The sequence below is a fragment of the Arenivirga flava genome, from assembly GCF_030161575.1.
GTDB classification, from domain to species: Bacteria; Actinomycetota; Actinomycetes; order Actinomycetales; family Microbacteriaceae; genus Arenivirga; species Arenivirga flava.
Genome location: NZ_BSUL01000001.1, coordinates 2,430,462 through 2,486,742 on the forward strand (window position 1 = coordinate 2,430,462; position 56,281 = coordinate 2,486,742).

A 56,281-nucleotide genomic window follows, 5' to 3' on the forward strand; every position below is an offset into this window, starting at 1 on the left:
CGGCGCTGATCGAGCGGCTCGCGGCCGAGCGCATCCCGCTCACCGTCTGCCCGTTGTCGAACCTGCGGCTGCGGGTCATCGACGACCTGGCCGCGCATCCGCTGCTCCGCCTGCTCGACGCGGGGGTGCTCGTCACGGTGAACAGCGACGATCCGGCCTACTTCGGCGGCTACGTGGGCGACAACTACGCGGCTGTCCGCGACGCGCTGGGGCTGACGGATGCGCAGCTCGCCCAGTTGGCCCGCAACGGCATCGAGGCGAGCTGGGCGAGCGAGCCCCGCAAGCACGAGCTGCTCGCGGCGGTGGATCGGTGGGAGTCTGACGCGCCGTGAGCTTGCGCTCAGCGGATGAGGTCTGCCTTAATAAGGTTCGCCTTACCTCACAGGATTGATGGCGGCGACTCCCGCCCGGTCGGCGGGTGAGCGCATCCCTCCCCGCTCCTGAAGGACCTCATGCACCGCCCTGCCCGCGCCATCCGCTTCGCCGCCATCGTCACCCTCTCCCTCGGCCTGGTCGCGGCCTCATCGCCCGCCGCCGCCGCGCCGACGGCGCCGCCCACCGCGGCTGTCGCGTCCACCGAGCCGGCCGAGCCGGCCGAGCCGCCCGCCGCGCCGGCCGACCCGGCCGACCCGGCCAACCCGCCCGCGCGCGGCTCGGGATCAGAGCCGGTGGAGGAGCCCTTCACCCCCGAGCAGCTGCTCGAGCCGGCCGGCGGCGGGCTGCCCGGCGGCGGGCTGCCCGGCGGCGGGCTGCCCGGCATCGAGCCGTCCCGCACCGACCTCGAGCAGCCGACGGCCGAGGTGGCCGCGGGCAACGTGACGGTGATCGTGCAGCTGGACGAGGGCGTCGGGCTGCCGTGGTGGCGCACCCTCTTCGGCGCGAGTGACGAGGCGCGCCACGATCACGTGCGCGAGCGCATCGCGGCCCTCGTCGAGGCGCTGCCCGACGAGCTGCCCTACGAGAACGCTGCGTCGCAGGAGGGCGCTCCCGTCTACGAGCCCGAGTTCGCCGAGGTGGCCGACTTCACCGAGGCGCTCGACGGCTTCGCGGTCACCGTGCCCGCGGCGCTGCTGCCCGACATCGACGAGCTGGAGGGCGTGCGCACCGCCTTCGTCGAGCGCGTGCTCGAGGTGCCGGTCGCGCAGAGCAGCGATGCGGCTCTCAGCAACGCCGCGGCGCTGGCCATGATGCGCGCGGACGAGGTCGAGCTGCGGGGCGAGGGGCAGGTCGTCGCGGTCATCGACTCGGGCCTCGATGTCGAGCACGAGGCCTTCTCCGGGCCGCTCGACGAGGCGACGCTGGGGCTCACGGCCGACGCGGCGGAGTCCCTCGTCGAACGGCTCGGTCGCGGCGCCTTCGTCGGCGCGAAGCTGCCCTTCGTGCACGACTACGCCGACGGCGACACCGATGTCGTGCCGCGCGGCTCCGCGGGCTCGGATCATGGCACGCACGTCGCGGGCATCGTCGGGGCGAACGCCGGCGAGATCCGCGGCACCGCTCCGGCCGCCCAGCTGCTCATCATGAAGGTCGCCAGCGACGTGACCGGGGGCATCCCCGACTCGGCCCTGCTCGCAGCGCTCGACGACGCGGCCGCGATCGGACCCGACGCCGTCAACCTGTCGCTCGGCGTCGACGCGGGCCTGGCCGACCCGGCGGGAACGGTCTACAGCGAGGTCTACGCGCAGCTCGCCGCGCGCGGCATCACGGTCAACGCGGCGGCCGGCAACGCCGGCAGCGCCTCGCAGGGCAACCTCGGCGGGCGTGATCTGCCGTTCGCCTCCGATCCGGACAACGCGACGGTCTCCGAACCCGCCGCCTACCCGTCCGTGCTCGCCGTGGCGAGCGTGGACGAGACGGAGCCGCTGCGCGCGTTCGGCGGTCCCGGTGGACGGAGCATCGGCTGGCTGCCCGCACAGGGTGCCGCCGGCCAGGCGGTGGCCGACTTCGGCGCGCTCGCGGAGGGCGACTACCCGGCCGTCGACGCCGGGTACGGCAGCGAGTCCGACGGCACCGCGCTGCTCGAGCGCCACCCGGACGGGCTGCGGGACTCGATCGTGCTCATCGAGCGCGGAGGCGAGGGGGCGGACGGCCAGCGCCTCAGCTTCGAGGCGAAGCTGCGTAACGTCGAGGCGGCCGCGCCGGCCGCGGTGCTCTTCATCGACGACGAGGCGTGGATCTCGGCGCCGCGGGCGCCCGGCATCGAGCTGGACACCATCCCGGCGGCGATCGTCTCGCCCGAGGACGGTGCTGCGCTGCGCGCGGGCGGCCCGATCGCCATCCGTCCCGGCCTGACGGTCGACCCCGAGTGGAACGCGACGCCGAGCGACTTCTCGAGCTGGGGCGTCGCGCCCGACCTCACCCTCAAGCCCGAGGTCTCCGCGCCGGGCGGCGGGATCCGGTCCGCCCTCATCGGCGGAGGGTACGGCGACCTCAGCGGCACCTCGATGGCCGCGCCGCAGCTCGCCGGCCTCTCCGCGCTCGTGCGCCAGCGTCTGGAACGGTACGAGGCGTTCGGATCGCTCGACGAGGCCGAGCGCAGTGCGGCGGTGACGCAGCTGCTCATGGGCACCGCGCATCCGATCCCCGGCGGCGACGGCGTGCTCGTCTCGCCCCGCAAGCAGGGTGCCGGGCTCGTCGACGCCGTCGCGGCGACGACGGGCACGGTGCTGCCGAGCGTGGTGGGCGCCGTCGAGGCGTCGCGGCCCAAGGCCGATCTCGGCGACGGCACGCAGGGCTGGGACTTCTCGGTGCGCCTGCAGAACCTCGGTGCACGGGCCCAGACCTTCGCGATCGACGCTTCGGCGCTGTCGGAGCGGATCGAGGACGGCTTCCTGCAGCAGCGCTCGCAGGAGTGGACCGACCGTGGCATCGACCTCGCCTTCGGCGGTGACGCCGAGGGCTCCGGAGCGGATGCGTCCGTGACCGTCGCCGCCGGAGCGACGGCGACCGTGAGCGTCGAGGTGTCGATCGGCGCCGCCTTCCGAGACTTCGTCGCCGAGCAGGCCCCCAACGGGGCCTTCGTCGAGGGCTTCGTGCTGCTCGACGCGCAGGACGGTGTCGACCTCTCGGTGCCGTTCCTCGGCTTCCACGGCGACTGGTCGGCGGTGCCCGTCTTCGACCGACCGCTGTGGGAGGGCGGCGCGCATCAGTACGGCACCGCGCTCGTCAGCAGCAGCACCGGCATGCCGCTGGGCCTGAATCCGCTCGACCCCCTCGTGCTGGGAGGAGCGATCGACCCGGCCGCGATCGATCCCGAGCGCTTCGTGGTCTCCGACGCATCGTTCGGCTCGGCGCCGAACCGGATGCAGCCGGTCACCGGAACGCTCCGCTCGCTCGAGCGCCTGCGCTACGACTACCGCGCCGCGGACGGCACCGCCGTGCGCAGCTGGCAGTACGACGACGCCTACAAGTCGCTGCTCGACCAGCGCAGCTCGGCGATGCAGTACGTCGAGGCGAAGCTGGGCGCCCCGTACTTCGACGGGCTCGACGAGCAGGGGCGGCAGGTGCCAGACGGCGAGTACGTGCTCGAGCAGACCGCGCTCACCGCCGGCGCCGAGGGCGCCGAGCAGTCGCAGCGGTTCGCCTTCCGCTACGACACGGTCGGGCCGCGCATCGAGGACCTGAGCGTCGACGAGGTGGACGGCGTCCAGACGGTGAGCTTCACGGCGACCGACGACACGTGGCTCTCCGCCATCGACTTCCACGATCCGACGTTCGGCGGCTGGTTCCACCGCGTGCTCGCGGGCGAGCCCGAGCTGCGGGAGGACGGCTCGCGCAGCTACCGCTTCGCCGTGCCGATGAGCGAACTGCAGCAGTCGTGGAACGACATGGGCGGCGAGGGCGCAGTGCCCACGGCGGTGCCGCTGTTCGCCTGGGACTACGGTCTGAACGCCAGCACGCGCAGCACCGTGGAGCTGCGCCCCACCCCGGTGAGCAGCGTCACGGTCGCTCCGTCGGAGCTGGAGCTCGTACCCGGTCAGCTGCGGCAGCTGACGGTATCCTTCGAGCCGAGCGACGCCACCGCCACCGACCTGGTCTGGAGCAGCTCCGACGAGACGGTGGCCACGGTGTCGCCGAGCGGTCGGGTGAGCGCGCAGGGGGCAGGCGAGACGGTCGTCGAGGCGCGCACCGAGTCCGGCGCGACCGCTCGCAGCCTCGTGCGGGTCGCGGCGGTGGCGGATGCGGTCGGCATGGTCCTCTCGGAGGACGTGATCGACGTGCCCTTCGGCGGGACCGCGGACGTCGCCGCGATGACCGCATCCGCTCTCGACGGCCGCGAGGTGGTCTGGACGAGCGCGGACGAGCGGATCGTCACGGTCGAGGCCCGCGGCGACGGCCGCGAGGCCGTGCTGCGCAGCGGCGCCGCCACGGGCGAGGCCACGGTCACCGCGCGGTCGGAGACGGCGGCCGGGCGCGTGGTGGAGGCCACGGCGACGATCCGCGTGCGACAGGCCGACTACGCCGACTTCGTCATCGACGCCGAGGGTGTGCTGCTCGACTACCGCGGCACGAGCCAGTTCGTGACCGTGCCGGGCGACGTGGTCGGCATCGCCGACAACGCCTTCCGTGAACGCCGAGCGGCGACCGTGCACGTGCCGGCGGGGGTCGAGTGGATCGGAGACGACGTGTTCCGCGACATGCCCGCGCTGCGGCAGCTGACGTTCGAGGACACCGACGAGCATCCGAGCCGGCTGCAGCGCGTGGGTGCGAACCTCATCCATCGCACCCTGCGGATGACCGAGGTGGAGCTGCCGCGCTCGGTGACCGAGGTCGGTGCCGGCGCCTTCTCGGTCTCCACGGTGCAGCGGGTCTCGCTGCCCGCCGGGGTGACCCGGCTGAGCGCCGACCTGTTCTCGCAGTCCGCGCAGCTGCGCGAGGTGCGGGTCTCGGATGCGGTGGTTGAGATCGAGCGCAACGCCTTCCTCACGACGCCGTCGCTCAGCGCACTGACCCTGATCGACGCGGAGACGGGCGAGGAGGGAACCGGGCTGCCCCGTGCGCTCACGACCATCGGCGACAGCGCCTTCTCCGGGTCGGGCCTCGCCGAGGTCCACCTCCCCGATGGCGTGCGCAGCATCGGCGACTTCGCCTTCGCCCTGGTGCCCGCGTCGCGGATCGAGCTGAACGACGGTCTCGAGCGGATCGGAGCCGGCGCGCTGCAGAGCACGCGCGTCACCGACCTGGTCGTGCCCGACTCGGTGACGGAGGTGGGCCGGCAGGCCTTCGGCGGCATGGCCTCGCTCCGCACGGCGCACATCGGCGACCGCGTCGGGGCCGGCGATCTCGTCACCGCGTTCACCCGCACCCCGTCGTTGCGATCGATCACCGTGGACGACGATGCGCTGCACTACGCGGTCGTCGATGGTGCGCTGCTCGACGCGCAGCGGGAGCTGCTGGTGGCCCTGCCCGCGGCCCTGCCGGTCGAGGACGGCCGCTACCGGGTGCCGGACGGCGTCCGGGAGATCGTCGAGGAGGCCCTGCTCGCCTCGCCGCTGCGGTCCGTCGAGCTGCCGGACTCCCTGCGCGTCGTCGGCCCGAGCGCGTTCGCCGGTGCCGCCCTCGAGCGACTCGATCTGCCGGAGGCGTTCGAGCGCATCGAGCGCAGCGCGTTCAGCAGCAACGGTGCGCTGGCGAGGGTGGATCTCGGCGGAACAGTCGCGATCGGCGGCTCGGCCTTCGACTTCGCGCAGTCGCTCACCGAGCTCGATCTGCGCCCCGATCTGCAGCGGCTGACCTCCATCGGCGATCGCGCGTTCGGCAACGTCCCGCTGGTCTCGGTCGTGCTGCCGGACTCGGTCTCGTCGCTGGGCGATCTCGCGTTCGCCAACAACCCCGCCCTGCGCGAGGTGCATCTCGGTGCGGGGCTCACCGAGCTGCGGATGGGCGCGTTCACGGGCTCGAACGGCTTCTCGACACTCACCGTGTCGGAGCGCAACCCGGTCTTCCGAGCCGACCGCAACGTGCTCTACGGCACGCTCGACGACGGGCAGCACCTCGTGCTGTCGCTGCCGACGAACAGCTTCGCCGAGTACGAGGTGCTCCCCGGAACGGTGCAGATCGACGCCCAGGCCTTCCGCAACCACGCCTCGCTGGAGCGGGTCGTACTGCCGGAGGGACTGCTGCGCCTCGGTGTCGGAGCCTTCAACAACACCGCGAAGCTGCGCGAGGTGGTGTTCCCCGACAGCCTGGAGCACGTCGACGGCTTCTACACCACCGGACTCGACACCGTCATGCTCGGCGATCGGGTGCGCTCGGTGGTGAGCGGCGCGTTCATGGGCAGGATGCCGGAGCGGCTCGTGCTGCGCGGCGGGCAGGACGCCTCCTTCGCCGACTCGATGGACTTCTTCGAAACCAGGCAGCGCAGCGCCTTCTTCGGCGAGGGCGTGCGCGAGGTGCGCTACTCCTACGGCGCGCTGCCCGAGGTGCTCGTGCTGCCCTCGACGCTGCGCACGCTGCAGCTGTCCACCTACGCGGCCGACGCCAGCGGGGTGCGACTCCACGTCGCCGGCGGCCCGCACACCCCGGCGTGGGCCGTGGCGGAGGCGGCGCTGCTCGAGCGCGGACTCGACCCGACGACCCAGCTGCTGCCCTACAAGCCGCTGACCGCGACCGTGCTGGCGGAGGGTCCGTTCCAGCGCGGAGCCAGCGTGCCGACCACCGTGCTCGTCGACGGCGGGGTGCCCCGGGAGCGTCAGCTGCGACTGCTCGAGGTCGGCGCCGACGGCAGCCAGCGCGTGCTGCAGGACTGGACGGATGCGGCGGAGCTCGCCCCGTCGGCGGCAGTCGGCGAGCGCATGGCCGCCCTCGCGGACGAACCGCAGCCGGGTCTCGGCATCCGCTTCGACTGGACGGTGCCGGCCGACGGCGCCTCCCTGCGCGCCGAGGCCCGCGACACGACCCTCCTGACGGCCGGCGCCCAGCTGCGCGTCGCCGCTCCGGAACTGCAGCTCGATCTCGACGGTTCGGTGACCCGGGTCGTCGCGGGCGAGCCGGCCCCGACCTACACGGTGCGCGCGGCAGCGCCCGTGGACGGCGGCGCGCTGAGCCAGCAGTGGTTCCTCGACGGCGAGGCCGTCGAGGGCGCGACCGGCGAGTCCTTCACCCCGGCCGGGCTGACGACGGGACGGCACCGCATCCATGCCGTCGTCTCGTCCAGCGTCGACGGGCTCGTCTCGAGGACGGTCAGCCGCCCCGCCTTCGTCGAGGTGCTGCAGGGCGCCGGGACGCCGGTCTTCGGGTCGAGTGAGCCGAGCGAGGCGCGCTACCGCGTCGGCGACGCGCCGCTCGCGCTGCGCGCCGACGCCACCGCGCCCGACGGCGGCGTACTGCGCTACCAGTGGCTGCTCGACGGGCAGCCGATCGACGGCGCCACCCTGCCCGAGCTGCTGCCGGCGACGGATGCGGAGGGTCGTCGCAGCTACACCGTGGTCGTCACGAACGTGCTCGGCGGGTCGTCCGCGTCGGCGACCGGTCCGGAGCAGGTCGTCGTGGTGGAGCCGTCCCCGGTCGTCGCGCCGCCGACCGGGCCCGCGGAGCCCGGCGCGCCCGCCGGGCCGAGCCGGCCCGACACCGCACGGCAGCCGTCGGTCGCGCAGCCGGAGCGGTCGGAGGGCTCGGAGCGGATCGATCGCGCGGATGCGGGTGCGCCCGCCGAGCGCCTCACCCGCACCGGCGCATCCGCTCTGCCCGCCCTCGCCGTGGCCGGGGTCCTGCTCCTCGCGGGGGTCGCGGTGCTCGCGGTCGGCGTACGGCGCCGGCGCACCCTGGACTGAGCCGGCTGCGGCCGACGGGATCACGGGGCCCGTCGGCCGCAGCGCGGTTCAGGCCGTCGGCGACGCCAGCGGCACCATCACGCGCAGGGCGCCCTCGTCGATCCAGGACCTCACGGCGACGGCGACGCCCATCCCGTCGCCGTCGAGCTGGAACTCCTGGGCCTCCTCGACGCGGAGCGTGATGTCGCGCCCGCGCAGGCTCGTCACCGAGCGCACGTCCTGGTTCAGGTCGATGAGCCGGCGACCGGCGGCGCTCCTGCGCAGCACGCCGTTCTCGAAAACGAGCTTGTTCCACACCTTGACCCACCCGAGCGGCCCTCCGGGCGCAGGGCCACGATGTCGAGGATGCCGTCGTCCGGTCGCGCATCGGGCATGAGCAGGATGCCGCCGGGCAGCAGCCCGCAGTTGCCGAGCAGCACCGTGTGCACGCGCATGCTCCTGGTCGTGCGGCCGTCGACGCTGTACTGCATCCGCACCGGATGCAGCTCGGCGAGCGCGCGCACGCCGCCGTCGATGTAGGCGAGCCAGCCGACCCGCTTCTTGAGGCGCTCGTCGGTCTTGGCGATCATCTTCGCGTCGAGGCCGAAACCGGCCATGACGGTGTACAGATGCTCGGTGCGGCTGCCGTCCGGGTGCTCGATGCGGGCGATGCCGGCGTCGATGGTCCGCTCCCGACCGCCGAAGGCGATCGCCACGGCGTTCTCGGGGTTGCCGGGCTTGAAATCGAGGTTGCGGGCGAGCAGATTGCCGGTGCCCGCGGGGACCAGGCCGAGCGCCGCATCCGTCCCGCGCACGCCCTCGGCGACCGCGCGCACGGTGCCGTCGCCGCCCGCCGCGATGACGAGCTCGGCGCCGTCGGCGACCGCCTGCCGCGCCGGACCCTGCCCCGCGTCCTCGACGCTGGTCTCGTACCAGCGGCTCTCGCCCCAGCCGTACTCGACCTCGGCCTCGGCGACGGCGGTGCGCAGCTTGCCGAGGTCGACCTTGACGGGGTTGAACACGACGCCCGCCCTGCGGGCTGCGACAGGCTGCGACATACGCCGAACCTAGTGGACCCGGCACCCGCGGTGGCTGGATGCGCGACGGTAGGCTGGGCGGGTGATCGATCCGCAGCTGCTCCGCGACGACCCCGACCGCCTCCGCCGCTCGCAGGAGGCCCGCCAGGACTCCGTGGAGCTCGTCGATCGGGCGCTCGCGGCCGACCAGGAGCGCCGCAGCGCCATCACCGCCTTCGAGACGCTGCGCGCCGAGCAGAACGCCTTCGGCAAGACGGTCGCCAAGGCGCCCAAGGAGGAGAAGCAGGCGCTCGTCGCGCAGGCGCAGCAGCTGGCCGCGCAGGTCAAGGCGGCGCAGGCCGCGGCCGGCGAGGCCGAGACCGCCTTCGCCGAGATCGTCGGCGCCATCGGCAACCCCATCATCGACGGGGTGCCGGCCGGCGGCGAGGAGTCCTTCGAGGTGCTGCGCCACGTCGGCGACAAGCGGGAGTACGACTTCGAGCCGAAGGACCACGTGGAGATCGCCGAGGCGATCAAGGCCTTCGACCTGGCCCGCGGCGTGAAGGTCAGCGGCTCGCGCTTCTACTTCCTCACCGGCATCGGCGCGCGCCTCGAGCTCGCGCTCATGAACATGGCGCTCGATCTCGCGCTGCGCGAGGGCTTCACCCCGCTCATCACCCCCACGCTCGTGCGCCCCGAGGTCATGGCCGGCACCGGCTTCCTCGGCAAGCACGCCGACGAGATCTACCATCTGCCGGCCGACGACCTCTACCTCACCGGCACCAGCGAGGTCGCGCTCGCGGGCTTCCACGCGGACGAGATCCTCGACCTCGAGCAGGGCCCGCTGCGCTACGCCGGCTGGAGCACCTGCTACCGCCGCGAGGCCGGCAGCCACGGCAAGGACAACCGCGGCATCCTGCGCGTGCACCAGTTCAACAAGCTGGAGATGTTCACCTACGTCAAGCCCGAGGACGCCGAGGCCGAGCACCTGCGCCTCGTGGGCTGGCAGGAGCAGATGCTGCAGGCCTGCGAGCTGCACTACCGCGTGATCGACGTGGCCGCCGGCGACCTCGGATCGAGCGCCGCCCGCAAGTACGACATCGAGGCCTGGGTGCCGACGCAGGGCGCGTACCGGGAGCTGACCTCGACGAGCAACTGCACCACCTACCAGGCCCGCCGCCTCGACATCCGCCACCGCGGGGAGTCCGGCAAGACGAGCCCCGTCGCGACGCTCAACGGCACGCTGGCGACCACCCGCTGGATCGTCGCCATCCTCGAGACCCATCAGCAGGAGGACGGCTCGGTGCGCGTGCCCGAGGCGCTGCGCCCCTACCTCGGCGGCCTCGAGGTCATCGAGCCGGTGCGATGAGCCCGGCGACCGACGCCGAGCGCTGGCTCATCGCCCTCGACATCGACGGCACGATCCTGCAGAGCGACGGCACCATCACCGACGCCGTCATCGAGCAGGTGGGGCGGATGCGCGACGCCGGTCACGAGGTCATGCTCGCCACCGGCCGCGGCGTGGGCATGACCCTGCCGATCCTCGACCGGCTCGGCCTCCTCTCGCAGCACGTGGTATGCGCGAACGGCGCGATCACCCTCAAGCGGGATGCGGACGCGCCGATGGGCTGGTCCCGTCACCGCGTCGAGACCTTCGACCCGACCGGCGCCCTCGACGCCACCCGCGTCGTGCTGGAGCAGGCGCACTTCGCGATCGAGGACGAGCGCGGCTTCGCCCTCTACACCGGCGACTTCCCGGCCGGCAGCCTGGGCGAGGACAGCCGGCAGGTCGAGTTCGAGGAGCTCTACGGCGTTCGGGCCACCCGCCTGGTCGTGTACTCGCCCGACCACGACGAGGAGGAGTTCCTGCACGTCGTCGAGGGTCTCGGCCTGCACCAGGTGGCCTACAACGTCGGCTGGACCGCCTGGCTCGACATCGCCCCCGAGGGCGTCGACAAGGCGAGCGCGCTCGAGCAGGTGCGCGCCGATCTGGGCATCCCGCGCGAGCGCTGCCTGGCGATCGGCGACGGGCGCAACGACATCGAGATGCTCGCCTGGGCGGCCGAGCACGGGCGCGGGGTCGCCATGGGCAACGCCCCCGCCGAGGTCGTGGCCGCGGCGAGCGAGCAGACCGGCACCGAGTTCGAGGACGGCGTCGCGCAGGTCTTCGCCGCCTGGCGCTGATCCGGCCGAGGGCCGTGCGCGAGCCCTGCTCGCGTACACTCGTCGCAGCGTCGCGCCCGCGCGCGTCGCGCACCATCCGGGAGGGCTGTCCGAGCGGCCGAAGGATCTGGTCTTGAAAACCAGTGGGCAGCAATGCCCCGTGGGTTCGAATCCCACGCCCTCCGCTGCACCAGTCAGAACGACGCCCGCACGGCGCGAACCCCGACGCCGGAGAGGACGCAACGCACGATGACCGAGACCGCCACGCGGCAGCGACGCTCCGCCTCCCGCCCCGGCATCGCGAGGCACGGCCGGTTGCGCGAGCCGCGCACCTGGGTCGGCGTCGTCAAGCTGCTCGCCGCCGTCGTCACGGTGCTGGCGGTGAGCACGACCGCGGTCGTCGTGTACGCGGGCACCAAGCTCGTCAACGACATCGACGTGGTGGCGCTCGAGGGCGAGGAGCAGGGCGCCCCGCTGCCCCAGATCGGCGACTTCGAGGGCGGCGTCAACCTGCTGCTGGTGGGCACCGACACCCGCGAGGGCCAGGGCGACGTCGGCGGCGGCGTCGAGACCGGCAACCTCAACGACGTCAACATGCTCGTGCACATCTCGGCCGATCACACGAACATGACCGTCGTGAGCATCCCGCGCGACCTGGTCGTGCCGATCCCGTCGTGCCCCCGCGAGAGCGGCACCGGCTACTACTCCGCGATGGCGGGTCGCCCGATCAACGAGACCCTCGGCTACGGGGGCCTGCCCTGCACGGTGCTCACGGTCGAGGAGCTCACCGGGCTCGAGATCCCGTTCGCGGCCATGGTGACCTTCACCGGCGTGATCGGCATGTCGGATGCGGTCGGCGGCGTGCCCGTCTGCATTACCGGTGGCGACATCGCCGACCGGTACACCGAGACCTACCTCTCGGAGGGCGAGCACACGCTCTCCGGCCAGCAGGCGCTCGAGTTCCTGCGCACCCGCCACGGCGTCGGCGACGGCTCGGACCTCGGCCGCATCAGCTCGCAGCAGGCCTTCCTGTCGTCGCTCGTGCGCACGATCACGGGCGACGGCACGCTCAACGACCCGACCAAGCTCTACGGACTGGCCTCGGCGGCGACGCAGAACATGACGCTCTCGTCGGGTCTCGCGCAGGTCAACACGATGGTCTCGATCGCGCAGACGCTGCGCGGCATGGACCTGAACAACATCAACTTCGTGCGCTACCCGTCGACCTTCGGCTCGAGCGGCATCTACGCCGGCAAGCTGCAGCCGATCGTCTCGGAGGCGGACGAGCTGATGGACCGCCTCGCGAACGACATCCCCTTCGCGCTCGGCGAGGACAGCGTCGGCGTCGGCGCCGAGGTCGTCGACCCGGGCGCCCCCGAGGGCGAGCAGCCGGCCGAGCCGGAGCAGACCCCGCCGCCGACCGAGGCGGCCGACGACGGCGGCACCCCGGCGCCGGTCGAGACCGACAGCACCGTCATCGAGGGCCTGGTCGGCCAGAGTGCGGCGCAGCAGACCTGCTCGGTCGCCAACTGAGCGATCCGTCCACCTCGGCCCGCCAGGATCGGCGGGCACCCGCATCCGCTCCCTCCGAAGGCCACTTCATGACCGCATCCGCTCCATCGCCCGCCCGCCTCGCCGGCATCGACCGCCTCGCGGAGCGACTGCGCGCCGACCCGAGCGACCCGGCGGCCATCGCGGCGCTGTGGGGCGCCGTGCTGCGCCTCGACCGCTGGACCTTCATCGCCCGTGGCCCGGCCGAGTCGCCCTCGCCCTACGTCGCGCGGCTGCGGTCCGGTCCGATGCTCTTCGCCTTCACGAGCCCGGAGCGCGCGGTGATCGGCGCCCGCAACGCGAACCTCACCCAGGAGGAGGCCGCCCGGCAGATGTCGGTGCCGCTGCCCCGGGCCGTCGACTGGGCGGCGTCCTACGCCTCGCGGGGCGTCACCGGCATCGTGTTCGACACCCCGGCGCAGAGCTACTGGGTGCCGCTGGCGAACCTGAAGGGGCTGCGCGAGCGCCTGCAGGGCTGACGTGGTCGAGACCGCCCCCGGATGCCGTTATGCTGGTGCGGTACTTGGAGACGTCGCATAGTCCGGTCGAGTGCACCACCCTGCTAAGGTGGAGTCCCCGCAAGGGGACCGCGGGTTCAAATCCCGCCGTCTCCGCGGCCGCCAGATTTGGCGGAAGGCTTGAACCTCATGTATGTTGTTCGAGTTGCCTGCGCCCGTAGCTCAACGGATAGAGCATCTGACTACGGATCAGAAGGTTAGGGGTTCGAGTCCCTTCGGGCGCACACTGTGTTGAGACAGTCGGAGAGCGGTTCGCGAAAGCGAGCCGCTCTCCTGGTCTTCCAGACTGGTTCAACCAGACGTGGCTGCTGCTGGCCCGACGCTGCGCGCGGTTCGCGCTCGGCGGTTGGCCAGCAGCGCGACGAGCAGGCCGAGCAGCGGCGCGGCGAACGCCGCCATCATGATCAGCATGCCGAACGACGCGGCGAGGGCCACGGCGATCGCCGCGACCAGTGCTGCCCGCACGGCGCGGCCCCCGGGCAGCAGCGGCGCGAGGAGCAGCGCGCCACCGAGCCCGGTGAGGCCCGCGGCGAGCAGCAGGGCCGGCGAGGCCAGCGGATGCGCCTGGTCGAGCGCGTAGCCGGCGGCCAGCGCGAGCAGCGCGCCGGTGAAGGCCACGGCCGGCGGGAGCACCGCCCGGCCCAGCTTGGGACGCAGGGCGGCGGCGCCGGCCGCGACCACGGGGATGGCGGCGATCGATCCGGCGAGGATGCCGAGCCGCATCGTCTCGGTCGCATCCCCGAGAGCGGGCAGCAGGACGCTGCCCGCGAGCGCGAGCACCACGCAGCCGAGCCCGAGCGCTGCGGAGCCGACGGCGACGGCGGTGACGGTCCGCCGCTGCCGGCGATCGAGGGGCGCGGTCACCCCGATCTCCGCGGTGTGAACCGCTGCCGGTGCAGGGTCGGACGACGCCCTCCCCTGGAGCGTCGCCAGGAGCAGCACCGCAGCACCGCCCAGCAGCGGGCCGGCGCCCTGCGCGGAGAGCAGGCCGATGGTCAGCGACGTCGGCACCGCGATGACCAGCGCGAGCACCAGCCGCAACGCCGTCGAGCGGAGGCCCCGTACAGCGACCAGCGCGGGCGGCAGGCACGCGCCGGCGCCGAAGGCCCACGCGGCGAGCAGGAACGCGAAGGTCGCGTGGCCGAACCAGGTGCCGGCCCCGCCCGCATCCGCTTCCTCCATGCCGATGCCCCACGAGGCGGTCGCCAGGGCGCCGAACGTCCAGGCCGGCACGGCCGCGACCGCTGCGACGGCGGCCGGTCCGGCGCGCAGGTCGCCGCGACGGACGAGGAGCAGCCCGCCGGCGACCGAGACGAGGAGCGCCCCGAGGAAGAGCAGCGCCAGGCGCGCCGTCGCCAGCCAGGTCTCCTCCGACGACCACGCGAGCGTCAGCAGCGCCACCGACGCGCCGGTGAGCAGCATGCCGGCGGCGCCGATTCCGATCACGGTGGGCAGCGGGGGGCGAGCGGATGCGGTGGTCATGCGGCCATGCTCGTCGCTGCGCGTCTTCCCCGCGTCGGCTCGGGGGATGACGCCGGGGCGCCGACGGGTGGAGCCGTCGGCAAGCGCGGCGATCCCGCCGCCGCCGTCGGTGCGCGCCTAGGCTCGTCCGTCGGGGCTCCGGCGCGACCCCGCACCCTGATCGACGAGGACCGAGGAGCATCATCCGCGTGAGCACGTTCGAGATCGGCGAGGCCGACTTCCTGCTGGACGGCCGGCCCCACCGGATCCTGGCCGGTGCGCTGCACTACTTCCGGGTGCACCCGGAGCACTGGGCCGACCGCATCCGCAAGGCGCGCCTAATGGGGCTCAACACGATCGAGACCTACGTGGCGTGGAACGCGCACGAGCCCGTGCGGGGCGAGTGGGACGCGACCGGTGCGAACGATCTCGGCCGCTTCCTCGACCTGGTGGCCGAGGAGGGCATGCACGCGATCGTGCGCCCCGGTCCCTACATCTGCGCCGAGTGGCACAACGGCGGGCTGCCGACCTGGCTGACCGCGCTGCCCGGCATCGGCCTGCGCCGCTCGGAGTCGACCTACCTGGCCGAGGTCTCCCGCTACCTCGAGCGGGTCTACGAGATCGTGGCGCCGCGGCAGATCGACCGCGGCGGCAACGTGATCCTCGTGCAGATCGAGAACGAGTACGGCGCCTACGGCGACGACACCGCCTACCTGGAGCACCTCGTGCGGCTCACGCGCTCGGCCGGCATCACGGTGCCCCTCACCACGGTCGACCAGCCGCAGCCGCAGATGCTGCGCGACGGCAGCGTCACCGGGGCGCACCTCAGCGGCTCGTTCGGCTCGCGCGCCGCCGAGCGCCTCGCGACCCTGCGCGAGCATCAGCCGACCGGTCCGCTCGTGTGCTCCGAGTTCTGGGACGGCTGGTTCGACTCGTGGACCGGCCCGCACCACACCACGAGCGCAGCGGATGCGGCCGCCGAGCTCGACGCGCTACTCGCGGCGGGCGCCTCCGTCAACGTGTACATGTTCCATGGCGGCACCAACTTCGGGCTCACCAACGGCGCCAACCACAAGGGCCGCTACGTGCCCATCCTCACCTCCTACGACTACGACGCCCCGCTCGACGAGGCGGGCCGGCCGACGGAGAAGTACCGCGCCTTCCGCGAGGTCATCGCCCGCTACGCGCCGGTACCCGACGAGCAGCCCCCGGCGCCGCAGCCCGCACCCGCGCTCGAGGTGCCGCTCGCGGCGGTCGACACCGACCCCTTCGGCCGTGCCGAGTCGCTGCCCGCGCAGGACGCACCGGCCACCTTCGACGAGCTCGAGCACCTCGGCGGCCTGCTGCGCTACGACGTCGAGCTGCCCGGGCCGCACGAAGCGGCCCGCGTGCTCGCGTTCGACGACGTGCGCGACGCCGCCTGGGTGGAGGTGGACGGACGTCCGGTCGGACGGATGCTGCGCGCACTGCAGGAGCGCTCGATCGCGCTGCCGCCCGGCCGCCACCTGCGCATCGTCGTGGAGGAGCAGGGCCGGGTGAACTACGACGAGCGTCTCGGCGAGCCGAAGGGCCTCATCGGCACGCCGCTGCTCGACGGGCACCCGCTGACCGGATGGACGGCCAGCCCGGTCGACGTCGCCGAGCTCGCTCGCCGCGGCGAGTCGCTGGCCGCGGAGGCCGCGCCGGGCCGGCCGGTCGTCGGTCCGGCCGTGCTCGCCGGCGCCTTCGACCTGGAGCGCCCGACCGACCTGTTCCTCGACACCGACGGCTGGGGCCGCGGCGTCGTCACGGTCAACGGCTTCCTGCTCGGCCGCTACTGGCGCAACGGCCCGCAGCGCACCCTCTACGTGCCGGGCCCGGTGCTGCGCGCCGGCCGCAACACCATCGCGGTGGTCGAGCTCGAGGCGGCGTCCCGGGCAAGCGCCCGCTTCGTGCCCCAGCCGCTGCTGGGGCACCTGGAGGAGTAGGGAGCGGGCTCCGATCCGCCCGGCTACGCTGACCGGATGCCCGCCGCGCCGATCCCCGACGAGACCCTCGCGGCGCTCGCGTGCCCCGTCTGCGGCGGCGGATTGCGGATGCACGGCGCCGCGATCGGCTGCGACGCCGGCCACCGCTTCGATCGCGCCCGCCAGGGGCACCTCACCCTGCTCGCCGGCCGCACCCCCTTCGAGTCGGACACCGCCGCCATGGTCGCCGCCCGCGAGCGCTTCCTCGACGGCGGCTGGCACGTCCCGACCGCCGCGGCGCTCGCCGAGACAGCCGCCGCCGAGGCGCCGGGCGCCCGGCTGGTGCTCGACGTGGGCGGTGGCACGGGCTGGTACGCGGCCCGCGTCCTCGACGCGCTGCCCGCGGCCCGGGGCCTGAGCCTCGACCTCTCGAAGGCGGCGGCCGCGCGGGCGGCGCGCGCGCATCCGCGGCTCGCCAGCATCGTGGCGGACGCCTGGGCCGGGCTGCCGCTGCAGCAGGGCTCGGTCGACGTGGCGCTGAGCGTCTTCGCACCCCGCAACGCCGACGAGCTCGCCCGCGTGCTCGCCCCCGGCGGCGTGCTGCTCGTGGCGGTACCCGAGGCGGACCACCTCGCCGAGCTCGTCGAGCCGCTGGGCATGCTGCGGGTCGACCCGCGCAAGCAGGAGCGCCTCGCAGAGCGCCTCGGCGCGTTCGAGCGCGGCGCCGTGCGCGCGGTGCGCCGCGAGCTGCGGCTCGACCGCGCTGCCGCCCGCGACCTCGTGCTCATGGGTCCGAGCGCCTTCCACGCCGAGCCCGCGCTGCTCGACGAGCGCCTCGCCGCCCTGCCCGAGTCGATCCACGCCACCCTCGCCGTTACGGTCGCCGCCTACCGCCTCCGCTGACCCGCCCCGCCCCCCACCCCGCGCACGCCCCGCCCCGCGCCCCCTGTGCGATTCGGAGGAGCCGGGCCCGTCTGGGCGCGTCGGCACGGCGTTCTTCCCGTCAGCTGACGCCGGCGCGGGATGCGTCTCCTCCGAATCGAACACCGCGCGCGCCTCGAGTGACCGTCGAGACGCGCACGAGCGGGCCGGCGGGCCGGTCTCCGCGTGCCCGGATGGGACCAGGGGATGATGCCCGCGGCACCCCGGGCCGATGCCCCGCGCCGTCGGCCGCGCCAGGCTGGAACGACCGCCAGCCCGCAGCCGTCCGAAGGAACCGTCGTGGCCCTCGCCGCACCGCAGACCGCCCCCGTCCGCATCAGCGTCGCCGCCGGACCGCGCGACCGCGCTCGCGCCGTGCCCGCGCGCCCGGTCCGCCTCTCCGCGCTCGCACGCCGCGGGCTCTTCCTGCTCGGCCTCGGCATCGTGATGCTGCTGGTGCAGATCGTCATCGGCGTCGCGCTGGCGGTCTCGTTCGCGGTGGCCGCCGTGCGCGCGGTGGCCCGCCGCATCCGCTCCCTCCGCCGCTGATCCGGGTGCCGGGGACGCTCCGATGCGCGCGGATGCAGGTCGCGTCGCCACCCGCATCGCACCGGCGCATCCCGAAACCCCCGCGTAATCAGCCCCGCCTACCCTGGGCCCATGCGCATCGAAGCCGGCGACCTCGACGCCCCGGACGTCCAGGACCTCATCCGGGAGCACCTCGACGACATGTTCGCGACGTCGCCCCCCGAGAGCGTGCACGCCCTGAGCGACGAGGGGCTGCGGCACCCCGACGTCGTCTTCTTCACGGCCCGCGACGACGACGGCGCCCTGCTCGGCTGCGGCGCGATCAAGGCGCTCGGCCACGACGCGGCCGAGCTCAAGACCATGCGCACCGTGCGCGCGGCCCGCGGTCGCGGCGTCGGCGCCGCGATGCTCGGGCACCTGCTGCAGGTCGCGCGCGAGCGCGGCGTCGCGAGCGTGCACCTCGAGACCGGCTCGATGGAGTACTTCGCCGCCGCCCGGCGGCTCTACGCCCGCCACGGCTTCGCCGAGACCGGACCGTTCGGCGACTACGCGCCCGATCCCCTGAGCACCTTCATGGCCCTGCGGCTCAGCGCCGCTTGACCACCTCGTAGGCGTCGAGCGCCGCCTGGCGCGATGCCTTCAGATCGACCATCGGTTCCGGGTACTCGTCGGTGTCGAGCTCGGGGATCCACTCCCGCAGGTAGTTGCGGTCCTTATCGAACTTCTCCGCCTGCGTCACCGGGTTGAAGATCCGGAAGTACGGCGCCGCATCCGCCCCCGACCCCGCCACCCACTGCCAGTTGCCGGGATTGCTGGCCTCGTCGGCGTCGACCAGGGTGTCCCAGAACCACTGCTCGCCGATGCGCCAGTCGACGAGCAGGTTCTTGATGAGGAAGCTGGCCGCGACCATGCGCACGCGGTTGTGCATGAACCCGGTCGTCCAGAGCTGCCGCATGCCCGCGTCGACCATCGGGATGCCGGTGCGTCCCTGCTGCCAGCGCTCGAGCTCATCGGCGTCGGGCTGCTCCCACGGGAAGTCGTCGAAGCTGCGACGCCAGTTGATCGTGGCGTAGTCCTCGCTGTGGAACAGGACGTGGTGGTGGAACTCGCGCCAGCCGATCTCGCTCAGGAACTTCGACTTCTCGCGGCGAGCGGCGGGGGAGAGGTCGCGCCGCATCCGGTCCCAGATCTGGAAGGGGCTGATCTCGCCGAAGCTCAGCGAGGGCGAGAGCCGCGAGCCGGCCTCCTGCGCGGGCTCGTCGCGCAGACCGTAGTCCTGCAGCACCTCCTCGGCGAAGCGGTCGAGCCGTCGGCCCGCGTCGACCTCGCCGGGGGTCCAGTGCTCGCGCAGCCCGCCGGCCCAGTCCGGCTTCGTGGGCAGCAGCCCCCAGTCGTCGAGCGGATCGGAGGCGGGCACGTCGTCGGGCGGGCGGATGGCGTCGGGTGCGGCCAGCGGCGACCGCGGCTCCGGCTCGGCCAGGCAGGCCTTCCAGAACGGGGTGAACACCTGGAAGGGGTTCCCCTGGCCGGTGCGGATGGTCCACGGCTCGTGCAGCAGGTTCGCCTGGAAGCTCTCGACCTCGACGCCGTCCGCGCGCAGGGCCTCCTTGAGGGCCGCATCCGCTTCCCGTCCCGCCTTGCCGTACCGGCGGTTCCAGACGACGGTGTCGGCGCCGAGCTGCCGGACCACGTCGGGCACGACCTCGGCGGCGGGGCCCCGGCGCAGCACGAGCGCGCCGCCGAGGTCGGCCACGCGCTCGCCCAGCTCGTGCAGCGAGTGGTGCAGCCACCAGCGGGAGGCGCCGCCGAGCGGGCGCACGGTGGTGTCGTCGAGCACGTAGAGCAGAACGACGGGCTCGCCGCGGTCGACCGCGGCGCGCAGCGCTGGGTTGTCGGCCAGGCGCAGGTCCTGCCGCAGCCAGACGAGGGTGGTCATGCGCGCTCGACCCCGTCGCGCAGGGTGTCGGCGATGCGCTGCAGCTGCTCGAGCTCGTCGGCCGGCAGCGCCGCCGTCATGATGCGGCTGATCGATGCGGAGTGGGTGACGGCGACCTGCCGGAAGAGGTCGTAGCCGTCGTCGGTGAGCCCCACGACGATGCCGCGCGCATCGCCGGGGTCGGAATGCTTGGACACGAGGCCGCGGCCGGCGAGCCGGTCGATGAGGCGGCTCACGCTGGGCTGGGTGAGCAGCAGGTGACGGTTGAGATCGCGGATGCGCTGGGCGCGCCCGGGGCAGCGGGAGAGGTTGAAGAGCACGTCGTACTCGTTCATCGACAGCACGTCGGTGGGGAACTCGGCGGTGAGCTGCCGCATCACGGTCACCTGCGCGCGGAACAGCGCCTCCCACGCGTCGATCGCCAGCGTCTTCTCGCTCATGGGACCACTGTAGGGAGCCCGCGGCAACGGATGGAGGGCCGGTCGTCGAGGCGAACGACCGGCCCTCTCCCTTGCACCAAGAGTGTCCTGCAATCACATTCCGCTTCGGCTGCCACAGCAAACAACCTCCGCAGGAATGAATGTATAACGAGCCGGTAACGGCGGCAAGTTATCGAACCGTTATTTTCGCTGGGAGTTCACCAAGGAGCCCTCGATCCCCGTCGTTGCGGGGATCGGGCGGCATCGCCGCGCCCCCGCGTGCCGCCTGCTCGACGGCGTCCGTGGCCCGCGCGGCCCTCGCACTGGGGGTCTCGACCCCGCTCGCACGCAACACCGTCCGGAAGCGCTCGGTCTTCGTGGGGCCCGTGGGGAGCGCTCCGGCTTCAGGGCTGGCGTCCAGGGCAGCGAGCAGGCTGCCGGGCAGCCAGGCCCGCCCGATGATGCCCGCCTCGCGGTCGACGCAGGTCGCTCAGGCCGGTCCGGGGAAGGATGCGCGCACGGTCGTGCCGACGCCCTCCACGCTCGCGACCGTCAGTGTGCCGCCGTGCGCACCGACGAGCCCGCGCGCCACGGCGAGACCCAGCCCGGTGCCCCGGATCTCGTGGCGCACCACGTTGGCGCCGCGATGGAACCGGTCGAAGATGCGCGGCAGGTCGTCGGCGGGCACGCCCATGCCGGTGTCGCGCACGATGAGGGTCGTGCCGCCCTCCCGGCGCTCCGCATCCACCTCGATGGAGCCCTCCGTCGTGTACGACACGGCGTTGCGCAGCAGGATGACGAGCACGCGTTCGAGCATCACGGGGTCGGCGTGCACCGGCGTCCCGGTGGGCACGGCGACGCGCAGGGGCACGCGTGGTGCATCCGGCAGCTGCTCGGCGGCCCGCTCGACGAGATCGCGAGCGGAGAGGCTGACGGGTCGGGGCGTCGGCGCTGTGCTGCTCGCCGCCAGGAAGCGCTCCGCGAGGTCCTGCAGCTGCTCGGCGCCTCGGCTCATCGCGCGCAGCGGGCGGCGCACGCCGTCGGGCAGCTCGCTGTCCTCGAGCAGCTCGAGGTGCCCGATCATCGCGGTCAGCGGCGTGCGCAGCTCGTGGCTCAGCGTGGCGAGCGACGCCTCGCGCGATCGCACGGCCTCGAGCAGCTCGGTCACGTCGTGCCCGACGAGCACCGCGCCGCGGTAGCGGCCGTGCTCGTCGATGACCGGTCGACCGTTGTTCAGCGTCGCCCGCTGCTGTCCGGGCGGTCCGACCCAGTAGAGGACGTCGCGGATGGTCTCCCCGCCGATCACGCGCACGACCGGCTGGCGCTCCGGCGGCAGCGGCGTGAACCCGTCGGCATCGTAGGCGTGCTCGAGCGCTCCGGTGTCGGGGTCGAAGCCGGCCAGATGCGCCAGCTCGCGGGAGACGCGGTTGTCGAGGATCACCCGGTGCTCCTCGTCGAGGAACGCGAGCGCCACGTTCACCTCGTCGGCGACGGTGCGCAGGATCACGCCGGCCCGCTCCTGCTCCATGACGGCCTGCTCGCGATCGCGTACCGCCTCCTCGCGGTCGCGCGCGGCGCTCTCGACCGCGAGCTGCGAGAGCTTGAACCGGTGCGCCTGCGCGGCGACCACCGAGACCACCGCGACCGTGAGCAGGGTCAGGGTGAGCAGTTCGACCACGGCGCGTGCATCGGTCGGTACGTCGCCGTTGATGGCGTCGGGCACCCAGATGACGACCACCGAGCCGACCAGCGCCAGCACCGCACCCGTGCGGCCGAAGGCGAACGCCAACCAGAGGAGCGGGAACGAGAGCAGCAGGTAGGTCGCGTTGAGCACGTCGCCGACGACGTGCAGCAGCAGACCGACCGTGGTCAGGTTGAGGTCGACGAGCACCAGGCGCCAGAGCGGATGCAGGCGCTCCCACGGCACCGCGAGCGTCAGCAGGATCGCCGCCGCGACGAGGGCCAGACCGACGAGGAACTGCACGTGGAGCAGCCGTTCGGGCGCGATCAGCGCGGTCGCGACCGTGACGACCGCGACGCATGCCGTGAACGGCGCCTGCGTGCGCACGAGCAGGGCGAGCCTCGTCGGCGCTCCTCCCGTACGGGACCTCTGCTGCATGACGGACGGCTCCCTCGCTCGGACGGGTACGGCGATCATCCACCCCGGCGCCCGGTCTGCACGGCGTTTGATCCCAAAAGGTCGTCCCATGGCCCCGAACTGGGGTGCGCCGCACCCGCGGAGGGCGCCGCATCCGCTCGGATGCGACGCCCTCGGGGAGCCGTCAGCGAGGGACGGGATGCGCGCGCTCGAGCGCGGCGCCCTCCACGTCGACGTCGGGCAGGATGCGGTCGAGCCACTTCGGCAGGTACCAGGCCGACCGGCCGAACAGGTGCATCAGCCCCGGCACGATGAGCATGCGCACCACGAACGCGTCGAAGAGCACGCCGAACGCGAGGCCGAAGCCGAGCGGACGGATCATCGCCATGTGCGAGAACACGAAGCCGCCGAAGACGGAGACCATGATGATGGCCGCCGCGGTGACGACCGCGCGTCCGTTGCGGAACCCGGCGGTCACCGCCTGCCGTGCGGGCAGGCCGTGCACGTACGCCTCGCGCATGCCGCTGACCAGGAACAGCTGGTAGTCCATCGCCAGGCCGAACAGCACGCCCATGATGATGATCGGCGCGAAGCTCAGCAGCGGGCCGGTCGCCTCGACGCCGAACACCGGGGCGAGCCAGCCCCACTGGTAGACCGCGACCATGCCGCCGAAGGCCGCGACGAGCGAGAGCACGTAGCCGCCGGTGGCGATGAGCGGCACGAGCAGCGAGCGGAACACCAGGATCATGATCAGCAGCGACAGGCCCACCACCACCGCGAGATAGACGGGCAGGGCATCGGCGAGCTTGGCGGAGACGTCGATGTTGGCGCTGGCCTGGCCGGCGACGCCCAGCTCGACGGTGCCGACGCCGTCCACGTCCACCGGGCTGAGGGCGCGCAGTCCGGTGACCAGCTCCTCCGTGTCCACGCTCGACGGGCCGTCGGAGGGGATCACCTGGAAGAGCAGGAAGCCCCGGTCGTCGGACGTGGCGGCGGGCGCCACGGCGGTGACGTGCTCCTGGCCCATGAGGAAGTCCGCGACGTCCGCCTGCGCGCCGACCAGCGCGTCCTCGGCGACCGGGTCGTCGAGGGATGCGGTGACCACGATCGGTCCGCTCTGCCCGGCCCCGAACGCCTCGTCGATGGCCGCGTACGCGCGGTACTGGGTGGTGTCCTGCGCCTCGGTGGAGCCGTCGGGCAGGCCGAGGCGCATGTCGAGCGCGGGGATGGCGACGACGAGCAGCGCGACCGCGCCGACGAGCACGCGGACGACCGCCGCACCGGTGCGCATCGGCTTCGGCTCGACCGCGGCGTGCGAGTGGTGGCCTACCCGCGCTCGCTGCCTCTTCGGCAGCAGGCGCAGGCCGAGCAGCCCGAGCAGCGCCGGGGTGAGGGTGACCGCGACGAGCACGGCGATGAGCACGCAGACCGCGCCGACGGTGCCCATCACGCCGAGGAAGCCGATGCCCGTGATGTTCAGGGCGAGCAGCGCCACGATGACGGTCGCACCGGCGAAGACCACCGCGTTGCCGGCGGTGCCGTTGGCCAGGCCGATGGACTCGTGCGCCTCCATGCCCTGCAGCAGCTGGCGACGGTGGCGGTGCAGGATGAACAGCGAGTAGTCGATGCCGACCGCGAGGCCGACCATCGCGCCGAGCGCGGGGGTGACCGACGACATCTCCACGACGCCGGAGAGCGCGAGCGAGCCGACCACGCCGACGCCGACGCCGACGATCGACGCGATGATCGGCATGAACGCGGGCAGCAGCACCCGCAGCATGATGATGAGCACGAGCAGCGCGACGACGACGCCGATGATCTCGCCGGGGCCGACGAGGCCGTCGACGGACTGCGCCAGCGTGCTGTCCCAGTCGATGGTCACGCCGTCGATGCTCGCGGCGTCGAGCGCGTCGACGACCGCCGTCTTGATCTCGGCCGGCAGGCTGAACTGGTCGTCGTCGAAGACGACGGAGCCCATGGCGGTGGCGCCGTCCTCCGAGACGGTGCGGATGCCCGCGGCGGCGTCGAGCAGGCGCTGGCCGTCCTCCAGCTGGGCGGCGTTCGCCTCGAGCTCGGCCTCGCCGCTCTCGAGCTGCTCGCGACCCGCGTCGAGCTGCGCCTGCTGCGGGGCGAGCCCGTCGAGCTGCGCCTGCACCTGCGCGGCCGCGGCGGGCCCGGACTGCTGCGCCTGGGCCAGCGCCGCCTCGAGCTGCGCCCGACCGGCGTCGAGCTGCGCCTGGCCGGCGTCGAGCTCGGCGCGGCTGGCCTCGAGCTGCGTGCGCCCGGCGTCGAGCTGGGCGGCGCCCTGCTCGAGCTCGGTGCGCTGCGCCTCGAGCTGCTGCTCGGTCGCGAACGGGTCGACGACCTGGTTCACGCCCTCGAGGTCGGTCAGCGAGTCGAGCAGCGCGGTGATCTCCCGCTGCTGCGGTTCGGTGAACGCCTCGCCGTCCTCGCTCTGGAACACGACGGTGCCGTTCGCGCCCGCGGCTCCGCCGAGCTCGTCGGCGATCTGGTCGGTGACGCGCGTCGTCTCGGTGCCGGGGATGCTGAAACTGGTCGCCAGCGTGCCGCTGAAGGCGAGGAAGGCGCCGCCGGCGAGGCCGAGCGTCACCAGCCATCCGACGAGCACGAGCCAGGCGCGGCGGGCCGAGAACCGGCCCAGGCGGTAGAGGAGGTTCGCCATGGAGGCAGGACCTTTCGGGTGGAGGGGGTGGGGTGCGATCCACTCTATGAGACAGGTGTGCAGAAAAAGACGGATGTCTCGGAACTCGCAGCGAGCATCCGGTTCAGCTGGCAGGATCGGAGCATGGACCCCCGGATCGCGCGCACCCGCCGCGCGCTGCAGCAGGCGCTGCTCGGGCTGGTCCGCGAGCGCGAGCTCGAGGCGGTGACCATCGCCGACGTCGTCGAGCGCGCGGAGGTCACCCGCAGCAGCTTCTACCTGCACTACTCCGACAAGGAGACGCTGCTCGCCGACGCGCTCGACGCGCTCGCCGAGGAGGAGGGCGCCGAGCTGCCCGAGCTGCTCGAGCTCATCGCCGAGCCGCCGCAGGCGCTCATCGCCTACCTGCGCCACTTCGATGCGAACGCCGAGGTCTACCGGCGCGTGCTCGGACCGCACGGCTCGGCCGTGGCCTCCGACCGGCTGCACGCGAGCATCGAGGCGCTCGCCGCGAGCGCGCTGGCGCAGACGGGGACGGATGCGTTCACCGACGTGCCCCTCGACGTCGCCGCCGCCGGGCTGGCCGGCTCCGTCGTGGGCGTGCTGCGAGCCTGGATCGCCCGCGAGCCCCGCCCCTCGGTCGAGGAGGGCGCCGGCTGGATCTGGCAGGTGCTGATCGGCCCGGGTGGGGCGTGGCAGTCGATGGGCGCCGAGCGCCGCGATCGAGCGACCTCGCCCCTCGACTGACGGACTCCCAGGTCGCCGCCCGACCCTCCCTTCCGGGCCGGTCGGGACGTCCGCTCCGATCGGACCGCGGCGTCTCCGCCGCCGCGACACGCCGGAGGAGCTCGAATCGGCGCATGCTCCCGCGACGCTCCGTCGCGCCGTGTCGAGTGTCGACAATCCGGGGGATCCGGCGGTTCGAGACGCCGATCCGCCGACGACATCCGTCGGTCGAGCGTTTGCGGCGCAGGATGCGCGCGCATAAGATCTCGCAACGCCGACCACTGGTCGGTTTGTTGGACTCAAGGAGGCGTCAATGGCAAGCACCGATCCCGCGCACGTCGAGCATCCGCTCACGCGGCCGGTCAGCACGGTCCCCGTCGGCAAGCGGTACTTCGCGGGGCTCTTCGCCGCGCAGTTCGGGCTGTTCGTCGCGCTGCTCACCCCGGTGCTGCTCAGCATGCAGCTCAAGGTGCAGGAGCTCGCACCCGACAACGCCGCCGAGCTCATCGCCGCGGTGCTGCCGTTCGGCGCCCTCGGTGCGCTCATCGCCAATCCGCTCGCCGGTCAGCTGAGCGACCGCACGCGCTCGCGCTGGGGCCGCCGCCGCCCGTGGCTCATCGGCGGCATCGCGGTGTTCCTCGTCGGACTCGCCGTGGTCGCCTTCGCGCAGGACCAGCTCACCCTGACCATCGGCTGGGTCGGCACGCAGGTCGCCGCCAACGCGGTGCTCGCCGCGCTCGTCGCGAGCTTCGCCGACAACGTCCCCGAGTTCCAGCGCGGCAAGGGCTCCAGCGTCATCGCCATCGCGCAGAACACCGCGATCCTCACCGGCACCTACGCCTCCGTGCTGCTGGTGGGCAACCTGCCCGTGCTCTTCATCGCGCCCGGCATCCTGGCCGTCATCGCCATCGTCTGGTACGCGATCGTCGCCCGCGACGAGGTGCCGGAGCACACGGTCAAGCCGCTCAACATCGTCTCGCTGATCGGCTCCTTCTGGACCAACCCGTTCACGAACCCCGACTTCGGCTTCGCCTGGTGGTCGCGGTTCCTGATCACGCTCGGCACGTTCATGTTCACGACGTTCCGACTGCTCTACATGCAGCAGCACCTCGGCCTCACCGTGCAGGACGCCACCCTCGCGGTCGCCAACGGCGTGCTCATCTACACGATCGCACTGCTCGTCAGCGCGGCCGTCTCCGGATGGCTCAGCGACAAGCTCGGCCGCCGCAAGATCTTCGTCGGCGGCTCGACCGCCATGACGGCGATCGGCCTCGTCGTGCTCGCGCAGGCCAACGACCTGTCGCACTTCTACTGGGCCGAGCTGCTGCTGGGCTTCGCCTACGGCATCTACACCGCCGTGGACAACGCGCTGATCGTCGACGTGCTGCCGAACCCGGAGCGCCCCGGCAAGGACCTGGGCGTCATCAACATCGCCAACGCCCTCCCGCAGTCGGTCGCCTCGCCGCTCGCGCTCGTCTTCCTGACGATGGGCGTGCAGTCCGGCGCCGAGTACAACTACCAGGCCATGCTCTGGGCGGCGGGAGGGGTCACGCTCATCGGAGCGCTGGTCATCATCCCGATCAAGAAGGTGCGCTGACGCCGTCGAGCGGATGAGCGGATGCGGTCGCGACCACCCGGTCGCGGCCGCATCCTCGGTTCAGGACGGCTGCGGCGGAGCCAGCAGCGTGGTGAAGGAGCGCAGCGTCTCCTGCAGGTCGATGGACGGCTCGAGCAGCCACTGGATCTGCAGGCCGTCGGATGCGGCGACGATGAGCGCTGCGATGCGCGCAGGGTCGACGTCGTCCCGCACGAGCCCGGCCGCCTGGTCCCGCGCGAGGTCCTCCGTGAGCGCGGCGCGCACGGCCTCGAAGCGGTGCGTGAAGAAGGCCTTGCTCGCCGTGCTGTCGGCCTCGAGCGAGGCGGCGACGAGGGTGGAGTAGAGCTGCACCAGTCCGGGCACCTCGACGTTCTGAACCGCGGCGCGCACCATCACGTCGGTCGCCAGCGCGGGCCGGTGCTGCGCGTTCGCCTCGTCGCGTCGCGCCTCGGCGTGCTCGTAGACGGCGACGAGCAGCTGCTCGCGGGAGTCGAAGTAGTGCAGCAGGGCGGCGTGCGAGACGCCGAGCGCCTGGGCGATGCGACGCAGCGAGGTGCCGTCGGCGCCGCGCTCGGTGAAGACCTCGATCGCGCGGTCGAGGATCTCCCGGCGGCGGGCCACGCCCTTGGCGTAGGAGCCGCTGCGGCCGATCACGGGAGCCTCGTCGCTGGTCATCGTGTCAACGTATCCCATAAATACCTCCACGCGGAGGCTTTTCTGGTAGCTTCGGTGAACGGCACTCCGATGTGCCGACCTCAACACGACAACGATGTACGAAAGAAGGTCCCTCGTGGCGCTTCCCGTCGCTTCCGTCCAGCTCTACACGCTGGCCAAGGAGTTCTCCGACGACCCCAACGGCTCGCTCGAGAAGCTCGCCGCCATCGGCCTGAAGAACGTCGAGGCCTTCGACTTCGTCCGCCGCCCCGCCGAGATCCGCGCCGCGCTCGACGCGAGCGGCCTCGCCTCGCCCACCGGCCACGCCCCGCTGCTCTCCGACGAGCTGTGGACGCCCGACGGCTCCATCCCCACCCCCGCCCCCGAGGTCGTCTTCGAGGCCGCCGCCGCCATCGGCATGAAGACGGTCATCGACCCCTTCGTGGCTCCGGAGCGCTGGCTCACCGAGGAGGGCGTCGCCGACATCGCCGAGCGCCTCAACAAGGCCGCCGACGTCGCCGCCGGCTTCGGCCTGACGGTCGGCTACCACAACCACGCGCAGGAGTTCGTCGCCTCCTTCGACGGCAAGACCGCCTACGAGCGCTTCGTCGAGCTCACCGACGACCGCGTCGAGATCGAGCTCGACCTCTTCTGGGCGATCGCGGGCGGCCAGGACGCTCCCGAGCTCGTGAAGTCGCTCGGCTCGCGCCTCGTGGCGGTGCACGTGAAGGACGGCATCGCCCCGAAGAGCAACCCCTGGGCGCCCGGCGCCGAGGCGTTCGCCTCGTCCAGCCTCGACCAGCGCCACGCCGGCACCGCCGAGGTGCCGCTCGCCGAGTCGCTCAAGGCCGGCGAGGGCGCCATCAAGTACGCCGTCATCGAGTACGACAACGCCCCTGGCGACGTCTTCGAGGACATCCAGGCGAGCTACGAGTTCCTCACGAAGGGCGGCTTCGTCGCATGAGCGGCCCCATCGGGATCGGCGTCATCGGCGTCGGCGTCATCAGCGACACCTACCTCGAGAACCTGGGCTCCTTCCCGGACGTCGAGGTGCTCATCGTCGGCGACCTGCTGCTCGACCGCGCCGAGTCGCAGGCGAAGAAGCACAACATCCCCGCGCACGGCTCGGCGGCCGACGTGCTCGCCCACCCGGGCGTGCAGGTCGTCGTCAACCTGACGATCCCCGCCGCGCACATCGAGGTCTCCTCGGCCGCCATCGCCGCCGGCAAGCACGTCTGGAGCGAGAAGCCGATCGGCCTCGACCGCGACGGCGCCGCGCAGCTGCTGAAGGACGCGGCGGCCAAGGGCCTGCGCGTCGGCCAGGCGCCCGACACCGTGCTCGGCCCGGGCTTCCAGTCCGCCAAGCGCGCGATCCAGGCGGGCGTCATCGGCGAGCCGATGTTCGCCTCGACCACGTTCCAGACCGTGGGCCCGGACCTGTGGCACCCGGACCCCGCGTTCCTCTTCGCCAACGGCGCCGGCCCGCTGCTCGACATGGGCCCGTACTACTTCACGGGCCTCGTGAGCCTGCTCGGCTCGGTCGACCGCGTCGCCGCCGTGGGCCGCAAGAAGCTCGAGGAGCGCGTCATCCGCTCGGGCCCCAAGGCGGGGGAGACCTTCCCCGTCGAGGTGCCCACCTCGCTGCAGGTCATCGCCGGCTTCGAGAGCGGCGCCCAGTCGGCCAGCCTGCTGAGCTTCGACTCGGCGCTCGAGCGCCACGGCGTCTTCGAGATCCACGGCACCGAGGGCTCGATCATCATCCCCGACCCGAACATGTTCGAGGGCAGGATCCAGTACGTCAAGGCGCAGACGAAGCTCGCCGACGGCGACTGGGGTGGCCAGGAGTTCATCGACATCGAGCAGGAGGGCGTGGTCACCGGCCGCGGCCTCGGCCTGCTCGACATGGTGCGCGCCATCGCCGAGGACCGTCCGCACGTGGCCACCGGCGAGCTCGGCTACCACGTGCTCGACGTCATGCTCTCCGCGCAGGAGTCCGCCGCCAGCGGCGAGTTCCTCAAGGTCGCCAGCTCGATCTCGGCCCCCGTGCCGACCGTGCCGGTCGACTTCGACCCCTTCGCCAGCACGCTCTGATCCGCTGCTGACACGGGAACGCCCCGCTCCTCCTGGAGCGGGGGCGTTCTGCGTGTGCGGGATCAGTCGCGCAGGTCGAGCCAGGCCACCTGCTCGGGCGTGAGCGTCACCGAGAGGCCGGTCATCGACGAGCGCGCCTCGGCGATGGTGCGCGGGCCGAAGAGCGGGAACGTCGGGAACGGCTGCGCGAGCACGTAGGCCAGCGCGATGGCCGTCGCCGGCACGCCGAACTCGGCGGCGAGCTGCTCGGCCCGGCGCAGGCGCTCGAAGTTCTCGTCGCTGTAGTAGCAGCGCACCAGCTCCGCATCCGTCGTCACGTCCGGGCGGGCGCGGCCCGTGAAGAAGCCGCGCGCCTGCGACGACCACGGCAGCAGCGTCACGTTCCGCTCCTCCAGCCACGCCTTCGAGGCACGGTCGGTCACGTGCTCGCAGCCCGCCCACGGCACATCGAGCGCCTCGGCCAGGCCGAAGTGGTTCGACAGCACCGTGAAGCCGTGCTTGCCGTTCGCCGTCGCGTACTCGTTGGCGGCGTCGAAGCGCTCCGGCGTCCAGTTGGAGGCGCCTGCGACCCGGATGCGGCCGGCGCGGATGTGCTCGTCGATGACGTCGACGAACTCGCCGACCGGCACCGCGGGGTTGTCGCGGTGGGTCATGTAGATGTCCGCGTAGTCGGTGCCCTGGCGCTCGAGGCTCTCGAGCAGCTGGCGGCTCACCGACTCCGGGTCGTTGAAGGGCGTGTGCGCGCCCTTGGTGATGACCACCACGTCCTCGCGCACGCCGCGGTTGCGCACCCACTGCCCGAAGCGGGTCTCGAGCTCGCCGCCGCCGTAGAGCCAGGCGGTGTCGAAGGTGTTGCCGCCCTGCTCGAAGAAGTGGTCGAAGATGGCGGATGCGTGGGCCAGGTCCGCCTGGTTGTCGACGCCCATGACGAGCCGCGAGACGGGCTTGTCGAGGCCGGCGATCTCGCCGTACGGCATCGGCGCGTCGGCGCGGCGGGCGAGCGGACGGCCGGTGACGGTCGGGATGTCGCTGGTCTCGGTCTCGAAGGGGTAGCGCAGCTCGAGGGCGGCGCGCCACTGATCGAGCACCTTGGCGTTGCCGAGGGTGTCGTCGAGCGAGACCTCCGCGGTCTCGAGGTCGGCCGCTGCCGTCGCCGCGGCCTCGAGGCCGTAGGGCTCCACTCCGGAGAACTCGACCGTGCGCGGCTGCTCGCCGACGATGCGGATCTCGAAGCGCTGCGCCTCGGTGAGCGTCCACGGGTCCGTCAGACGGATGCTGCCCTTGGAGCCGAGGATGGTGGCGGTGTTCTCGTCCTCGAGCGCGACGCCCGAGCGCACGGTCGCCGTGGCGCCGCTGGCGAAGACCAGCTGCGCGACCGCCCACTCGTCCACGCCGGTCTCGCCGATGGTGCCGGCGCCGGTCACCTCGATCGGGTCGGCGAAGGCGGACCCCTGCGCGGCGCCGGCCACGGCGCGGGCGAAGGAGACGGGGTATCCGCCGACGTCGAGGATGCCGCCGCCCGCGGTGGCGGGGTCGTAGAGCCGGCCCTCGCGCGCGCCGGTCTGGAAGGCGAAGGACGCCTCGACGTGCACGAGCTCGCCGATGGCGCCCTCGCGGACCAGGTCGAGCACCGCCTTCGTCTGCGGGTGGAAGCGGTACATGAAGGCCTCGACCAGTGTGGTCCCGGCGCTGCGGGCCACGTCGACCACGGCCATGGTGGTGCCGAGGTTCGGGGTGAGGGCTTCTCGACGAGCGCCTTCTTGCCGGCCTCGGCGGCGGCGATCGCGAGGTGCGCGTGGCCGGTGTGCACGGTGGCGATGTAGACGGCGTCGATCGAGGCGTCGGCCAGGATCTCGTCGTAGGTGCCCGTGCGCACGGCATCGAAGCCGAACTCCGCGGCGTACGTCGCGAGGTCCTGCGCGCGGCCCGCGTCGGTGCTGCCGACGGCGGCGAGCACGCCGCCGGAGGAGGGCAGCTGCGAGACGAAGCGGCGCGCGATGGATCCGGCGCCGAGCACCGCCCAGCGGGTCGCGGTCGCATCGTTGTGGTCGTGGGCTGACATCGTCGTCCTTCCGAGTGGGGCCTGCGTCGTGAACGTTCACGAGCGTGTCGACCGTGAACGTTCACGGTCACGGCGACGGTATCAGTATCCTGAGGCCGTGACAACGCATCCGACCCCGCCGGCGCAGGGCTCCGACGCCGCCTCCGGGGTCGATGGCGCACCCGCGTCGAGACCCGCGACGATCCTCGACGTCGCCGCCGCGGTCGGGGTCTCCCGGCAGACCGTCACCCGCGCCATGAACGACCTCCCCGGCGTGAACGCCGCGACCCGGGAACGGGTGCTGGAGGCCGCCCGTCAGCTCAACTACCGGCCCAACCGGGCCGCGCAGGGTCTCGTGCGCGGCCGCGAGATCACCGTCGGCCTCGTCGTCGACGACCTGCGCAACCCCTACTACCCCGAGCTGGCGAGCGAGTTCTCACGTGCCGCCGCCGGCCGCGGCTGGGGCGTGCTGCTCAGCGACCTCGGCGCCGACCCCGCGGTCGCCGCCGAGCGCCTCGCCTCGCTGGCCCTGCGCGTCGACGCGGTGGTCTCCTTCATGGCGCTCGGCGCGCTGCGCCCGGCGCTCGGCTCCATCCCCGTCGTGCAGATCGGCGCGCAGCAGGGCGACGGCATCGCCGGCTGCGACGCGAGCGGCGAGGGGCGGCCGGATGCGGGTGACGCGATCATCGGCATCGACGACCCGGCGGCGGTGCGCGACGCCGTCGAGCACCTGCTGGCCGGCGGGCGCCGCCGCATCGCCATGATCGACCACGGCCCGGTGCGATCGGTGCGCGCGGCCGCCTACGAGCGGATGCTCGCCGAGCGGGGATCGCATCCGCTCGTCATCGAGGCGGCCCACGGCGACGGCGTGCGCGCGGCCGAGGCGCTGCTGGACGCCGAGCCGAGAGCCGACGCCGTGCTCGTCTTCAACGACGTGCTCGCGATCGGCGCCCTGCGCGGTCTCAGCGCGCGGGGCGTCCGCGTGCCGGAGGACGTCGCCGTGGTCGGCATGGACGGCCTCGATGTCAGCGCCCTCGTGACCCCCGCCCTCACGACGCTCGCGATCGACCTGCCGGGCCTCGCCGCACACGCGGCCGAGCTCGCCGACGCCGTGCTGCGCGGCGAGCGGCCCGCGCCGCGCACCGTCGCGCGCGAGCTCGTCGTGCGCGAGTCCGCGTAGCCGCCCGCAACGCCGGACGGCGGCGCCCCTCGTGATGAGGAGCGCCGCCGTGCGAGCGGATGCGGAGGCCTACGCCCAGAGGAACGGCACCACGAAGAGCGCCAGGGTGATGACCGGCCCGACCACCACCATGGTGAGCCCCCAGATCGTGAGGTGCCGGTAGACCATCTGGCGGTCGTCCTCGTGCGTGGAGGCGACGATGGTCGCGCCGGTCGTGCCGAAGGGCGCGCAGTCGACCAGCGAGGCCGAGATGGCGAGCGCGTAGATGAAGCCCGTCATCTCGAGCCCGCCGCCCGGGATCAGCAGCGGCACGGCGAGCGGCACGAGGGCGCCGATGATGCCGATGGTCGAGGCGAAGGCCGACACGAGCGCCGCGATGACGCACATCACGAAGGCGGCGATGAGCGGCTCGTCCACCGAGCGGGCGAACTCGCCGAGCTGGTCGATGGCGCCGAGGCGCGTGAGCACGCCGACGTAGGTGATGATGCCGCCGAGCAGCAGGATCGTGTTCCAGTCGACCTTGCCGAGGGCCTCCTTGCCGACCTTCGGCTTGATGAAGGCGAGCAGCACGGCCAGCGTCAGCGCGACGGCGCCGAGGTTGAGGTCGACGTCGTTGAGGGTGAGCGTGAAGAAGAGCACCACGAGCACGGGGATCGCGATGAGGGTGAGCACGCCGTAGCCGGTGAGCTTCGGGGCTTCGGTCTGCACCTCGGTCTTCACGGCGGTGCCGCCGCCGTTGCCGAGCGATCCGCCGTCGATCGCATCCTTGCGAGCCGCGCGCCCGCGGGCGATGAGCCCGCGGCCGCCGAACATGAGGAAGGCCGCGAGCACCACGACCGCGTTCACGCCGACCGAGAGCCCGAACATGAGCGCCGGGTTGTAGGCGATCTCGGCGGTGTTCGCGACGGTCATCACGGTGATGCCGACGATGCTCGTCGGGGCGAGCGCGCCGCCGACGATCGCCGAGCTCATGACGATGCCCATCATCGTCGAGTGGATGCGGTGCTTGTGCGCGAGGCTCATCGCGATCGGCACGATCGTGAAGGCCGCGTGCGAGGTGCCGAGGCAGGCCACGAGGGTGCCGACGATCCACATCGCCCACGGGATGAGCGCCACCCGGTCGCCGATGAGGCGGACCGAGCGGTCGACCAGCCAGTCGACGGCGCCGACGGTGCGGGCGATGCCGAACAGGTAGGTGATGCCGAGCAGGATCAGCAGCGCGTCGACGGGGAAGCCGCCGAGCACGTCGTCGAGCGGCTCGCCGACGAGCAGCACGCCGACCATGAGCGCGGCCACGAAGGCGAGCGCGCCCATGTGCACGTTGCGGATGGCCGAGATCGCGAAGACGGCGACCAGCACGATGAGGGCGACGATCTCCACGTTCACGGGCGGGCCCCCATCCGCTCGGTCATGGGGTGGTGGTGAAGGTGCATCGTCGTCGATCTCCTGGTTTCGAGGGGTGGGGGTGGGGGTCAGCGCGGCAGCGCGAGTCCGCTGCGGTAGGCGGCGAGGGCGGCCTCGGGCGCGCCCTTGAGGTCGTCGAGGGTCACGAGCGAGCCCGCGGCGACCGGCCGGCGCAGCGTGGCGCCGGAGAGCAGGTAGTACGGGGCGATCTCGCCGGCGTCGGGATCGACGATGACCGGGGCGACGCCCGCGATCTCGTGGTGGTGCCCCTCGACGCGGAACGAGGTGCCCGGCTCGAGATCGCCGATCGCACGGGCGGCGAGGATCGTGTGCTGGCGCGGCTCGGGCGTGCTCGCCGTGCCGTCGACGGCGGCCGCGATGGTGAGCGGCGTCTCGATGCCCATGTAGTGGTAGGGCCAGTAGATGGCGGCGTAGCGCCCGTCCCGGCTGACGACGTGGCCCTTGCCGCGCAGGATCTCCCAGGTGACGGGGTCGCCGGTGCGCACGATCGCGAAGACCCCGCCGGCGAAGCTCGCCTCGCCGGGCAGGCGCAGCATCGAGAACACGTCGACGGCGCCGGTGCGGCCGATGAGGCCGCCGTGCTCGCGCTCGGCGTAGAGGTCGGCCAGCTCGTCGGGGCGGGCGACGGGGTAGTGCATGCCCTCCACGTCGGCGACGCCGCCCGTGTAGAGCGAGACCACGTTCATCTCGCAGTAGTCGGCGGCGGCACTGCGCTTGAGCGCCGCGACGGCATCCGCCCGGGCGGCGAGGGTCGCGTGCGGGTCGTCGCCGAGGGCGAGCAGCCCGGCGAGCGCGGGCGCGTCGATCACGGTGCCGTTCTGGTTCACGGCGCCGGTGGCCGGGTCGAAGTTCAGGTCGTACTCGCTCGACTTGCCGAGCGCGACGATGTCGAAGCCGCACGCGAGCACCCAGTCGACGAGGCGGATGAGGTCGGCCGGCTGATCGCCGTCCCCCGGCAGGTAGCGCAGCCCCTTCGCGCGGGCCTTGGCGGCGAGCGCGACGCCCGCCACCGACTCGATCTCCTTGCTGACCATCACCACGTGGGCGCCCCGCTCGAGGGCGGTGTCGGCGTAGGCGTGGCCCGCCTCGACGCGTCCGGTGGCTTCGACGAGCATGTCGACGGCGCTCCAGTCGATGGCGTCGCCGGCGGCGATCGCCGCGACCCGGCCGGCGGCGAGGGCCTCGGAGGTCTCGGCCGCGGTGACGGGGGTGGCGATCGACTCGGCGGGCACGCCGAGCTCCAGCAGCATGCGGGTGACGCCGGCGACATCCGGATCGACGAGCTGGGTCGCGGTCATGTCGGGCAGGCGGCGCAGCTGGTCGAGCAGCGTGCGGCCGTAACCGCCGTTCGCGCCCGTGAGGAGCACGCGGATGGGGGCGCTGCGGCGCGGCTTCGGGCTCTGGATCACCGTTGTTCCTCTTCGTTCATGGGCCCAGGCGGCGGAGCGTGGGCGAGCGTCGCCACTGTAGTCGGGATTCACAGAAAATCAAATATCGCACCAAATCGTCACATATGCTGGGATGGTCCAGCCCGCATCCGCCCGGGCGCCCGCAGAACGAAGAGGTCCACCATGCAACTCGGCGCCGTCGCCGACGACTTCACGGGAGCCACCGACCTCGCGACCACCCTCACCACCCGCGGCTTCAGCGCCGCCGTGGTGATCGAGGATCGCCCCGTCGACCCCGCTCGCCTCGCAGGGCTCGACGCCGTCGTCGTCGCCCTCAAGTCGCGCACCGCCCCGGTCGCGCAGGCCGTGGCCGAGAGCGAGGCCGCCATCGATCGGCTGCTGGGCTGGGGTGCCGAGCGCCTCTACGTGAAGTACTGCTCGACCTTCGACTCCACCGACGAGGGCAACATCGGTCCCGTGCTCGACGCCGCACTGGCACGGCTCGGCGCCGACCGCACGGTCGTCGTACCGGCCTTCCCCGCCAACGGACGCACCGTCGAGGACGGCCTGCTCTCGGTGAACGGCGAGCTGCTCGAGCACTCGCCGATGCGGCACCATCCGCTCACCCCCATGACGCGCTCGCGCCTCGCGGACCTGCTGGCCCCGCAGACGCGGGCGACCATCACCGAGATCCCGCTCGCCGTCGTGCGCTCCGGTGCGCTCCGCGAGGCGATCGCGGCCGCACCCGCCGGCTACCTCGTGGTCGACGCGGTCGCCGACGACGACCTGCGCAGCATCGCCGCCGCCACCGACGACCTGCGCCTGCTCTCCGGCGGCGCGGGCCTCGCGATCGGGCTGACGCCCGCATCGAGCGGACGAGCGGACGCCTTCCCGCGCTTCGCCGGCCGCCGTCTCGTCGTCTGCGGCTCCGCCTCGGCCGCCACGCGCGGTCAGATCGCGGATGCGCGCGAGCAGGGCCACCCGCTGCGCAAGGTGGACGTGGCGAACGCCCTCGCCGATCCCGCCGCCGAGGTCGCGGCGCTCGCCGCCTGGGTGCGGACGCTCGACCCGGACGCCGTGCCGGTCGTCTACTCCGTGGGCGAGCCGGCCGATGTCACGGCGGATGGCGGCGCCTCCGCCGAGGCCGTCGAGCGCGTGCTGTCGAGCCTCGTGGCCGAGCTGGCCCGCGACGTCGACCGCGTCATCGTCGCCGGCGGGGAGACGAGCGGCGCCGTCGTCAAGGCGCTCGGCATCGACGTGCTGCGGATCGGCCCGCAGCTCGCGCCCGGCGTCTGCTGGAGCGCCGCCGTCGCCGAGGGCGGCCGCGAGCTGGCCATCGTGCTCAAGAGCGGCAACTTCGGCGCCGTCGACCTCTTCTCCAACGCATGGGAGCTGCTGCCGTGAGCGCCGTGCACCGGCTCATCGAGGCGGGCCGGACCCTCGTCGAGGCGGGCCTCAGCCCGGGCAGCTCGGGCAACCTCAGCGTCCGCGACGGCGAGGGCCTCGTCATGACCGGCACCGGCACGCAGCTCGGCGCCCTGCAGCCGCGCGACCTGGCCGTGCTGACGCGCGACGGTGCGCACGTCGAGGGGGCCAGGCCCTCCAAGGAGGTGCCGCTGCACGTGGCCCTCTACGCCAAGAACCCGGCGCACGAGGCCGTCGTGCACGTGCACTCGCCCTACGCCGTCGCGCTCGCGTGCCTCGCCCCGTGGGCCGAGCACTCGGCCGTGCCGCCGCTCACCCCGTATTCGCTCATGCGGGTCGGCCAGGTGCCGCTGCTGCCGTTCGCCGCGCCCGGCGACCCGGCGATGGGCGCGCTCATCGGCGACAGCCCGCATCCGTTCCACGCCGCCCTGCTCGCCAACCACGGCGCCGTCGTCAGCGGCGAGACCATCGAGCGGGCGGTCGACAGCGCGATCGAGCTCGAGGAGGCCTGCCGCATCGCCGTGCTCACCGAGGGTCGCGAGCGCAACCTCATCCCGGTCGAGCAGGTGCTCGCCATCACCGGGCGCTGGGGCACCCCGTGGACGCCGGCGCCAGTAGGCTGACCGACGCGAGGAAGGCAGGGTCGATGTCGCAGACGGCGCCCATGATCCCCGAGCAGCGCCGCGACACGATCGTCCGCCACCTGCAACGGGAGCGCGTGCTCAGCTACCGGCAGCTCACCGAGCTGCTCGGGGTGAGCTCGATGACCGTGCGCCGCGACGTCGCCGTGCTCGAGGAGCAGGGCCGCGTCAGCGCAACCCCGGGCGGCGCCAAGCTCGTGTCGCGGCTGCTCGCCGAGCCCAGCAGGGCCGAGAAGCAGGAGGCGGACGTGGCCGAGAAGGCCGCCATCGCCCGTCTCGCCGCTGGCATGGTGCGCGACGCGATGACGGTCTACCTGGATGCGGGCACGACCGTGCAGGCGATGCGCCCCTTCCTGCAGGACGTCGCCGACCTCACCGTCGTCACCAACGACCTCGCGACGGTGCAGGCCTTCCTCGATCACCCGGGCGTCGACCTCATCTGCATCGGCGGCCGCGTCGAGAAGGCCAACCTGTCGACCATGGGCCGGCTCGCCGGTCTCGCACTGGCCGAGCTCTCGCTCGACCTCGCGTTCATCTCGTCGAGCTCGTGGGACCTGCAGCACGGCGTCACGACGCCGGTCGAGGCCAAGATCGAGGCGAAGCGCGCCGCGGTCGCCGCCGCCGAGCGCTCGGTCCTGCTGGCCGACAGCAGCAAGTTCGGCCGCTTCGGCAAGTACCGCGCGCTGCGTCTCGACGAGCTCGACGCAGTGGTCACCGATGCCTCGCTGCCGGCGGAGGCCGCAGCCTCGCTGGGCGCGGCCGGGCTGGAGCTGCGGCTCGCCTGAGCCTCAGAAGTCGACCAGCTCCACCTCGACGCCCTCGACCAGGTCGCCGAGCAGCAGCCCCTCGGCCTCGCGCACGGCCTTCTTGACCGGCAGCAGGTAGGTGCCGCTCTCGCCGCCCGGGAAGATCGAGGTGCGGAAGCTCGATCCGCCGATCCGCGCGTCGACCCGCACCGAGCCCCATCCGCCGGTCTGATCGCCGACGACCTCGCGGATCATGTCGGCCGCGTCCTCGGGCAGGTCCACGAAGGTCCAGAGCTCCTTGCGCGCGGCCCAGCGGTACAGCTCGGCGTCGAAGGTGAAGCGCATGCGCCCATCCTGCCGCGCACCACCGACAGCGGCGAGCCCTACATTCGAGGGATGAGCGGATGGATGGAGCGGCACCAGGCCCCGCTCCTGCTGGCCGCCGTGGCCGCGGGCGCGCTGCTCGGCCTGCTGCTGCCGCAGGCGGCCGGTCTCGCCCCCGCGATCACCCCGCTGCTCGGGCTCGTGCTGCTGGCGACCTTCCTGGCCGTGCCCTTCCGGCGGCTGGCCGAGAGCCTGCGCGACTGGCGCTTCCTGCTGCTGCTCGGCGCCGTGAACTTCGTGCTCGTGCCGGCGCTGGTCTGGGCGCTCACCCGCCTCGTCGCGCACGACGCCGCCGTGCTGCTGGGCGCCGCGCTCGTGCTGCTGACGCCCTGCATCGACTACGTCATCGTCTTCGCCCGCATGGCCGGCGCCGCCGCCGAGCGGCTGCTGGCGGCCGCGCCGGTGCTGCTCGTGGCGCAGGCGCTGCTGCTGCCCGTGCTGCTGCCGCTGATCACCGGTCGGCACGTCGAGGTCGAGCCCGAGCCCTTCGTCGAGGCGCTGCTGCTGCTCATCGTGCTGCCGCTGCTGCTCGCCGCCGCGCTGCAGTGGGCGGCCGCGCGCTGGCGCCCGGCTCGCTCGGCCGAGTCGGGGCTCGCCGCCGCGATGGTGCCGCTCATGATGGCGACCCTGCTGGTCGTGGTCGCCTCGCAGCTCGCCGCGATCGGCGCCGCCCTGCCCCGCCTGCTGCCCGCCGCGGGCCTCTTCGCGGTCTTCGCCGTCGCGGTCGCGCTGCTCGTGGCGCTGCTGGTGCGCCTCGCCCGCGTCGATGCGCCGCGCGGCCGGGCGCTCGTGCTGAGCGCAGTGACCCGCAACTCGCTCGTGGTGCTGCCGCTCGCGCTGGCGCTGCCCGCGCCGCTGGTGCCGCTCGTCGTGGTCACCCAGACCGTGGTCGAGCTCGTCGCGCTCAGCGCGCTCGTGCGCCTGCTGCCGGCGCTCTTGCCGGGTGAGCGGACGCGCGGCTAGCGTCGCTGGCATCGCTGATCGCCGCCGCGCATCCGGGCACGGCCCGGGAGGAGGACCGCATCGATGGCCGAGCTCGTCTACTCGATGATCATGTCGGCCGACGGCTACCTGAACGACGCCAACGGCGGCTACGACTTCGCGATGCCCTCCGACGAGGTCTTCGCCGAGACCCTCGTGCTCGCGCGCGAGACGACGCTCGACATCATGGGCCGGCGCATGTACGACGAGATGGCGATCTGGGACGAGTGGATCGAGCACGAGCAGCAGGACCTGCGCGACTACGCCCGCGCGTGGGCGGACGGCGACAAGATCGTCGTCTCGCACACCATCGCCGAGCCGCGCACCGCGCGCACGCGGGTCGTGCCCGAGCTGACCGTCGCCGACGTCCTGCGCCTCAAGGGCGAGTACGACGGCCGGATCGCGATCTCGGGGCCGACGCTCGCGGCGCCGTTCATCCGCGCCGGGCTCATCGACGAGTTCCAGCTCTGGGCCGCCCCGGTGCTCGTCGGCGGGGGCACCCGCGTGCTGCCCGATGGTGTGCGGCTCGACCTCGAGCTGCTCGAGTCGAAGGCGTACGCCGACGGCATGACCTATGCCCGCTACCGACCGCGGCGCTGAACCGGCGGATTCCGGACCCGACCAGCGCCGGGCCTTGCGGTTCGCGAGCCCGCATCGTTACTGTGAACGAGCCGAACACGCAGAGAGGAGCTGGCAATGACTGATTTCCGAATCACCCGAGCGGACGCGATCCGCACCGCCCGCTTCTTCCGCGGCCTCACCGACTGACCGGCTGACGACCTCCGTCACCGTTCACGGTGACGTTGCAGAAGAAGCATCCGGTCCCACCGCCCCACCCGGCGGTGGCCGACGTCCCGTCAGGGGTCCCGCGGCGTCCGCCGCCGAACCCGGCCGCATCCGCGGTCCCCATCATCGCCCGACCGCTCGGGCTGTCCAGGCGCGTCTGCGCGCCGCATCCTCCAGAAGGAACCCATCACCATGAACACCGCAGCGACGTCGCTCGTCGCCCGCACCACCACCCATCCGCCCAGTACCGGTGCGCTCCGTCGCGCCGCCCGCGCGCTCGGCCTCGCCCTGCTCGCCTGGAGCCGCCGCCCGGAGCGCCCCGCGCCCAGCCGGGAGGAGCTGCAGCACCTGCACGACGAACGCCGGCGCATCGAGGCCGATCTGCTGCGCGCGCAGAGCGTGCTCATGACGATCGCGCCGCCGCGCTGACCGACGATGGGCCGGGTCGCGAACGCGACCCGGCCCATCCGCTCGCTAGAGGAGGCCGGGGATCGCCGAGAGCAGCTGATGCCCGCCGAGCACCACGAAGAGCAGCGCGCAGACGCCGAGCACGAGGTTCGCGAACCAGCCGTTGCGCCACTGCCGCGGCACCCGCTTCGAATTGAGCAGCACCAGCAGGGTGATGGCGAGGAACGGCATGAAGAGCGCGCCCAGCACGCCGTAGGCCACGATGAGCCCGATCGGCTGGTCGAGGAACAGCAGCGGGATGGGCGGCACCGTCAGCAGCACGATGAACACCCGGTAGTAGAGGCCGCCGATCCGACGCCGAGGGTCGTCCTTGTCGAGGCCGCGCAGCTCGCCCACGAAGTCGGCGAACATCAGCGAGACGCCGTTCCAGACGCCGAGGATCGAGGAGAACGAGGTCGCCACGAAGCCGATGAGGAAGAACGTGGCCATGAAGGCGCCATAGCGCTCGCCGAGCACGTCGGCGAGGTCGAGCAGTCCGCGCTCGCCGTCCGCCAGCGCGATGCCGGCGCTGTGCAGCAGCTCGGCACCGACGATGAGCATCGAGACGACGAAGACGCCGCTCATCACGTAGGCGACGCCGTTGTCGAGGCGCATCACCTTCATCCAGCGCGGCGCGACCCAGCCCTTCTCGCGCAGCCAGTAGCCGTAGGCCGCGAGCGTGATGGTGCCGCCGACGCCGCCGGCGATGCCCAGCGTGTAGAACAGGCCGCCCTCGGGGATGACGGGCACGAGTCCGCTCGCGACATCGCCCAGATTGGGCAGGGTGACGATCGCCGCGCCGACGACCGTGACGAACATGATGCCGACGAAGACGGCGATGATCTTCTCGAAGACCTGGTAGCGGCCGAACCAGACGATCGCCGCGCCGAGCAGGCCGGCCCCGATCGCGAAGACCCGCAGGTCGACGTCGGGGAAGAGCGCCACCAGCGGCAGCGCGGTGCTCGACATGGCGGCCGCGCCGTAGACGAAGCCCCAGACCACGATGTACGGCGCGAAGTAGAGGGTGGTCCAGAGGCCGAGCGATCGCCAGCCCTCGAAGATGCTCCTGCCGGTCGCCAGCGTCCACCGCCCGGCTCCCTCCACGAGCGCGATCTTGATGACCACGCCGAGGATCGCGGCCCACAGCAGCCCATAGCCGAAGCGGCTGCCGGCGACGAGGGTGGCGACGAGATCGCCCGCCCCGATGCCCGTGGCCGCGACCACCAGCCCCGGGCCGATGATGCGCCACTTGCGGGTGGACTCCATCGAGTCCTCGATCGGCACTTCGTCGTGTCGTGTCATCCGACGACGGTAGCAAAGGGCGCCTCGCGCCCCGCGGGTCAGAACACGTCGGGGCTGGGGGTGCTGGCGTAGCGGATGGAGACGTCGGCGTGCCGGTCGAAGCGGTAGCCGAGCCCGCGAACGGTGCGCACGATCTCCTCGTAGGCGCCGAGCTTCGAGCGCAGGCGGCGCACGTGCACGTCGATCGTGCGCTCGTTGGGCACCTCGTCCTCGCCGTCGGACCAGAGGCCGTCGATGATCTCGGCCCGCTCGACCGTGCGACCCTCGCGCAGCACGAGGAACTGCAGCAGCTCGAACTCCTTGTAGGTGAGCGGCGCGGTCTGGTCGTCGATCGCGACCCGCTTGCGCGAGATGTCGATCACGACCCCCTGACGCGTCTCGGCGACGGGCTCCGGTGCCGGGCGGTGCTTCGCGAGCGCGGCCGGGTCCTGCAGGGCGAGGCGCACGACGTCGACGTCGCGGCCGCCGGCTCCCTCGGGCGCCAGCGCAACGGCGGCGTAGCTCTCGGCGTCGGGCGCGAAGCGGGCGACGGTCTCCTTCAGCGCCTGCACGAGTTGGCCGAGGTCGGTGCCGACGGCGGCGGCCTTGGCCTCATCGATGCCCACGTAGAGGGCGAAGCCGCGGGCCTCGGTGCCGGGGGAACGGCGCGCAGGCGGCGCGGCGCGGGCTGCGCGGCGGGGGCAGTCTGGGCGGCGGAGCTGATGTCGAACTGCACGAGCGTCATCGGAGTGTCCTCACGATCGTCGGGAGCCGCGGCGGATGCGCCGGACGTGCTCACCGGAGTGGTGTTGCTGCTGGGGGTGGCGGGGTCGGCACCGCGTGGGTGCTGCGACTCCGGGAGTTCGGAACCCCTGGAGGGGTGAACTCGGCGCGATCGGTCGATCAAGCGCACATTCGGCAACACATGACCGAGCGCACCGGCATCATCATGCCGGCGTCCCCGAGAGCCTCGAAGGAGGTCAGGGTGGGCGCGTGGGAGGTCATAGGTCGCAAGTAAACGCGAAACGCCTCGCCGGTGTCAACAGACTCGACCCGGCGAGGCGCCCCTCGTCGCAACACCGCGTAACAGTTACGGCATCACACCAGTCCGTACAGGCGGTCGCCCGCGTCGCCGAGGCCGGGCACGATGTAGCCGTGCTCGTTGAGCTTCTCGTCGACGGCGCCGAGCACGACGGTCACGTTCTTGCCGGCGGTGGCCGCCTTGACGGCCTCGAGGCCCTCGGGCGCACCGAGCAGGCAAACGGCGATGACCTCATCCGCTCCACGCTGCAGCAGGAAGTCGATGGCGGCGATGAGCGAGCCGCCGGTGGCGAGCATCGGGTCGATCACGTAGCACTGGCGGCCGGCGAGGTCGTCGGGCAGGCGCTCGGCGTAGGTGGTGGGCTGCAGGGTCTCCTCGTCGCGCACCATGCCGAGGAAGCCGACCTCGGCGCTCGGCAGCAGCTTGACCATGCCCTCGAGCATGCCGAGGCCCGCGCGCAGGATCGGCACGATCAGCGGCTTCGGGTCGCTGAGCGCGATGCCCACCGTCTTCGTGACGGGCGTCTCGATCTCGACGGGCTCGACGCGCACCTCGCGGGTGGCCTCGTAGGCGAGCAGGGTGACGAGCTCCTCGGTGAGCGCGCGAAAGCTGGGCGACGTCGTGTTCTTGTCGCGGAGCACCGTCAGCTTGTGGGTGATGAGGGGGTGGTCGGCAACGTGGACTCGCATAGGCTTCAGGGTACTTGGTCGAGCCCCGGGAGGACGCCGCGATGACCGCCGCCCCCGCCCGTTTCGAGGCCTGGATGGACGAGGCGCTCGTCGAGGCCAGATCGGCCCTCGCGAGCGAGGACGTGCCGGTCGGCGCGGTCGTGCTGGACGCATCCGGTCGCGTGATCGGCCGGGGGCGCAACGAGCGCGAGCTGCACCGGGACCCGACCGCCCACGCCGAGATCGTCGCGATGCGCGAGGCCGCCCGGGCGACCGGCGACTGGCACCTCGACGGCGCCACGCTCGTGGTCACCCTCGAGCCCTGCCCGATGTGCGCGGGCGCGATCCTCGCGGCCCGCGTGCCGATGGTCGTCTTCGGGGCCTGGGACGACAAGGCGGGCGCCGCCGGCGGGGTGCTCGACCTGCTCAGGGATCGCCGGCTGCCCCAGCGCGCCGAGGTCTACGGTGGCGTGCGCGCCGAGGAGTGCGCGGCGCTGCTGACGGACTTCTTCGCGGGGCGGCGCTGACCGCATCCGCTCGCTCCGCCTCGCCTCAGTCGGCGGCGCGGATGACGATCGCGTCGGTGGCCGGCTGCTGCGCGCGCGGGTTCACGTACACGTCGGGCTCGATGAAGATGACGGTCGCCAGGGGCGCGGCCTCGCGGATGCGCGCCTCGATCGCGTTCACGTCGGCGGCCACCTGGCTGAGCCGCTTCGAGGCGCTCATGGCGATCTTCGCGCCGACGAGCAGCTGGTCCGGGCCCAGGTGCAGGGTGCGCAGGTGGATGATGCCCTTCGCCTCGTCGCCGGAGAGGATGGCGGTGCGGATGCGCGCCACGTCGTCCGGGCCCGCGCCCTCGCCGATCAGCAGGCTGGCGGTCTCGACGCCGAGCAGCACGGCGACCGCCACGAGCAGCAGGCCGATCGCGATCGTGCCGAGGGCGTCGAACACCGCGTCGCCGGTGATCGCGCTGAGGCCGACGCCGCCGAGCGCGAGCACGAGGCCGGTGAGCGCCGCGGTGTCTTCGAGCAGCACCACCGGCAGCTCGGGCGCCTTCGCCTTGCGGATGAACTGGAACCAGGTGCGGTCGCCCTTGAGCGGTCGCGCCTCCTTGACCGCCGTGCGGAGCGAGTTGCCCTCGAGCGCGATCGCGATGAGCAGCACCACGATCGGCAGCCAGACGGTGTCGAGCTCGTGCGGATTCTGCAGCTTGTCGACGCCCTCGTAGACGCTGAAGACGCCGCCGACGGTGAACAGGATGATCGAGACGACGAAGGCGTAGAGGTATCGGGCGCGCCCGTAACCGAAGGGGTGGTCGGCGTCGGCGGCGTGCCGCGCGCGCTTGCCGCCGAGCAGCAGGAGCAGCTGGTTGCCCGAGTCCGCCAGCGAGTGCACGCCCTCGGCGAGCATCGAGGCGGAGCCCGACACGAGCCAGGCGATGAACTTGGTGGCCGCGATGCCGAGATTGGCCGCGAGGGCCGCGATGATCGCCTTGTTGCCGCCGGATGCGCTCACGGGCAGTTCCTTCCGCTCGGATCATCCGATCCTAGGACGGCCGCCCCGTCGGCGGAGCTTCCTAGGATGGGGCGGTGACCACGACGCTCCCCGCCATCGCCATTCTCGGAACCGGATCGATGGGCGGTGCGATCCTCAGCGGCCTGCTGGATCCCTCCGTCGTCGTCGAGGGCGGCCTGCGGGTGACCAACCGCACGGCGGCCAAGGCGGATGCGCTGCGCACCGAGGGCGTGGCCTCGTACGCGACCGAGGTGGAGCCGCAGGGCAACCTCGAAGCGGTCCGCGGCGCCGGCGTGGTGCTGCTGGCGGTCAAGCCGGCGGGCATCCTCGAGCTCGCGGAGCAGATCGCCCCCGCCCTCGAGCCCGGAGCGATCGTGGTGAGCGTGGCCGCGGGCGTCACCATCGCGTCGATCGAGGCCAGGCTGCCCGAGGGCACCGCCGTGCTGCGCGCCATGCCGAACACCCCCTCCGTCGTGCGGCTCGGCGTGACCGGCGTGAGCGCGGGCTCCGCCGTCAGCGACGAGCAGGCGGCGCTCGCCGCATCCGTCTTCGCCACCGTCGGCGAGGTCGTGGAGCTGCCGGAGTCGCAGATCGACGCGCTGAGCGCCATCTCGGGCTCGGGGCCGGCGTACGTGTTCTTCCTCATCGAGCAGTACCGCGAGGCGGCCCGTCGGCTCGGCTTCGACGAGGCGCAGGCGAGCGTGCTCGTCGACGCGACCTTCCGCGGAGCGAGCGAGCTGCTCGCGCACGAGGGACTGCCGCCCGAGGAGCTGCGCCGCCGGGTGACCAGCCCGAAGGGCACCACCGAGCGCGCCGTCGCCGTGCTCGAGGGCGCCGGCCTCGCCGACCTCTTCGAGGCGTCGGCGGAGGCCGCGATCGCCCGCGCGAAGGAGCTCGCCGCCGGCTGAGGCGCGCCGGCTCGGGCGGTCCTCTCCGCGGTCGGGGCGTTCTTTCGCGCCGGCTCGGGCGCTCCTCCTCTGCGTTGGGGCGCTCCCCTCTGCGTTGGGGCGCTTCGGCGACGATGGTGCGCGCGGACGCATGCCCCGCTGTCGCCGGAGCGCCCCGAAGGGAAGGTCGGGGCTCGTCGAGGGCGGCTGGTGCGTGCACCGGGCGAGCGGATGCGGCATAGCCGTTCCAGGGGGAACGCCCGGTGGCAGCCGGGCTGCGTCATCGGTGCGGGCGAGGAGCAGTCCGCATCGTGGGGGTCTCCAGCCGGACCCCGAGAGGACGCATCATGACCGACACGCAGACCACGCCGCTGCCTTCCACCGCCCAGTTCGCCGCCGCTCCGCCGGACGTCGCGGCCCCCTCCGCCGTGCCGCCGGCGAGGCCGCCTGGCACCGGCGTCGCTGGGTGCGAGTCACCGCGCTCGCCGTGGCGGCGTTCATCGTGCTGGGCGGCGCGTTCGGCGCCGGCACGCTGGTCGGGCGGACGCTCGGGCCGGTCGCGGGCCCGCCCGGCTTCGGCCAGGAGGGGTTCCCGCAGGGAGGCCCGGGCGGCATGACGCCGCCGGACGGCTGGGGTCAGGCCCCGGCTGCGCCGGACGGCTCGCAGGGCAGCGGGTCCCAGGGCGACGGCTCCAGCGCCTGAGCGAGCCGCACATCCGCTCGTTTCGGACCCGCGCACCCGCCGCTAGCTGTAGTTCCCAGTGAGGTTGTGAACGCGGTCGGCGGGCGTGAGCCCGCCGATCCCGGTGTGGGGCCGGTGGTGGTTGTAGTGGTGGATCCAGTCGACGTAGGTCGCTGAGCGGGCTTCGTCGGTGGAGTAGAGCCGTTCGTAGGCCCACTCGGTCGCGAGGGTGCGGTTGAAGCGCTCGACCTTCCCGTTCGTCTGTGGCCGATAGGGGCGGGTGCGTCGATGCTTGACGTCGCCGAGCGCCGTCGCGAAGACGCGGGAGCGGTAGCAAGAGCCGTTATCGGTCATCACCGCGCTGACGGTGAAGCCCGCGGTCTCGAAGAACGCCCGCGCCCGCAACCAGAACCCGGCCGCGGTCTCCTTGCGCTCGTCCGTGTGCTGCTCGGAGTAGACCAACCTCGAGTAGCTGTCGATCGCGTGATGCAGGAACGCGTAACCCCGGCCCCGCTTCTTGTTGTGCCGGTTCCCGACCGTGCGGCCGAGCATCCGGTGCCCGCCGCCGTCAGGGATGCGCCCGAGCTTCTTGATATCGATGTGGACCAGCTCGCCCGGCCGGGTCGCCTCCATCCGGACCGGGGCAGCCTTGCGAACGGGGAGCCCGGTGGCCTGATCGAGATGCACCAGGCGTGGCATCCGGTAGCGGGCCAGGACCCGCTCGACCGTGGAGCGCGGGATGCGCAAGTGGTAGCCGATGCGGTGCGGACCCCAACGGCGGGTGAACCTCAGCGCGACGATCCGCCGCTCCCGCCGCCGCGTCGTCCGCGATGGCGAACGATGCGGCGTTGAGGACCGGTCCGTCATCGCCTGCCCGGCCCGGAACCGGGCAGCCCAACGCGACGCGGTCGCGGGCGAGCACTGAAACCGCTCCGCAGCACGGCGCACCGACCAGCCCTCCTCGACGATCAACCGGGCAAGACGAGTCCTGCCCTCCGGGGTGAATGGCGCGTTAGCGTGGGTCACGAAGGCCTCCGTGGATGGTGATGTGTGTCGTAACTCACATCGTCCCGGAGGCCTTCGCTAACGCCCCCAACGTTCACAACCTCCCAAGGAAGTACAGCTAGCCCCGTGCGATTCGGAGGAGATCACCGTCGCCGCAACCGGCGCAACCGTGCGGCTGCGCTCGACGTCGCTGCCGAGGGCGGCCGATCTCCTCCGAATCGCACGGCGGATGGGCCGGACGAGTCGCACAGCGGGCGGGGCCCGGCGAACCCGGCGTGCCGGAGGCTCAGCTCTGCAGTCCGGCGAACCGCTCGATGTCGTGCGAGTTGCCGCTCACGATGATGAGGTCGTGGTTCGAGATCACCGTCTCGGGCGTGGCGTAGGTGAACTCCTTGCCGGGGCTCTTCACGCCGACCACGGTCAGCCGGTGCTTCGTGCGGATGCCGGAGTCGTTCAGGCTCATGCCGCGGATCGCCTTCGGCGGGTACATCTTGACGATGGCGAAGTCGTCGTCGAACTCGATGAAGTCGAGCATCCGCCCGCTGACGAGGTGGGCGACGCGCTCCCCGGCCTCGGCCTCGGGGTAGATCACGTGGTTCGCGCCGATGCGCGCGAGGATCTTGCCGTGCGACTGGCTGATGGCCTTCGCCCAGATCTGCGGGATCTTCAGATCGACGAGGTTCGCCGTGATGAGCACGCTCGCCTCGATCGAGGAACCCACGGCGACGACCGCGATGGAGAAGTCCTGCGCGCCGATCTGGCGCAGCGCGTCGATGTTGCGCGCATCCGCCTGCACCGTGTGGGTGACCCGCTCTGCCCACTTCTGCACCAGGCCGGCGTCCGTGTCGACGGCGAGCACGTCGCGGTCGAGCCGTTCGAGCTGGCCGGCCGTGGCGGCGCCGAAACGGCCGAGACCGATGATGAGCACGGGTGCGTCGTGCGCGATGCGTTCAACCAACGAGGGGCCTCTCTTCGGCGCGTCGGAACAGCTGGGCGCGCTGGCTCGCGGCCAGGGCGGCCGCCAGCGTCACGGTACCAACGCGGCCCGCCCACATGGTGGCCGCGAGGATGTACTTGCCCGAGTCGGGCAGGGATTCGGTGAGGCCCGTCGAGAGCCCCGAGGTCGCGAACGCCGAGATCACGTCGAAGAGCACGAAGTCGAGCGGCTCCTTCGTGATGTGCAGGATGGCGACGGTCGAGGTCGCCACGATCGTGGCCCCCACAGCACGACGCTGACCGCCAAGCGCAGCACGTCGTTGGGGATGCGCCGGTCGAAGGCCTGCATGTCGTGATCGCCGCGGGCCTCGGCGAAGGCCGCGATGAAGAGGATGGCCAGGGTCGTCACCTTGATGCCGCCGGCCGTCGAGGCGGAGCCGCCGCCGACGAACATGAGCATGTCCATGATGAGCAGGCTCGACCCGTTCATCTCGTGGATGTCGACCGTCGAGAAGCCGCCCGAGCGGGTCATGATCGACAGGAACGTGCCCGTGATCGGCCGGAACCATCCGTCCTGGGCACCCAGCGTCGCGCCGTTCGACCACTCGAGCACCGTGATGGCGAGCGCGCCCAGCACGATCAGGATCGACGTGGTCACCAGCGTGAGCTTGACGTGCAGGGCGAGGCGCCCGCGCTGCTTCGCGTAGCGCGCCAGCGCGAAGATGACCGGGAAGCCGACGCTGCCGAGGAAGACGCCCAGCGAGATGACGCCGAGCACGTAGGGGTCGTCGGCGAAGATCGCCATGCCCTCGGCGTTCGGGGTGAAGCCCGTGTTCGTGAAGGCGGAGGCGGCGAAGTAGAAGGACTGCCAGACGGCCGTCCACGGGTCGAAGCCCTCGAGCAGCATCGCGGGGATGAGCAGCAGCGTCAGCGTGCCCTCGATGATGAGCGTGCCGATCGCGACGGTCGAGAGCAGCCCGCCGATCTCGCCGAGCTTCAGCGCCTGGCTCTCGGCGACGGGCCGGTGCACGCGCATGGGGGAGTTGTCGCCGACCGCGAGCAGCTTCTGCCGCAGGCCGAGCCGCTTGGCGACGATGAGGCCCATGATGCTCGCCAACGTGAGCACGCCGATGCCGCCGACCTGCAGGGCGACGAGGATGACGACGTTGCCGAAGGTGGTCCAGTGGGTCGCCATGTCGACGACCGTCAGGCCGGTGACGCAGATGGCGGAGACCGCGGTGAAGAGCGCGTCGACGAAGGGCGTCCATCCGCTCTCCCCGTTCACCCGCGACGAGACGGGCAGCCAGAGCAGCAGCGTGAAGATGAGGATGAGGGCGGTGAAGATGCCGATCGCGAAGCGCGCCGGACGATGCGCGGCGAAGTCCTCGACGGCCTCGCTGATGCGGGCGGCGAGCGGGCGATCGCTCGGTGCGCGATGCGCGGTGCCTCGACGCCGTGCTGCCATTCGGACGACTTCTCCTGCGAGAACGGGGATCGGCCGGATTCGGCGCGACGAGTCGTCATGGTACTCCCCGAGGGGCGTCGCTACCCTTGCTGCATGGCCGACATCTTCGACATCATCGCCGACGCGAACCGTCGTGCGATCCTCGAGTTCCTGCTGCAGGCGAGCGGACCCGGCGGCAACGGCGAGGCGACGGCGCCCGAGCTGGTCGCCTTCCTCGGCCTCAGCACGCAGTCGGTGAACCGCCAGCTCGGCATCCTCGTCGCCGGCGAGGTCGTCCAGGTGGACGGCGAGGGCACCGACCGCGTCTACCGTCTCGTGCCGGAGGGCCTCGACGGGCTGGGGGAGTGGGTCGAACCGTTCCTCGAGGCGTCGCTCACCGGCCTCGCGCACCAGCAGGAGTCCGCGGCCTTCACCGCCTGGGCCGGGGAGAGCCTCCCCGACCCTCTGCGCCGTGCCGCCGAGCGTCTGCCCGAGCCCGCCGAGGTCGGCAGCGCGCTGGGGCGTGCGCTGGCGGAGGCGAACTCGCGCGTCGTCGAGCCGGTGCTGCACCGCGTGGAGCCGGTCGCGGGCAGGGTCGCCGAGTCGGTGGAGCCCCTGGTGGAGCGGGTCGCGGAGCGCGTCGAGCCGGTCGTCGAGCGCCTCAAGGAGCGCATCAACCGCCGCCGCGACTGACGCCCGGCGAGGGCGCGGCTGCGATGGGCTAGACTGCCCCGAGGCATTCTCCGGGTCCGGCCCGGTTTCCGCCGGTCCGTCAGCCAGATCCAGTGAGGTTTTTCATGGGTTCCGTCATCAAGAAGCGTCGCAAGCGCATGGCGAAGAAGAAGCACCGCAAGCTGCTTCGCAAGACTCGCCACCAGCGTCGCAACAAGAAGTAAGCACTTCTTCCGCGAACGATCGAAGCGCCGCCGCCCTCGGGTGCGGCGCTTTCTTCGTGCCCGGATGCGCATCCGCTCGTGTTCCGCGCCCGACTCCGCTGCTCCGCTGCTCCGATGCCGAATGCAGTGGATGGCCCGGTTCCGGGTCCACCGCGCCCCGAGCTGACGGCGAGGCTGCCGAGAAGCACTGCATTCGGCACGGGGGCGGGCGAGCGGATGCGGGCTTCAGGCTCCGCGGGAGGCGCGGCGGGCGGACGCGGAGACGCGGGGCAGGCGGCCGTGCACCCGGGTGTGCTCGCGCACGCGGCGCTTCGCGGCCCGGACGCTGTCGCGGGCGAAGGTGAGCGCGTCCCAGCCGCGCGACCGGGCCGTCGCGGCGAGCTGCGCATCCGGGTTCACGACCACGCGGTTGCCGACCGCCTCGAGCAGCGGCAGGTCGTTGATCGAGTCGGAGTAGGCCCAGCACTCGTCGAGGTCGGCGCCGAGGCGCTCGATCATCTCGCGGGCCATGAGGCCCTTGCGGGCGCCGTGCAGCGGCGGCTCCAGGAGGCGGCCGGTGAAGCAGCCGTCCGCATCCGTCTCCACCATCGTGCCGAGCGCGCCGGAGAGGCCGAGCCGATCGGCGATGACCTGGGCGATGATCTGCGGGGTCGCGGTGATGAGCCAGACCTGATGGCCGCGTGCGAGGTGCTCCCTGGCGAGCTCCACGGTCTCGGGCCAGAGGCGGGGCAGGATGTCGCGATCGTAGATCTGCTCCGCCAGGCGCACGATGTCGGCCTGGCGGTGGCCGCGCACGATCTGCAGCGCGCGCTCCTTGACGCCGGCGAGGTGCCGCTGGTTCTCGCCGACGGCGAGGAAGCGGGCCTGGGTCCAGGCGAACATCATGAGGTCGCGCAGGCCCACGTGCCCCTGCCGCCAGGCGCCGCGGCCGATGTAGTAGGCGCTGGCGCCCCGCACCAGCGTGTTGTCGACGTCGAAGAACGCCACCACCGGCGCGGGCGCGAGGTCGTTCTCGTTCTCCGGGACCATTCCGGCAATCCTACGCGCGCCAGGCGGCCTAGGCTGGTCGGGTGCCCGCCGTCGACGTGACCCTCATCGGCAAGCCCGGCTGCCACCTCTGCGACGACGCCCGCGTGGTCGTGCAGGGCGTGCTCGCCGAGCTCGAGTCGGAGCCCGGAGCGCCCATCGCGCTGACCGAGCTGAACATGCTCGAGAGCGCCGAGCTGACCGCGGAGTACGCCGAGGACATCCCGGTCGTGCTGGTCGACGGCCGCGTGCACAGCAACTGGCGCGTCGACGCGGAACGGTTCCGCACGGTGCTCCGCTCGCGCAGGGAGGCGCTCGCATGACGATCACCCACATCGTGCTCTGGAAGCTCGGCGGAGAGATCTCGGAGCAGCGCGACGCGGACTTCGAGGGCATCCGGCAGAAGCTCGAGGCGCTGAACGGCGTCGTGCCGTCGCTGCGCTCGCTGAAGGTGCGCCGCAACCTCGCGTACCCCGACGGGAACCACGACGTCGCCCTGTTCTCGGAGTTCGACGACGTCGCCGGCCTCGAGGCCTACCAGGTGCATCCCGCCCACGTGGAGGCCGCCGGCTACGTGCGCGAGCGCGTGCACTCGCGCGCCGCGGCCGACTTCACGCTGTAGCGGCGGCGGCGGCGGCGGCGGCGGCGGCTGCGGCTGCGGTGGCGGCTGCTGCGACGGTGGCGGCTCGGTGCGACGGCGGCTCGGCTCGATGCGGCTGCGGCTCGGAGCGGCGGCGGCCGATTCGCGCGAGACCGCCGCTGCCGATCTGGGGCAGCCGATCGCATCCGCTCACCCGCTCATCCGCCCACCCGCGCATCCTCCCTTTCGCCGAACGACGGAGTCTCGGCGTCGACTGGCGGCCTCCGCAAGCCTGGGGGCTTGATCTGTCCGGAGGGCCGGGGGTTCGAGACGCGGATCTCCGTCGTTTCGGCACGGGGCCGTTCAGCAGCTGCCGCCGGGGCAGCTACCGCCGGGCTCCAGTTCGGGCCACCAGGCTCGGCTTCTCGGCCGCAGGAACGACGCGAGCGGATGTGCGGAGCCCGGCCCTTTCATCCGCTCGTCCGCCCTTTCGCCGAACGACGGAGTCTCGGCGTTGACTGGCGGCCTCCGCAAGCCCCAGGACTTGATCCGGTCGAGGATTCGCGACTTCGCAGCGTAGATCTCCGTCGTTTGGGAACAGGGAACAGGGAACAGCGAGCGTCGCGTCCGCGATCAGCCCAGGATCTTGCCGGGGTTGAGGATGCGGTACGGATCGGCGCTCTCGAAGAGGCCGCGCATGAGCGCGACGCCCTCGGGGGAGATGTCCTGCTCCATCCACGGCGCGTGCTCGACCCCCACCGCGTGGTGGTGGCTGAGCGTGCCGTCGTGATCGATGAAGGCCTGCTGGATGGCCGACTTGACCACGTCGTACTCGGCGAAGGGATCGTCGCCGGTCACGAAGGCGAAGGTGAAGTAGAGGCACGCGCCCGCGTGGTACGAGTGCGAGAGGTGGCACATGATCCACCCCTTGCGGCCGAGCGAGGCGTACGCGCCCTCGGCGGCGGCGATCACGCCGTCGTAGAGGCCCTGCAGCTTCGACCAGGGGGCCGCGGTCTCCGACACGTCGGCGGCGGCGCCGCGGTCGAGCAGGAAGTCGCGGATGTAGGGCGTGTCGAACTTCTTCTGGTCGTACAGGGCGCCCGGGCCGGTGCCCACGCCGAGGCCGCCGTGCTGGCGCACGATCCGCCCGACGATCCGCTTCTGGTACGCCACGTGCGAGGCCGAGCCCTCGAAGCCGATGAAGGAGAGCGCGAGCTCCTCCAGGTTCCAGCCGCGCTTCTCGAGCACGGTCATGAGGCCCTTGGTGACGACCGAGGAGAGGCCCTTCGAGGCCTTGCGGGTTGCGAGGAGAAGCCCGACTCGCGGGCGTCGCTGACGCGCGTGATGGAGGGCTTCGCATCCGACTCGTTGATCGCCTGCATCGCCTTCAGGCCGGCCGAGAAGCTGGGGAAGAAGTACGCCTGCACCTCGCGCTGCGCCGGCTTGCGGTGCACCTGCACGGTGACCTCGGTGATGACGCCGAGGCGGCCCTCGCTGCCGATGATCATCTCGCGCACGCTCGGGCCGGTGCTCGTGGAGGGGAGCGGCCGCAGCACGACGACGCCCTCGGGGCGCACCATGCGCAGGCCGCGGGCGATGTCGGCGATGTCGCCGTACTTGTCGCTCTGCATGCCCGACGACCGGGTGGCGACCCAGCCGCCGAGCGTGGAGTGGGTGAAGGAGTCGGGGAAGTGCCCGAGGGTCCACCCGCGCGCGTTCAGCTGCGCCTCGAGGTCGGGGCCCTGGGCGCCGGCCTGGATGCGGGCGAGACCCGAGTCCTCGTCGAGGTCGACGACGAGCCGCAGGCGGCCCATGTCGAGGCTGATGATGACGCGGGGCTCGTCGGGCTGAGGCTCGAGGCTGCCGGCGATGTTGCTGCCGCCGCCGAAGGGGATCAGCACCCAGCCCTTCTTCGCGGCGAGGGCGACGACCGCGGCGACCTCGTCCTCGTCGGCCGGGTAGACGACCGCGTCGGGCACGCGCGGCAGGACGCCGGCGCGGATGCGCATGAGGTCGCGGATGCTCTTGCCGTAGGTGTGCACGACGCGCGCTTCGTCGTCCACGACGACCCGCGCCTCGCCCACGACGGCGGCGAGCGCCTTGCGGATGGGCGCGAGCGCCTTGGTGCGCGGCACCTTCAGGTCGGAGAGCTCGGGCGGCGAGCCGGCCGGCTGCGAGAGGTCCAGGCCGACGGCCTTGCGCACGAAGGGCGCGAAGTTGGGCTTGTCGTCGTGGTGGAAGGCGACGCCCTCGACACCCCAGCCCCACCACTTCATGTGCTTGACGTTCTCGACGTCGGTCATGCGTCGTCCTCCCGCGTGCTGAGCCGTGTGACCTCCTGCTGGAGACGGCTGGTGAAGTCTTCCACGCTCTCGCCCTCGGCGGCCCGCATCGGGTCGCCCACGACGACGCGCACGGGCGGGCGGCCCTTGACCGGCCAGCTGCGGTTGCGGGGCATGGCGCGCTGCGCGTCGACGAGCCCGATCGGCACCACGGGCACGTCGGTGCCGATGGCCAGCGCCGCGGCGCCCGGCTTGAAGCGCCGGATGCCCTCGCCGTTGCGGGCGCGACCGCCCTCGGGGAACAGCAGCAGCGGCACGCCGGCCTCGATGAGCGCCTTCGACAGCCGCGGCCGATTGCGGCCGCCCGAGCGGTCGACCGGGTACGCGTTGAAGAAGAGCACCGTGAGCCAGGTGCGCCATTTGACGTCGAAGAAGTAGTCGGCGGCGGCGCCGGCGGCGAGGTGCTTGGCCCAGCGCCACGGCAGCGCGCCGAAGATGAGGGGCGCGTCGAGGTGGCTGGAGTGGTTCGCCACCACGATGAAGGCGCCCTTGAGG

At 72.5% G+C, this 56,281-nt stretch carries 49 protein-coding genes, 3 tRNA genes and 3 pseudogenes (2 of these 55 only partly in view); 31 read left to right on the forward strand and 24 right to left on the reverse strand.

What is annotated here, in order from left to right; genetic code table 11:
* A pseudogene (locus QQK26_RS11735) lies at positions 1-332 on the forward strand (adenosine deaminase) (it extends 675 nt beyond the left edge of the window).
* 120 nt (positions 333-452) lie between these two features.
* Positions 453-7,772 carry a leucine-rich repeat protein gene (locus QQK26_RS11740; RefSeq protein WP_284232960.1) on the forward strand — a complete coding sequence of 2,440 codons (7,320 nt, stop codon included), beginning with the start codon at positions 453-455 and terminating at the stop codon, positions 7,770-7,772.
* A gap of 48 nt (positions 7,773-7,820) precedes the next feature.
* Here the strand turns inward: QQK26_RS11740 and QQK26_RS11745 are convergent, their stop codons facing one another.
* A complete protein-coding gene (locus QQK26_RS11745) occupies positions 7,821-8,039 on the reverse strand; it encodes a diacylglycerol kinase family protein (protein WP_284232962.1) in 219 nt (72 codons plus the stop codon).
* Positions 7,997-8,809, reverse strand: coding sequence for a diacylglycerol/lipid kinase family protein (locus QQK26_RS11750; RefSeq protein ID WP_284232964.1), 813 nt, complete (start codon positions 8,807-8,809; stop codon positions 7,997-7,999). Before QQK26_RS11750 ends, QQK26_RS11745 begins: the two co-directional genes overlap by 43 nt.
* A gap of 61 nt (positions 8,810-8,870) precedes the next feature.
* On the opposite strand from QQK26_RS11750, the gene serS reads away from it, so the two are divergent.
* The 7 genes from serS (at position 8,871) to QQK26_RS11785 (ending at position 13,223) form a co-directional block, all read left to right on the forward strand.
* Positions 8,871-10,136 (forward strand): serine--tRNA ligase, encoded by a 1,266-nt coding sequence (gene serS / locus QQK26_RS11755; protein WP_284232966.1) that lies wholly within the window; start codon positions 8,871-8,873, stop codon positions 10,134-10,136.
* On the forward strand, positions 10,133-10,951 hold the full coding sequence (locus tag QQK26_RS11760; RefSeq protein WP_284232968.1) for an HAD hydrolase family protein: 819 nt from the start codon (positions 10,133-10,135) through the stop codon (positions 10,949-10,951). The genes serS and QQK26_RS11760 overlap by 4 nt, the downstream gene beginning before the upstream one ends.
* A gap of 79 nt (positions 10,952-11,030) precedes the next feature.
* Positions 11,031-11,115: transfer RNA gene (locus QQK26_RS11765), tRNA-Ser, on the forward strand.
* A 64-nt stretch (positions 11,116-11,179) separates the two neighbouring features.
* Positions 11,180-12,463 (forward strand): LCP family protein, encoded by a 1,284-nt coding sequence (locus QQK26_RS11770; protein WP_284232971.1) that lies wholly within the window; start codon positions 11,180-11,182, stop codon positions 12,461-12,463.
* A 68-nt stretch (positions 12,464-12,531) separates the two neighbouring features.
* Complete coding sequence (locus QQK26_RS11775) at positions 12,532-12,960, forward strand: hypothetical protein (RefSeq protein WP_284232973.1); 429 nt, start codon at positions 12,532-12,534, stop codon at positions 12,958-12,960.
* A 46-nt stretch (positions 12,961-13,006) separates the two neighbouring features.
* Positions 13,007-13,095 (forward strand) — tRNA-Ser (locus tag QQK26_RS11780).
* Between the two features lie 55 nt (positions 13,096-13,150).
* Positions 13,151-13,223 (forward strand) — tRNA-Arg (locus QQK26_RS11785).
* 67 nt (positions 13,224-13,290) lie between these two features.
* On the opposite strand, the gene QQK26_RS11790 is transcribed toward QQK26_RS11785, so the two are convergent.
* Entirely contained in the window at positions 13,291-14,481 is a 1,191-nt protein-coding gene (locus QQK26_RS11790) for a hypothetical protein (protein ID WP_284232976.1), read from the reverse strand.
* Between the two features lie 188 nt (positions 14,482-14,669).
* On the opposite strand from QQK26_RS11790, the gene QQK26_RS11795 reads away from it, so the two are divergent.
* The 4 genes from QQK26_RS11795 to QQK26_RS11810 all read left to right on the forward strand — a co-directional run bounded on the left by QQK26_RS11795 (position 14,670) and on the right by QQK26_RS11810 (position 18,455).
* Positions 14,670-16,427 carry a glycoside hydrolase family 35 protein gene (locus QQK26_RS11795; protein ID WP_284232978.1) on the forward strand — a complete coding sequence of 586 codons (1,758 nt, stop codon included), beginning with the start codon at positions 14,670-14,672 and terminating at the stop codon, positions 16,425-16,427.
* A gap of 36 nt (positions 16,428-16,463) precedes the next feature.
* Complete coding sequence (locus QQK26_RS11800; protein WP_284232980.1) at positions 16,464-17,309, forward strand: methyltransferase domain-containing protein; 846 nt, start codon at positions 16,464-16,466, stop codon at positions 17,307-17,309.
* Positions 17,310-17,627: 318 nt separating this feature from the next.
* The gene (locus QQK26_RS11805) at positions 17,628-17,876 is read left to right on the forward strand and encodes a hypothetical protein (RefSeq protein WP_284232982.1); all 249 of its coding nucleotides are present in this window, start codon (positions 17,628-17,630) and stop codon (positions 17,874-17,876) included.
* Between the two features lie 111 nt (positions 17,877-17,987).
* Positions 17,988-18,455 carry a GNAT family N-acetyltransferase gene (locus QQK26_RS11810; RefSeq protein WP_284232985.1) on the forward strand — a complete coding sequence of 156 codons (468 nt, stop codon included), beginning with the start codon at positions 17,988-17,990 and terminating at the stop codon, positions 18,453-18,455.
* Here the strand turns inward: QQK26_RS11810 and QQK26_RS11815 are convergent.
* The 4 genes from QQK26_RS11815 to QQK26_RS11830 all read right to left on the reverse strand — a co-directional run bounded on the left by QQK26_RS11815 (position 18,442) and on the right by QQK26_RS11830 (position 24,991).
* Positions 18,442-19,791 carry a cryptochrome/photolyase family protein gene (locus QQK26_RS11815; protein WP_284232987.1) on the reverse strand — a complete coding sequence of 450 codons (1,350 nt, stop codon included), beginning with the start codon at positions 19,789-19,791 and terminating at the stop codon, positions 18,442-18,444. The two genes, QQK26_RS11810 and QQK26_RS11815, sit on opposite strands and share 14 nt — an antisense overlap.
* A complete protein-coding gene (locus tag QQK26_RS11820; RefSeq protein ID WP_284232989.1) occupies positions 19,788-20,231 on the reverse strand; it encodes a MarR family winged helix-turn-helix transcriptional regulator in 444 nt (147 codons plus the stop codon). The genes QQK26_RS11815 and QQK26_RS11820 overlap by 4 nt, the downstream gene beginning before the upstream one ends.
* A 469-nt stretch (positions 20,232-20,700) precedes the next feature.
* Positions 20,701-22,329: a sensor histidine kinase gene (locus QQK26_RS11825; protein ID WP_284232991.1), complete on the reverse strand. Its 1,629-nt coding sequence runs from the start codon at positions 22,327-22,329 to the stop codon at positions 20,701-20,703.
* Between the two features lie 163 nt (positions 22,330-22,492).
* On the reverse strand, positions 22,493-24,991 hold the full coding sequence (locus QQK26_RS11830; RefSeq protein ID WP_284232992.1) for an MMPL family transporter: 2,499 nt from the start codon (positions 24,989-24,991) through the stop codon (positions 22,493-22,495).
* A 123-nt stretch (positions 24,992-25,114) separates the two neighbouring features.
* Here QQK26_RS11830 and QQK26_RS11835 point away from each other — a divergent pair, with 123 nt between their 5' ends.
* The gene (locus QQK26_RS11835; RefSeq protein ID WP_284232993.1) at positions 25,115-25,717 is read left to right on the forward strand and encodes a TetR/AcrR family transcriptional regulator; all 603 of its coding nucleotides are present in this window, start codon (positions 25,115-25,117) and stop codon (positions 25,715-25,717) included.
* 292 nt (positions 25,718-26,009) lie between these two features.
* Complete coding sequence (locus QQK26_RS11840) at positions 26,010-27,293, forward strand: MFS transporter (RefSeq protein ID WP_284232995.1); 1,284 nt, start codon at positions 26,010-26,012, stop codon at positions 27,291-27,293.
* Positions 27,294-27,353: 60 nt separating this feature from the next.
* Here the strand turns inward: QQK26_RS11840 and QQK26_RS11845 are convergent, their stop codons facing one another.
* Positions 27,354-27,968 carry a TetR/AcrR family transcriptional regulator gene (locus tag QQK26_RS11845; RefSeq protein WP_431308036.1) on the reverse strand — a complete coding sequence of 205 codons (615 nt, stop codon included), beginning with the start codon at positions 27,966-27,968 and terminating at the stop codon, positions 27,354-27,356.
* A gap of 115 nt (positions 27,969-28,083) precedes the next feature.
* On the opposite strand from QQK26_RS11845, the gene QQK26_RS11850 reads away from it, so the two are divergent.
* Positions 28,084-28,911 (forward strand): sugar phosphate isomerase/epimerase family protein, encoded by an 828-nt coding sequence (locus QQK26_RS11850; RefSeq protein ID WP_284233001.1) that lies wholly within the window; start codon positions 28,084-28,086, stop codon positions 28,909-28,911.
* Positions 28,908-30,038, forward strand: coding sequence for a Gfo/Idh/MocA family protein (locus QQK26_RS11855; protein ID WP_284233003.1), 1,131 nt, complete (start codon positions 28,908-28,910; stop codon positions 30,036-30,038). Before QQK26_RS11850 ends, QQK26_RS11855 begins: the two co-directional genes overlap by 4 nt.
* 62 nt (positions 30,039-30,100) lie before the next feature.
* Here QQK26_RS11855 and QQK26_RS11860 read toward each other — a convergent pair whose 3' ends face one another.
* The gene (locus QQK26_RS11860) at positions 30,101-31,753 is read right to left on the reverse strand and encodes an aldo/keto reductase (RefSeq protein WP_348520010.1); all 1,653 of its coding nucleotides are present in this window, start codon (positions 31,751-31,753) and stop codon (positions 30,101-30,103) included.
* An 83-nt stretch (positions 31,754-31,836) separates the two neighbouring features.
* A pseudogene (locus QQK26_RS16230) lies at positions 31,837-32,100 on the reverse strand (Gfo/Idh/MocA family oxidoreductase); the annotation flags it as partial.
* Between the two features lie 97 nt (positions 32,101-32,197).
* Here QQK26_RS16230 and QQK26_RS11865 point away from each other — a divergent pair.
* Entirely contained in the window at positions 32,198-33,259 is a 1,062-nt protein-coding gene (locus QQK26_RS11865; RefSeq protein WP_284233005.1) for a LacI family DNA-binding transcriptional regulator, read from the forward strand.
* Between the two features lie 69 nt (positions 33,260-33,328).
* Here the strand turns inward: QQK26_RS11865 and QQK26_RS11870 are convergent, their stop codons facing one another.
* A complete protein-coding gene (locus tag QQK26_RS11870; protein ID WP_284233006.1) occupies positions 33,329-34,645 on the reverse strand; it encodes an SLC13 family permease in 1,317 nt (438 codons plus the stop codon).
* A gap of 86 nt (positions 34,646-34,731) precedes the next feature.
* Positions 34,732-36,093 carry a homoserine dehydrogenase gene (locus QQK26_RS11875; protein WP_284233008.1) on the reverse strand — a complete coding sequence of 454 codons (1,362 nt, stop codon included), beginning with the start codon at positions 36,091-36,093 and terminating at the stop codon, positions 34,732-34,734.
* A 162-nt stretch (positions 36,094-36,255) separates the two neighbouring features.
* Between QQK26_RS11875 and otnK the strand changes: the two genes are divergently transcribed.
* From otnK to QQK26_RS11890, 3 genes are read left to right on the forward strand one after another with little or no spacing between them, the layout of a single operon-like run.
* A complete protein-coding gene (gene otnK, locus QQK26_RS11880) occupies positions 36,256-37,476 on the forward strand; it encodes a 3-oxo-tetronate kinase (RefSeq protein ID WP_284233010.1) in 1,221 nt (406 codons plus the stop codon).
* The gene (locus QQK26_RS11885) at positions 37,473-38,120 is read left to right on the forward strand and encodes a class II aldolase/adducin family protein (protein WP_284233012.1); all 648 of its coding nucleotides are present in this window, start codon (positions 37,473-37,475) and stop codon (positions 38,118-38,120) included. Before otnK ends, QQK26_RS11885 begins: the two co-directional genes overlap by 4 nt.
* Positions 38,121-38,143: 23 nt before the next feature.
* Positions 38,144-38,923, forward strand: coding sequence for a DeoR/GlpR family DNA-binding transcription regulator (locus QQK26_RS11890; RefSeq protein ID WP_284233014.1), 780 nt, complete (start codon positions 38,144-38,146; stop codon positions 38,921-38,923).
* Positions 38,924-38,926: 3 nt separating this feature from the next.
* Here the strand turns inward: QQK26_RS11890 and QQK26_RS11895 are convergent, their stop codons facing one another.
* Positions 38,927-39,229: a DUF1905 domain-containing protein gene (locus QQK26_RS11895; RefSeq protein WP_284233016.1), complete on the reverse strand. Its 303-nt coding sequence runs from the start codon at positions 39,227-39,229 to the stop codon at positions 38,927-38,929.
* A gap of 51 nt (positions 39,230-39,280) precedes the next feature.
* On the opposite strand from QQK26_RS11895, the gene QQK26_RS11900 reads away from it, so the two are divergent.
* The 3 genes from QQK26_RS11900 to QQK26_RS11910 all read left to right on the forward strand — a co-directional run bounded on the left by QQK26_RS11900 (position 39,281) and on the right by QQK26_RS11910 (position 41,464).
* Positions 39,281-40,231, forward strand: coding sequence for an arsenic resistance protein (locus tag QQK26_RS11900; RefSeq protein WP_284233018.1), 951 nt, complete (start codon positions 39,281-39,283; stop codon positions 40,229-40,231).
* Between the two features lie 63 nt (positions 40,232-40,294).
* Positions 40,295-40,849 carry a dihydrofolate reductase family protein gene (locus QQK26_RS11905; RefSeq protein WP_284233024.1) on the forward strand — a complete coding sequence of 185 codons (555 nt, stop codon included), beginning with the start codon at positions 40,295-40,297 and terminating at the stop codon, positions 40,847-40,849.
* A gap of 378 nt (positions 40,850-41,227) precedes the next feature.
* Positions 41,228-41,464: a hypothetical protein gene (locus QQK26_RS11910; RefSeq protein ID WP_284233031.1), complete on the forward strand. Its 237-nt coding sequence runs from the start codon at positions 41,228-41,230 to the stop codon at positions 41,462-41,464.
* A 45-nt stretch (positions 41,465-41,509) separates the two neighbouring features.
* Here QQK26_RS11910 and QQK26_RS11915 read toward each other — a convergent pair whose 3' ends face one another.
* The 3 genes from QQK26_RS11915 to upp form a co-directional block, all read right to left on the reverse strand.
* The gene (locus QQK26_RS11915; RefSeq protein ID WP_284233033.1) at positions 41,510-42,784 is read right to left on the reverse strand and encodes an Nramp family divalent metal transporter; all 1,275 of its coding nucleotides are present in this window, start codon (positions 42,782-42,784) and stop codon (positions 41,510-41,512) included.
* Between the two features lie 38 nt (positions 42,785-42,822).
* Entirely contained in the window at positions 42,823-43,389 is a 567-nt protein-coding gene (locus tag QQK26_RS11920; protein ID WP_431308004.1) for a winged helix-turn-helix domain-containing protein, read from the reverse strand.
* A 472-nt stretch (positions 43,390-43,861) separates the two neighbouring features.
* A complete protein-coding gene (gene upp, locus QQK26_RS11925) occupies positions 43,862-44,494 on the reverse strand; it encodes a uracil phosphoribosyltransferase (RefSeq protein WP_284233035.1) in 633 nt (210 codons plus the stop codon).
* A 41-nt stretch (positions 44,495-44,535) separates the two neighbouring features.
* Here upp and QQK26_RS11930 point away from each other — a divergent pair, with 41 nt between their 5' ends.
* On the forward strand, positions 44,536-45,000 hold the full coding sequence (locus QQK26_RS11930; protein ID WP_284233037.1) for a nucleoside deaminase: 465 nt from the start codon (positions 44,536-44,538) through the stop codon (positions 44,998-45,000).
* Positions 45,001-45,025: 25 nt separating this feature from the next.
* Here the strand turns inward: QQK26_RS11930 and QQK26_RS11935 are convergent, their stop codons facing one another.
* Positions 45,026-45,988 (reverse strand): cation diffusion facilitator family transporter, encoded by a 963-nt coding sequence (locus QQK26_RS11935; RefSeq protein ID WP_284233038.1) that lies wholly within the window; start codon positions 45,986-45,988, stop codon positions 45,026-45,028.
* A 74-nt stretch (positions 45,989-46,062) separates the two neighbouring features.
* On the opposite strand from QQK26_RS11935, the gene proC reads away from it, so the two are divergent.
* Both proC and QQK26_RS11945 read left to right on the forward strand, forming a co-directional pair.
* Positions 46,063-46,896: a pyrroline-5-carboxylate reductase gene (proC, locus tag QQK26_RS11940; protein WP_284233041.1), complete on the forward strand. Its 834-nt coding sequence runs from the start codon at positions 46,063-46,065 to the stop codon at positions 46,894-46,896.
* A gap of 445 nt (positions 46,897-47,341) precedes the next feature.
* Positions 47,342-47,578, forward strand: coding sequence for a hypothetical protein (locus tag QQK26_RS11945; protein ID WP_284233043.1), 237 nt, complete (start codon positions 47,342-47,344; stop codon positions 47,576-47,578).
* A gap of 42 nt (positions 47,579-47,620) precedes the next feature.
* Here QQK26_RS11945 and QQK26_RS11950 read toward each other — a convergent pair whose 3' ends face one another.
* The 3 genes and pseudogenes from QQK26_RS11950 to QQK26_RS11965 all read right to left on the reverse strand — a co-directional run bounded on the left by QQK26_RS11950 (position 47,621) and on the right by QQK26_RS11965 (position 50,963).
* Entirely contained in the window at positions 47,621-48,583 is a 963-nt protein-coding gene (locus tag QQK26_RS11950) for an IS481 family transposase (RefSeq protein ID WP_284229504.1), read from the reverse strand.
* A gap of 265 nt (positions 48,584-48,848) precedes the next feature.
* On the reverse strand, positions 48,849-49,520 hold the full coding sequence (locus tag QQK26_RS11955) for a potassium channel family protein (protein WP_284233045.1): 672 nt from the start codon (positions 49,518-49,520) through the stop codon (positions 48,849-48,851).
* Positions 49,513-50,963, reverse strand: a pseudogene (locus QQK26_RS11965) (TrkH family potassium uptake protein). The gene QQK26_RS11955 and the pseudogene QQK26_RS11965 overlap by 8 nt, the downstream one beginning before the upstream one ends.
* Positions 50,964-51,056: 93 nt before the next feature.
* Here QQK26_RS11965 and QQK26_RS11970 point away from each other — a divergent pair.
* Complete coding sequence (locus QQK26_RS11970; protein WP_284233051.1) at positions 51,057-51,635, forward strand: ArsR/SmtB family transcription factor; 579 nt, start codon at positions 51,057-51,059, stop codon at positions 51,633-51,635.
* A gap of 104 nt (positions 51,636-51,739) precedes the next feature.
* Complete coding sequence (locus QQK26_RS11975) at positions 51,740-51,838, forward strand: 30S ribosomal protein bS22 (protein ID WP_003792170.1); 99 nt, start codon at positions 51,740-51,742, stop codon at positions 51,836-51,838.
* Between the two features lie 225 nt (positions 51,839-52,063).
* On the opposite strand, the gene QQK26_RS11980 is transcribed toward QQK26_RS11975, so the two are convergent.
* Positions 52,064-52,867 (reverse strand): HAD family hydrolase, encoded by an 804-nt coding sequence (locus QQK26_RS11980; RefSeq protein ID WP_284233053.1) that lies wholly within the window; start codon positions 52,865-52,867, stop codon positions 52,064-52,066.
* A gap of 41 nt (positions 52,868-52,908) precedes the next feature.
* Here QQK26_RS11980 and QQK26_RS11985 point away from each other — a divergent pair, with 41 nt between their 5' ends.
* Positions 52,909-53,187 carry a glutaredoxin family protein gene (locus QQK26_RS11985; RefSeq protein WP_284233055.1) on the forward strand — a complete coding sequence of 93 codons (279 nt, stop codon included), beginning with the start codon at positions 52,909-52,911 and terminating at the stop codon, positions 53,185-53,187.
* Complete coding sequence (locus QQK26_RS11990; RefSeq protein ID WP_284233058.1) at positions 53,184-53,486, forward strand: Dabb family protein; 303 nt, start codon at positions 53,184-53,186, stop codon at positions 53,484-53,486. The genes QQK26_RS11985 and QQK26_RS11990 overlap by 4 nt, the downstream gene beginning before the upstream one ends.
* Before the next feature lie 591 nt (positions 53,487-54,077).
* Here QQK26_RS11990 and QQK26_RS16235 read toward each other — a convergent pair.
* The 3 genes in view from QQK26_RS16235 to QQK26_RS12000 are tightly spaced (each overlapping or abutting the next) and all read right to left on the reverse strand, a layout consistent with a single transcriptional unit that may run on beyond the window.
* Positions 54,078-54,698 (reverse strand): FAD-linked oxidase C-terminal domain-containing protein, encoded by a 621-nt coding sequence (locus tag QQK26_RS16235; RefSeq protein ID WP_348520011.1) that lies wholly within the window; start codon positions 54,696-54,698, stop codon positions 54,078-54,080.
* A complete protein-coding gene (locus QQK26_RS16240; protein ID WP_348520012.1) occupies positions 54,695-55,747 on the reverse strand; it encodes an FAD-binding oxidoreductase in 1,053 nt (350 codons plus the stop codon). Before QQK26_RS16240 ends, QQK26_RS16235 begins: the two co-directional genes overlap by 4 nt.
* Positions 55,744-56,281 carry the 3' portion of a lysophospholipid acyltransferase family protein gene (locus tag QQK26_RS12000; protein ID WP_284233064.1) on the reverse strand. The gene runs 134 nt beyond the window's last position, so only the last 538 of its 672 coding nucleotides appear in the window; its start codon lies off the right edge, out of view — the gene reads right to left on this strand; it ends in the stop codon at positions 55,744-55,746. The genes QQK26_RS16240 and QQK26_RS12000 overlap by 4 nt, the downstream gene beginning before the upstream one ends.

Coding starts and splice junctions, on each gene's coding strand:
- QQK26_RS11740 (WP_284232960.1), top strand. CDS start 453: ATGCACCGCCCTGCCCGCGCCATCCGCTTCGCCGCCATCGTCACCCTC.
- QQK26_RS11750 (WP_284232964.1), bottom strand. CDS start 8,809: ATGTCGCAGCCTGTCGCAGCCCGCAGGGCGGGCGTCGTGTTCAACCCC.
- QQK26_RS11760 (WP_284232968.1), top strand. CDS start 10,133: ATGAGCCCGGCGACCGACGCCGAGCGCTGGCTCATCGCCCTCGACATC.
- QQK26_RS11770 (WP_284232971.1), top strand. CDS start 11,180: ATGACCGAGACCGCCACGCGGCAGCGACGCTCCGCCTCCCGCCCCGGC.
- QQK26_RS11775 (WP_284232973.1), top strand. CDS start 12,532: ATGACCGCATCCGCTCCATCGCCCGCCCGCCTCGCCGGCATCGACCGC.
- QQK26_RS11790 (WP_284232976.1), bottom strand. CDS start 14,481: ATGACCACCGCATCCGCTCGCCCCCCGCTGCCCACCGTGATCGGAATC.
- QQK26_RS11800 (WP_284232980.1), top strand. CDS start 16,464: ATGCCCGCCGCGCCGATCCCCGACGAGACCCTCGCGGCGCTCGCGTGC.
- QQK26_RS11810 (WP_284232985.1), top strand. CDS start 17,988: ATGCGCATCGAAGCCGGCGACCTCGACGCCCCGGACGTCCAGGACCTC.
- QQK26_RS11815 (WP_284232987.1), bottom strand. CDS start 19,791: ATGACCACCCTCGTCTGGCTGCGGCAGGACCTGCGCCTGGCCGACAAC.
- QQK26_RS11820 (WP_284232989.1), bottom strand. CDS start 20,231: ATGAGCGAGAAGACGCTGGCGATCGACGCGTGGGAGGCGCTGTTCCGC.
- QQK26_RS11825 (WP_284232991.1), bottom strand. CDS start 22,329: ATGCAGCAGAGGTCCCGTACGGGAGGAGCGCCGACGAGGCTCGCCCTG.
- QQK26_RS11830 (WP_284232992.1), bottom strand. CDS start 24,991: ATGGCGAACCTCCTCTACCGCCTGGGCCGGTTCTCGGCCCGCCGCGCC.
- QQK26_RS11835 (WP_284232993.1), top strand. CDS start 25,115: ATGGACCCCCGGATCGCGCGCACCCGCCGCGCGCTGCAGCAGGCGCTG.
- QQK26_RS11840 (WP_284232995.1), top strand. CDS start 26,010: ATGGCAAGCACCGATCCCGCGCACGTCGAGCATCCGCTCACGCGGCCG.
- QQK26_RS11845 (WP_431308036.1), bottom strand. CDS start 27,968: ATGACCAGCGACGAGGCTCCCGTGATCGGCCGCAGCGGCTCCTACGCC.
- QQK26_RS11855 (WP_284233003.1), top strand. CDS start 28,908: ATGAGCGGCCCCATCGGGATCGGCGTCATCGGCGTCGGCGTCATCAGC.
- QQK26_RS11860 (WP_348520010.1), bottom strand. CDS start 31,753: ATGGCCGTGGTCGACGTGGCCCGCAGCGCCGGGACCACACTGGTCGAG.
- otnK (WP_284233010.1), top strand. CDS start 36,256: ATGCAACTCGGCGCCGTCGCCGACGACTTCACGGGAGCCACCGACCTC.
- QQK26_RS11890 (WP_284233014.1), top strand. CDS start 38,144: ATGTCGCAGACGGCGCCCATGATCCCCGAGCAGCGCCGCGACACGATC.
- QQK26_RS11895 (WP_284233016.1), bottom strand. CDS start 39,229: ATGCGCTTCACCTTCGACGCCGAGCTGTACCGCTGGGCCGCGCGCAAG.
- QQK26_RS11900 (WP_284233018.1), top strand. CDS start 39,281: ATGAGCGGATGGATGGAGCGGCACCAGGCCCCGCTCCTGCTGGCCGCC.
- QQK26_RS11905 (WP_284233024.1), top strand. CDS start 40,295: ATGGCCGAGCTCGTCTACTCGATGATCATGTCGGCCGACGGCTACCTG.
- QQK26_RS11910 (WP_284233031.1), top strand. CDS start 41,228: ATGAACACCGCAGCGACGTCGCTCGTCGCCCGCACCACCACCCATCCG.
- QQK26_RS11915 (WP_284233033.1), bottom strand. CDS start 42,784: ATGACACGACACGACGAAGTGCCGATCGAGGACTCGATGGAGTCCACC.
- upp (WP_284233035.1), bottom strand. CDS start 44,494: ATGCGAGTCCACGTTGCCGACCACCCCCTCATCACCCACAAGCTGACG.
- QQK26_RS11930 (WP_284233037.1), top strand. CDS start 44,536: ATGACCGCCGCCCCCGCCCGTTTCGAGGCCTGGATGGACGAGGCGCTC.
- QQK26_RS11970 (WP_284233051.1), top strand. CDS start 51,057: ATGGCCGACATCTTCGACATCATCGCCGACGCGAACCGTCGTGCGATC.
- QQK26_RS11975 (WP_003792170.1), top strand. CDS start 51,740: ATGGGTTCCGTCATCAAGAAGCGTCGCAAGCGCATGGCGAAGAAGAAG.
- QQK26_RS11980 (WP_284233053.1), bottom strand. CDS start 52,867: ATGGTCCCGGAGAACGAGAACGACCTCGCGCCCGCGCCGGTGGTGGCG.
- QQK26_RS11990 (WP_284233058.1), top strand. CDS start 53,184: ATGACGATCACCCACATCGTGCTCTGGAAGCTCGGCGGAGAGATCTCG.
- QQK26_RS16235 (WP_348520011.1), bottom strand. CDS start 54,698: ATGACCGTGCTCGAGAAGCGCGGCTGGAACCTGGAGGAGCTCGCGCTC.
- QQK26_RS16240 (WP_348520012.1), bottom strand. CDS start 55,747: ATGACCGACGTCGAGAACGTCAAGCACATGAAGTGGTGGGGCTGGGGT.